Genomic DNA, 55962 nt, shown 5'->3' with positions numbered 1-55962 from the left:
AGTCTGCGGAAGAGGATGGATTTCTCCTCCCCGGCGGCAAGCACAAAAATTGACCGGCCCCGGGCGAGGGCGCGGGGGGTGAGGGTGAGACGGACCGGCGGGGGCTTGGGGGCGTCAAGAACGGCGATCACTTGAGCGTTGGGATTGACGGAGTGGCCGGGGAATAGAGAGGCGGTGTGCCCGTCTTCCCCCACCCCCAACAGGACGAGGTCGAAATCCGGCTGCCGAGCCAGTCGCCCGTCCGCCCGTTGCGCGGCGGCGCGCGGGTCGTCCAATCGATCGATGAGCGGATGGACGTTGGTCTCGGGCACGCCCCAGGGGGCCAGCCAGGTTTGGCGGGCGAGTCGTTCGTTGCGTTGGGGGTCGTCGACCGGCGCCCATCGCTCGTCGCCCCAGAAGAAGCCCACGCGGCGGGGATCCACGGCGCCGGGATTCTCCCCCAAACGGCGGTAAACCGCCGCGGGGGTGGTTCCGCCCGCCAAAACGATGCTCGCTTCCCCTCGGGCGGACTGCGCGGCGACGAGAATCCGACGCACGGCTTCCGCGAGGGAGTCAAAGAGGGCGGCGGGGGTCTCGAAGACGGTGGGGTTCAAAGGGCCCAGGCGCGCTCGTCGGCGGCCAGCAGCCGGTCGGCCGCCTCCGGGCCCCACCCGCCGGCCGCGTAGGGCGCCGGGCCCCCGGTGTCCGCCCAGCGGGCGTGAACCGGATCGAGAAGGGCCCACGACAGATCGATCCAATCGGAGCGGGTGAAAAGCGTTTGATCCCCCGCCATGGCGTCGAGGAAAAGCCGCTCGTAGGCCTCCGGCGGCTCTCCGAAGGATTCTTCGTAGTCGAAATCCATCTCGACGGTGCTCATGCAGAGTTTGGGGCCGGGGTGTTTGGTGTCGAACGTCAGGGAAATTCCCTCACGGGGTTGGATGCGGAGAATCAGCCGGTTGGCTCCCAAATCGGTGGGTTGCAGGGGTTGAAACAGGGAATGAGGGACGTGCTTGAATTGAACCACGATCTCGGAGCGGCGCTCGGCCAATCGTTTTCCCGAACGGAGGTAAAAAGGCACCCCTTGCCAACGCCAATTGTCGACCCGGAGTTTCATGGCGACGAAGGTTTCCGTTCGGCTTTCGGCCGGGACATCGGGTTCTTGCCGGTAGCCCGGAACGGGATGCCCGTCCACGGCGCCCGCGGTGTATTGCCCTCGCACGATGGTTTTATCCACGGTCGCGGTGGTCCACGGTCGGACGGCGCGGAGGGCTTTGACCGATTCGTCCCGCACCCGGTCGGCCTGAAATCCCGCCGGGGTTTCCATGGCGGTCACGCACAACAACTGGAGAAGATGATTTTGGAACATGTCGCGGAGGCAGCCGGCTTCTTCGTAGTACCCCGCGCGGTGGCCCACGCCGAGGCTTTCGGCCACGGTGATCTGGACGTGGTCGACGAAGGATCGGTTCCACACGGGTTCGAACAGAATGTTGGCGAAACGCAGCACCAGGATGTTTTGGACCGTTTCCTTGCCGAGGTAATGGTCGATGCGGTAGGTTTGCGTCTCGTCAAAAACGTGCCGCAGCTTGCGCGCCAGGGCCTGGGCGGAGGCCCGGTCGCGGCCGAAGGGTTTTTCGATGACCAAGCGCGACCAGCCGCGGCCGCCTTCCCGTTCCTTGTCGAATTCGGCTTTTCCCAATTGTTCGACGACCTTTTCATAAAGGGTCGGCGGCAGGGCGAGGTACATCAAACGGTTGCCCCGGGTGTTCCAACGCGCGTCCCATTGGTCGAGGCGGGCGCACAGGGCCGTGTAGTCGGCGGGTTGGTCGTAGCGCAAGGGGTGGTAATAAAAACGTTCCAGGAATTCGGACCGGTCGGCCGCGGTGCCGCCCTTCAACGAACCGCGAACTTTTTCGCGGAAGGCGTCGTCGCTCAGGGCGGTGCGCCCAACGCCGACCACGTAAAAACGGTCGGGCAATTGTTTGAGAAGCTTGAGATGAAACAGGGACGGGTAAAGTTTACGTTCGGCCAGGTCCCCCGAGGCGCCAAAAAGGATGACCCCGCAGGGGTCGGGGCGCGTTTCGATGCAGAAACGTTCCTGGACCTTCGTGCGAAACACGCCGGAAGTCCGCGGATCGTTCACGGTTGGGGATGGGTTTTGACCGCGTGGCCGCCGAACTCGTTGCGCAAGGCGGCGAGGACTTTCGCGGCGAAGGAGTCGTCCTGCCGCGAGGCGAAACGGGCGAAGAGGGAGAGCGCGATGGTCGGCGCCGGGACGGCGGTTTGGATCGCTTGCTCCACGGTCCAACGGCCCTCGCCGGAGTCGTCGACATAACCTTTGAGTCCCGTCAAATCCCCGTCTTTGGACAAGGCGCGTTCCAGGAGTTCCAACAACCAAGAACGAACGACGCTCGATTGGTTCCACAATTGGGCCGTGGCGTGCAGGTTAAGCGGAAAGGGCGCCGCCCGCAGGATTTCAAAACCCTCGGCGTATCCTTGCATGAGGGCGTATTCGATGCCGTTGTGGACCATTTTGGTGAAGTGCCCCGCGCCCACGGGGCCCGCGTGGAGGTAGCCCTCGGCGTTGGGGGCGAGGGTTTTGAGCGCGGGTTCGAGGCGTTGAAAAACCTCGGGCGCGCCGCCCACCATCAGGCAGTAGCCTTTTTCAAGTCCCCAAACCCCGCCGGAGGTTCCGGCGTCCATAAAACCGATGCCTTTTTTTGCCAAGGTTTCGCCGCGTCGCAGCGAGTCGGTGTAGCGCGCGTTCCCCCCATCCACGACGATGTCGCCCGGCGACAAAAGAGCGGCCAGGTCGTTGATCGTCGCCTCGGTGGCGTCGCCGGCCGGGACCATCACCCAGACCACCCGGGGCGCGCTCAATTTCGAAACCAATTCGTGGAGGGCGAAGGCCCCTTCGGCGCCGTGTTTCATGATTTCCCGGGTCTTCTCGGGGGATCGGTTGAAAGCGACGACGCTGTGTTTGCCCCGCAGGAGGCGCTCCACCATGTTGGCGCCCATGCGGCCCAGCCCGACGAAACCGATTTCCATGGAAACCTCCGTTAATTCACGCTGACGGCGAAACGCGCCAAATCCTTCGCCGCGTTTTTGGATAGGTCGAAACGGATGGCACGCAATTTGTGGTTGCCCAGGGCTTCAAAGTCGCCCAGCGCCTGCGCCCGTTTCAATATCGAAAACCCGTAGGCCGCGCCGGGCACGTCGAGATCCTTGGCGTCGAGACCGGTGAATTGAATGAAGAGCCCGTTGCCCGCGCCGCCCTTGTGCAACTGCCCCGTGGAGTGGAGGTAACGCGGTCCGTACCCCAGGGTGGTCGCCAAACCGGTCGCGCGGGCGATGCGGGCGCGGATCGTTTGAAGAGCGCGGTGGAGGACCGGCGCGGGGGTCAAGTAGGCCATCAGGGCCACGTAATCCCCCGGTTGTCGCCGGGCCAGAAAATCGTTCAACGCGGCGGACAGGGAAGCGGGCTTACCCGTCGGCGCCCAGACGCGCACGCCGCTCTCCGTCAGGGTGGGCGCGGGTTCGGGCAAGGCCCCGGCGGATTCGAAGCGCTGAAGAATGCGGGTGGTGTTGGCCTTGCTTTCGGAGACGTTCGGTTCGTCGAACGGGTTGATCCCCAGGATTTGGCCGACCACGGCGGTGGCGAACTCCCAGCGGAAAAACTCCTGCGCGAGGTCCAGGGGCGTGGCCAGGGGAAGGGTGAGGACGGGGTGTCCCGCGGACACCAAGGCGTCGAGCTTTTTCTCCATCGGTCGGTCGGCGGATCCCGCCAATTTCAAATGCACAAAAACCCGGTCCGCGCCGTAGTCCGTCGGCGCGCCGAGGGTTTCCCCGTCGATGGGCACGACCCCGGTCCCCTGTTTGCCGGTGCTTTCGGCGACCAGCTGTTCGACCCAGACGCCGAAGCCGGCGAGTTTCTTGGAGGTGACGATGGTCATTTTGTCGCGACCGGCCTCCATGGCGGCGCCCAACCACGCGCCCAGGGACAACCCCGGGTTGGCTTCGCCTTTTTCACGGCAGGCGTTGGCCTGTCGAGCGGATCGGTCCAGCAATTTTTCAACGCTCACCCCGATCAAGGCGGCGGGCACCAGACCGAAGAAGGTGAGCGCCGAAAAGCGGCCCCCCACATCGGCCCGGCTGATGAAGGTTTTGCGGAAGGCGTGGTCGCGGGCGAGCTTTTCCAGGGAGGTCCCGGGGTCGGTGATCGCGACGAATTGCGCGCCGGGCGTTTTGACGCCGGCTTTTTCGAGGCGGCCCCAAAAATGCTTGAAGAGCGACATGACCTCGATGGTGCCGCCGGATTTGCTCGCCACGAGGAAGAGGGTTTTCTTGAGGACGATTTTGGCGGAGGCCGCGGCGATGGCGCCCGGGTCCGTCGTGTCCAGCACGTGCAGCTTTAATCCCCCGGGGGCTCTTCCGAAGGTCTGCCGCAGCACTTCGGGGCAGAGGCTTGACCCGCCCATGCCGAGCAACACGACGTCCTTGAAACCGGCTTTTTTGACGTCCTTCACAAAGGCGCCGATTTCGGGCACGGCGTCGGCCATGAACCCGGGCAAATCCAACCATCCAAGGCGTTGACGGATCGTTCCCTGGACGACCGGATCGGAGGTCCAGAGGGACGGGTCCTTCGCCCACAGGCGATCAACGACGTTTTCTTCTTCCAACTCCTCGAAGAGGGAGGGCAAATCGGGCAGGGCGGTTGTCATGGGGGTCGTCTTTCTAGCGCTTGGCGCTGGCGGTGTGCAACTGGTCTTTTTTGGCGGTGAGGCCGGCCAGTAGTTTGTCGTAGGATTCAACAAATTGCTTGAGGCCGTCGGCCTCCAGGGCGTCGGTGACGCGTCGTAGATCAATCTTGAACGTCTTTAATTTTTCCAAAATCCCGCGGGCTTCGTCCGCTTGGTTTGTCAACGTCTCCGCGACGACGCCGTGGTCGCGGAAGGCCTCCAGAGTGGCCGGCGGGAGCGTGTTGACCGTGTCCCGGCCGATGAGGTTGTCCACATACAGCAGGTCGGGGTAATGCGGGTTTTTGGTTCCCGTGCTGGCCCACAGCGGACGCTGGACCCGCGCTCCCAGTTTGCGCAATTCGTTCCAGGCCGGGTTGGCGACGAAATCAAGAAACGTTTGGTAGGCCACCCGGGCGTTGGCCACGGCCACCTTTCCCAGCAATTCCAAGAGCGCGTCCTTTTCTTCGGGACGCGTCGCGGCCTGGATTTTTTCCTGCAAAATCTTGTCCACCGCGGAATCGATACGGCTGACAAAAAAACTTGCCACGCTCGCCACTTTCAACGAGAGTCCTCCCATGGCCCGGGCTTCCAGCGCGCGCCGGTAGGCGTTGAGAACGTCCCGGTAGCGGTCCACCGCGAAGATCAAGGTGATGTTGATGTTGATGCCGTCGGTCAGTGCCTGTTGGATGGCGGGAATGCCCTCGACGGTGGCGGGGATTTTGACCATCGCGTTGGGGCGATTGACGGCTTTCCAAAGCCGGTGGGCTTCGGCCAGAGTGGTTTTTGTGTCGCGCGCGTGCTGGGGCGCGACTTCGATCGAAACGAAGCCGTCGGCCCCTTCGGAGGCGTCGTAGAGGGGGCGGAATTGATCCGCCGCCCCTTGGACGTCCTCGATGGCCAGGGCGTCGAAAATTTGAGCGACGTTCTTCTTCGCCGCCAGGAGTCGGCGGATGGGTTCGTCGTACTCGGCGCCGGAGGAGATGGCTTTTTCAAAAATCGTGGGGTTGGAGGTCATGCCGCGCAAACCGTCGGCGATCAAGCCGCGCAGTTCCCCCCCCGTCAACATGCCCCGGCGGATGTTGTCCAGCCAGAGGCTTTGTCCGTGCTTATGGAACAATTCGTGCAAACGATTCACGCCATCCTCCCCAACGCTTGTTGGGCCGCTTGAACCACGCGGTCCACGGTGAAACCCATTTTTTCCATGACCACATCGCCGGGGGCCGAGGCGCCGAAACGGTCGAGCGTGACCAGGACGCCTTTATCGCCCACGAACCGGTGCCACCCCAAGGACACGCCGGCTTCGATCGCGACGCGGGCGGTCAGCGCCGGGGGCAAAACCGCGTCGCGGTGGGCGGCGTCTTGGGACCAGAAGAGTTCCCAGCTCGGCACGCTCACGACGTCGGCCCGAATGCCTTTGGCCGCCAAAGCCTCGCGCGATTTCACGGCCAACGCCACTTCCGATCCGGTGCCCATAAGCAGGACCTCGGCGTCGCCACCGAACAGGCGGTAGGCGCCGCGGAAGGTGGAGGTTTTTCCGGTGGTAACCATCGGCAATTTTTGCCGCGAGAGCACCAGGGCGGTGGGCCCGTCCCGACGCTCAAGCGCGACGCGCCAGGCTTGGACGGTTTCATTGGCGTCCGCGGGCCGCAGGACCACCAAGCCGGGAATCGCGCGAAGACTCGCCAAGTGCTCGACGGGCTGGTGGGTCGGCCCGTCCTCCCCGAGGCCGATGCTGTCGTGGGTGAAAATGTAGACCACGCCCAATTTCATCAGCGCGGCCAATCGGATGGCCGGGCGCATGTAGTCGGCGAAGGTCAGGAACGTCGCCCCGTAGGGGATCACCCGCCCGGACAGCGCCAACCCGTTCAAAATGGCGCCCATGGCGTGTTCGCGAATCCCGAAATGCAGATTCCGTCCCTCGGGGGTCTGGGCGCTGAAAGAGCGTTCGGCCTCGATGCGGCTGTTGTTGGAGGGGCCAAGATCGGCGGATCCCCCCAGCAAGAAAGGGAGGGCTTTCGCGAGGGCGTTGAGGGTTTTTCCCGAAGCCTGCCGGGTGGCCATGGCGTCGTTCGGGCCGAAGGCCGGCAAGCTTTTTTCCCAGTCCGCGGGGAGGGGGCCGTTTTTGGTGAGGGCGTCCCATTGCGCCGCGATCTCGGGGTGGGCAACCCGGTAGCGGGCCAGCAAATCGTTCCACGCCGCTTCGGCCGCCGCGCCGCGCTCAATCACCGCGGTCTTGTTGCGAAGGACCGCGGGGGGCACGTGAAAAGCGGGTTCGGTCGGCCAGCCAAGCTTTTGTTTGGCCTGGAGGGTCTCCACCGGGCCCAGGGGTTCCCCGTGGGCTTTGGCGGTGTCTTGCTTGTTGGGCGCGCCGTAACCGATGTGCGTGCGCGCGATCACCAGCGTGGGCCGCACGTTTTCGGCAAGGGCTTTTTCAAGAACGGCGCGTACCTCAAAAAGATTCTCGGCGTTGGCCAGGCGAAGCACGCGCCACCCCTGGGCGACGAAGCGGGCTTCGACGTCCTCGGAAAAAGCGAGGTCCGTGCCCCCCTCGATGGTGATGCGGTTGTCGAGATAAACGTACTTGAGGGCCGCGAGTCGCAGGTGGCCGGCGAGCGAGGCCGCCTCGGAAGACAACCCTTCCATGATGTCGCCATCGGAAACGAACGCCCACACCTTGTGGTCGACGATCGGGAAATCGGGGCGGTTGAACCGGGCGGCCAAATGGCGCGCCGCGATGGCCATGCCCACCCCGGTGGCGAAGCCCTGCCCCAGGGGGCCCGTGGTGGTTTCCACGCCGGCTGTGTGGGCGTGTTCCGGGTGGCCGGGGGTGAGCGAACCCCATTGGCGGAATTGTTTGAGATCGTCGAGGGTGACAGGATAACCCGTCAAATGCAACAAACCGTAGAGCAGCGCGGAGGCGTGGCCGCAGGAGAGGATGAAACGATCGCGGTTGGCCCAAACGGGGTTGTGGGGGTTGTGCCGCAGGAGTTTTGTCCAGAGCACGTGGCCCAGGGCGGCGGCTTCCATGGGCGTGCCCGGGTGGCCCGAGTTCGCTTTCTCCACGGCGTCCACCGCCAAAAAGCGCAGCGCGTTGACGCAAAGGGATTCCAGGTCGGCGATGTTGGGTTCGTTGGCCATGGGGAAGGCCGTATTATACAAAGATTGGGAAAGGACTTTTAAGCGTGGACGACGTTTTTGTGTTCGCCGGGCGACGCGACCGGAACGGAGGACTCCGGCGGTTTAACCAGGGGGACGCTGAAAAAGAATTCACTCCCCAATCCGGGTTCGGATTCCACCCAGATTTTCCCCCCGTGGGCTTCGACGGCCAGCTTGCAGAAGGTCAACCCCAACCCGCTGCCCACCCGGTGGGCTTGGCGCTTCACTTCGGCCTGGCTGAACTTTTCAAAGATCCGCGTGAGGAATTCCTTGGGAATGCCCTCGCCGTTATCGCGGACGCTCATCACCACGGTTTGTCGATCCGGCGTGGCGCCGACGTGGATGGAAATTTCCGTGCGGGGCGGTGTGTGTTTCAAAGCGTTGGTCAATAGGTTGGCCAAAACCCGATGCACCAAATCGCGGTCCGCCCACACTTTGGGAAGGTCTTTGGCGACCTCGACCGAAATCACTTTGTTCTCGCGAACGATTTGGGCTTCCAAATCGTCAACGCACTGGCCCGCCAATTCCAAAAGGGAAAAGATCTCCCGCCGCAATTGAAGCTTGCCCTCCTCCATTTTGGCGACGTCCAGGAGGTTTTGAATCAGGCGCAGGAGGTCGCGGCCGGATTTGGCCCCCAGCGTCAATAGCTTTTTTTGATCGGGGGGCAGCGTGTCTTGGGCCAGCATCAGGACGTAATCGATCGAGCCGAGCGTGGCCGACAGGGGGCTCTTTAAATCATGGACGATCATGTGCGTCAGATCGCGTTTGGTGGTTTCCAGGGCGCTCAAGGATTCGGCCATGCCGTTCAACGCTTGGGCGACCTGTTGAAGCTCGTCGCCGGTGCGGATATCGAGGCGGTGGGACAATTCCCCCCGTCCGATGCGTTCGAGGCCGTCGCGCATCTCCCGCAGGGGACGCAGGATTTTTTCAACGAGCGCGAACCCCAAAGCCATGAATCCCGCCCCGAGCAAAACGATCGCCGTCAGAGCGCCGAAGGCCATGTGCCGCACGGGCGCGAAAGCGGGACGGTAGGGCATCTCGGCGAACACCGCCCAAGGCAATCCGCGGACGCGGTGAAAAACGGCCAGTGTCCGCTGGGCGCCTTCCCCAATGTCCATGGGGGCGTTCTCCTTTCCGGTCCCTTTCATAAAGGGAAGAACCAGGGCGCGCTCCCCCCAATTCTCGTGGCCCAAAACGCGCTCGCGATTGGGGTGCGCCAGAAGGCGGCCTTCGGTGTCGACGACGAAAACGCGGGAGCTGAGATTGGAAGCTTCCGCCACTTGGTCCCAGAGGTTGCCCAAACCGAGGCGCGCCAACAGAACCCCGCGGCTGCCCCCCAAAGGGACGGACAAGAACATTTGCGGCACGCGGTCCCGCGACGTAAAAAACACCGGACCGATGTAGGAGCGGCCCGCCGCTGCCTGTTGAAACTCTTCGCGCCGGGACCGATCGGAACTATCCTTGCCCCAGGTCACGCGGCCGTTGCGGCGCGCCGCCCGGGTGAGCCCCCGGCCGTTGGCGTCGTACAGCACGGCTTCCATTAAATCGGGGTAGGTTTCCAGCAGGTCGCGGAGCGCGGCGGATTGTTGGCCGGGCAGGGCGTTGGCGAAGCGATGTTGGGCGGTCAAGGCGGCCAGGCCTCGACGGGTGCTTTCCACGTGGGCGGCGGCGCGGTCGGCGATGCGGCGGGACAGCTCCCGTTGTTCGCGGAAGAGGCTTTGGCGACGGGCCCGGTGCATGGTGAGCCAAACGATGGTACCCGCCGCGAGGATGGGTATCATCAAGCTCAGCGTGAAAAAGAAAAGGAGGCGCGTTCGCAGGCCGGGACGGCCGGGTTGGCGGAAGAAAGAGGCGAGGGGGTGTTTTCGGTCCGCGGCGAAGGCGTCGATCATGTCAACCGCGGGAAATGGCGCGGCCTTCGGATCGATGTCCGCGGTACCGCCGTTTGTCAAAGGCCCAACGCCTTAGCACGAATCTGATCTTACCACCGGGGATCGTCGGCGTCAAGCGGGGTGGTGGGCGATCGCCCCAAGGCGCGTAGCGCCCGATTCCAGTTCCGGCGGGCCCCGTCGTGAGCGGGCACGCGGGATAAAAAATCCCGGTAGAGCCGTTCGGCTTCCTCCGCTTTATCGTCAAGCAACAAGAGGTCGGCGTGGATTAAGAGGGGCAGAGGGAAATCGGGCAACAGGCCCCGCAACACCAGAACGAGGCCGAGGGCCCGCGCCCGGCGGCGGGGATCGGTCGGGTTCTCAAGGCGGAGGCCGCGGAGGAGCTCTCGGGCTTCCCGCAACGGGGCGGGGATTCCGCCGGGGCGAAGACGCCGAAGAGCGTCCCACGCGTTCGCGTCGTCAAGATCGAGACGGAGAACCCGCTCGTGGGCGGACGCCGCCTCGGTGGGGCGCCCCGCTTTTTCAAGTTCCGCGGCCCAGGCCCGGTAAAAAAGCGGTTCAAACGGAAAAAACCGTTGGGCGGTGGCAAGGATGTTTTCTTTATCCGTGATTCGCAATTCTCGAAAAAGGGGATGGCCCACCAGATGAAACGCAGTGCCCTTGTCGGTGGGATTGATGAACCAAGCGAACCGTCGGTCTTGAAAGGCCGCGCCTTCATCCCCGAGGAGTGCCCATTGGGCGGAGCGATTGAGGGCGATTTCGTCGTAGCCCGGGTTCAGGCGCTGCGCGCGGGAAAAGGCCGCGACGGCCTCTTTGGCTCTTTCGAAAGTTTCGTGCGGAAGGCCCCGTTGGGCCGCTTCCCGGGAGCGCTGGGCAAGAACATTCCCCCTGTCGAATTCAAAGCGAACATCGGACCCCCAGCGGGCGGCCCTTTGGAAGGCGGTCAGGGCCAAGGCGGAGTCCCCTTTTTCCAGAGCGCGGCGTCCTCGGAAATGTTCGACTTCTTCACTGAATCGAAGCCAGGGAACGACGGTCAAGAAGACCGACAAGGCCGCGAGGGCCCCCGCCCCCCCCCTTCGTGTTCGTGTGCGGGGGAGGACCACGGGATCCCGGTGGAGATCCGAGAGGGATTGGCCAAAAGTCCAAAAGGCGAGCAGCGCGGGACCGGTGAAAAAGAGAGAGACGTTGCCCAACGCGTTGTCGACCAGGACCCCGGCAAACCCCGCGAGACCGGCGGCGGCCGCGCCCCGCTCCGCCCGCTGAAATGTCCGCCGATGGAACCACGTCCACGCGCCCCCCACGGCCAAAATCCAAAGAAACAACCCAAGACCGATCCCTCCGCTCTGAGCCGCGAATTCCAGGAATATTTGGTGGGCGTTGTTGGCGTGGGTGCGCAGGCCCGCGAGCGTTGGCCAAACAAGCCATCGCGCTTGGGCAAACGGGTAAAAGACATCAAAAGCCCCCCAGCCCTTGCCCCACCACGGGGCGTCCCGCCAAAGGTCAAGCGACGCGACCCAAATCAAGAGCCGTTGATGCCAAGAGGGATAAAGAGAGGCGCCCCGGATTCCCGACCAGAGGGCGCTCCCGTGGGAGAGGACCGAAACACCCCGCCCCTGGGTGATCGAGGGCCAAAGCCACACCAAACCAATCCCCAGCACGAGCAGAATGAGCGCGCGCAATCCCCCCTTGGCCAACACCGGACGATGGAGAAAGGAAAAAACCAGGAGCCCCGCTGTCGCGCCCAACCACGAAGAGCGCGTCATTGTCGCGAGCAAAGCCGCGAATTGAATCAGGACGACAATTCCGGCTCCCGCAGCTGCCCACCGCGAAGGTTGCGCCAGGACCTTTTGAACGGTTATTGGAAGGACCATCACCACGGCGGTTGATAAAAAATTGGGATTTCCGAAAGTGGAAATCGGCCGATGCCCAAAAGCCTTGAGGTCTTTCCAAAAAGGGTCCCACCCGGCGAATTGAAGCAAGCCATAAACCGCGGCAAGGGTCACCCCACCAACCACAAGCCTCCCGGCGACGCGGCGATCCACGGGGTCGGTTGTCTGGGTGGAAAGAAAATACGCCCCGCCGAAAACAGCGGTGGCAAAACCCAGCGCGCGCACCCCCCCCACCGCGATCGCCGCGCGGAAAAAATCCGGATGGCCCCACCAGGAGGCCAGGGTCGAAATCGCCATGGCGCTTCCCAGAATCAGAAACGGTGTGTCGAGAGGGGTTCGCCAGAATGTGACGGTGTGCGATTTGAGGTAAGAAAAGGCTTTTAGGCCCAGGAGGACTCCCACACCGGATTGGACCCAAGCGATTTGGACGCTGTATGGATTTTCAGTCCGGTTCGTGAAGAACAGGAGAGGACCCAAAAAAAGAACGCCGCGAGAAACCCAACGTTCAACGGCAACGCGCGCGGACCGTGGGGCGGGCGGGGCCACGATTAGGGATTGGCGGGGGAGGGCGGGGCAAAGACCCGGCGCACGTCGGGGTCTTGGGGGTTCCATTCGCGGAGTTTGTTCCAAAGCGTTCGGGAGAGGGTTTCATTCCCGGCGCGGGAATACAAGACCGCCAGGGCTTTCGTCGGTTCAAACCCCACCTCGGCTTCTTGACCCGAAAGTCGCGCGGCCTCCATCGCTTTTTCATAATACTCTATGGACTTCAAGAACAAGGGGTCGCTGAGCATCGCGCGCGTCGGCGTGGGGAATCGATTGACCAGCTGGATGTAGTAAAGTCGACCGAGATTGCCGTAGGTTTCGGCGTTGCGGTTGTGGTAAATCCGGCCGACAACGTTGGCGGAATTGTAGCGCAGGGCGCCCCAATAAGCCTCTTCGGCTTTGTCCAACTCCCCCCGCATGAAGTGCACGTAAGAAATTCGATAGTAATTCGCGGGGAAGACGGGATCCAACTGTTGGTAGAGGCGAAAGTTTTCAAGAGCTTTATCCCAATATTCCGCCGCTTTGTCCTTGTTCCCCCAGAGGGTTTCCAAATCTCCCTTCTTGGTGTAAATCAATCCCACTTGATGGTGGGTCTGGACGTAATTGGGCGCGAAGGCTTTGACCTTGTCGTAGGCGGCGAGGGATTTCGACCAATACTCCTCGGCCTTGTCCCGTAATTTTTCAGCCACCTCGATGTCCCTTTTGCCGAGGGCTTCCTTCGCCCGCTCGGAAAAATTGGATCCCCAATCGTTATAAACATTGCCGACAAAATACCGGGACATGGGAAAAGCGGGGTTGAGAAGCGCGGTTTTTTCGTAATGGTCGAGGGCCCCCCCGACCTTTTCGTATGCCTTTCTCATTTCCAAAGGGAATTCGGGGGATTGCACGCGAGCGTCAAACTCGGGTGAATTCGTCCACACGCTTTGTTTGGAAAAGAATATGGCGACGTTGTGGTATATGTCCCCAATAAAATAGCCGCGCCACACCATCATCCCATAGACAAAGCAAACCGAAAGGCCCGCGGCCCCCGCCCATTGAAAAACAGTGACCTTTTGGTTGGTTACGCGGGTCCATTCGATGGCGGGAAAGAGGGAGCGGCCGGATGAGCGAATTCCCCAGCCGATCAAGAAAAAAGCAATGGAAAGGATCAATCGGATAAAATGAAAAACTCCGGCGTCGCGGGTGGGATCAATCATGGAGAGGATTTGGGCAGCCGCGCACATCCCTCCCGCAACCAGAAAAGGCCCCGCTTGCCAAGTGGGGGTGTCGGAGGTGAGCCGATGCTCCATCAGTTCGCCGATGACTATGAGCAAAGAACCGGCAAGAAGCGCGTGAGCGACAGGGATATGGGCCCATGAAAAAAAGAGGACGCCCCCCAAGGCCGTGCCGAGTCGGATCCAGGTATCAACGGGGGCGGGTTTGTCTTGTTGTTCGGGAGTGGGGTCGTTGCGGACTATTCCAACAATCACTGCGGGGAGCACCAGGGAAAAAATTCCCGAGGACACGAAACGAACGGAGACGTCCATGGTCCAATGGAGCAAGGCCCCCCACCAAGCCCCCAAGAAAGCGATGATTTTATAAACACGGTCGTCAAAGGCGTGGGCCGGGGGGGGGCGCGGACCATCCCGCGTTAACCGGTTCATCGCGCGGAGTCCCAAGGCGCTGACCGATACAAACAGCCAAAGGAAGATGCCAAATCCCACAAGCCCTTCGTCGAACCATATCTCGAGGTATTCATTCTCGGCGTGATCGGTTTCGGTGTTGGATCGTCCTTCCAGAAGGATAATCTCGGGTCGACGGTAGGCCGGGTAGGCCCATTTAAAAGATCCGATCCCGGTGCCCAAGACCGGCTGTTGTCGAATCATGTCCCAGGTCCCGATCCAAGTGAAAACACGGAAATCGACCGATTGCCGTTGCTTGAGGGCAAAGCGCTTAACCACAAAAAACCCCGTCGTACCCACAATCGCCGCTATGGCCAGTAGCGTGTAGGTCAAACGGCGAGCGCGCTTTCCTACGAGGAACAATCCGACTAAAATCGAAAAGGCCACGAGTGTTCCCACAAAGCCGACCCAGGCGCCTTTAGTTGCTGTCGCATAAATGTTGATGAAAGTGGCTGTAAAAAATACAAAAAGTCCGCTGGTTACAACGGAGGGGCTCTTCCACCAAACCAACACCCCCACCAAACAAAAACAACAAAACAACCCAAGCGCGACCCAATTCTGATTGAGGGCGGTGATCCCCCCGTATTGGTTGATGAACATTTTATCCGTCAACACAACCAGGGGAATGAAGAGCAGAAGGGCGGTGAAGGGGCGCAAAAGAGGCCCCCCGCTACGGAAATACAACGTCAAAAGTATGGGAGTAATGATAACGAGGAAATTTCCATAAAAATTGGGATTGCCAAAACTCGAAAACACTCTTTGCGAAAAAGCTTGCCGCCAAATGAAAGGATCCAATCCCACCCCCCCCATGCCCGGAGGGAACAGGCGGTTGTCAAAATACTGCACAAATCCGTAAAAGACGGTTACGCCAAAGGCGGCGACCATCCAACGCAACAATCTTCGCTGCCGGTCCAATCCCCGAAAATCCGAAATCACCACAAGGGCCATGAGACTGTAAAAAACACGACGAGAAAACTCGTCCAAACTGCCCTCGCGGAAAGACGATTGAAGGTAAGAGACAACGCCCGATGTGAGAATGGCCAAAAAGGGAGCCACGATGGGCAAATCTTTTTTCGTAAAAGGCCAACGTTTTTCGAAGAGAAGTTGGAGTGCCCAGAAGAAGGCAACCGCGCCGCATCCGATCTGAGTTAAAGTGATTTTAATTTGGGCGGAATCGTATGTCTTTAAATAGAAGGAAACGGTAACAAGGAAAAATGTCACCGGCAATATCCAGGATACTATTCTGGAAAACACTTCCCCCCAGCCGACTGTGGTCGGGTAGACGGTGGGGGGCTTGGCTAAGGAAGAAGAGATCATTGGTGTGAAATAATAAGCCGAGGATCGGACTTGAACCGACAACCTATCGCTTACGAAGCGATTGCTCTACCGATTGAGCTACCTCGGCAAAAATTCCTACTGATATTTTATCTTATGATGTGTGTTCAAACAACCCGCGTGTAGGGCGATCGGATTACTTCGGGGGGGCGGTTAAAATTGTGAACAGGGGGTGGCGAGGGAAGCGTCCACTCCAAAGTGCCCGCGTTCCAAGGGTTTTCCGGAGCTGCAGCCCCCTTACGCATTGATCGCAAAACGTTAACCAAAAAAATCAAAGTAGCCAGAAAGATAAAAAAGGCCGAGCAGGAAATCCACATTTGGACTCCGCTCATATCGACGCTGTAATCCGCCACTCGTCTTCGTAAGCCATGGGAGCCGGTCCAAAACATCGGAATGAAGGTGGCGTTAAACGACGCGAAAAAACTCCAAAAATGGACCATTCCCCACTTGGCATTCATGGTTTTCCCCGTAAATTTGGGGAACCAAAAATAAAAGCCGGCAAAAAGGGCAAAAATTGCAGCGCCCACAATAGTGAAATGAAAGTGGGCAGTGACGAAAAGAGTGTCGTGCATATGCAGATCGGTTGGAACATCGGCCAGAAAAATACCCGTCAACCCGCCGATCATGAAATTGGCCACGATCGAAGCTGCAAAAAGAAAAGCCGGGGTGATACGGATGCTCCCGCGCCATATTGTTCCCAGCGCCGACAAAAAGACGATGCCGGTGGGAACCGAAATCAATTCGGTCGTGATCATGAAAGGGAAATTTAGAAGGGCCCACATGCCGCTGGTGAACAAGTGATGCGCCCAGACGATGCAACTGAGGATCACAATGGCCCAGAAGGATACCACAACCCAGCGATAGATAAAAAGAGGTTTCCTGGCGAAGACCGGCAGGATTTCAAGCATTAAACCGAACCCTGGAAGGGCCATGATATAAACGGCGGGGTGCGAATAAAACCAAAAAAGATGTTGGTAAAGGAGAGCACTTCCTCCCCGCGTAGCGTCAAAAAAGGATGTCCCCAACACCCGGTCAAAAATCACGAGGAAGAGCGAACTGGCCACGACAGAGGTGGCGATGAGCGTGATGGCGGATGACGCCCCGATGGAATGCACAAAAATTGGCAATCGCCAAAAAGTCAGGCCCTTGGCTCGCATCCGAATTATTGTGACGAGGAGATTGATGGCTCCGAAAACCGAGGAAAACCCCGCCGTCGCGAAAGCCAGCAAGAAAAACAATTTTCCCATGGGGCCCCGCGTGCTCAAGGGCGCGTAGGCCGTCCAACCGAAATCCACCCCACCGTTAAAGAGGGCGGCTATCAAAATCAAGGCCGCGGGTGGGACCAACCAGAAACTCAGAGCGTTCAACCGGGGGAAGGCCATGTCCTTCGCTCCAATTTGCAGCGGGACGAAGTAATTTCCAAAACCGCCGATTATGGCTGTCAGGGCCACAATCACCATGCCGATGCCGTGCATACCGACAAGGGTGTTGTAGGTTTGGAAACCGATGACCTGTTCCCCGGGTTTCGCCAATTCGGTGCGCATAATCAAAGCCAAAATTCCCGCGTAGAAAAACAGGAAAAACGCCGCGCAAAGGTATTGGATCCCGACGACTTTGTGGTCGGTGGTGAAATCAAAATAACGGCGGGGACCATGAATTTCCGGTTCCTCGGTGCCGTTGAGCCAACGCTGAAACGCTGCCCATCCGCCGCCGACCGCGAGGTAAACAACGAGTGAGACCACGTAAGCGATGGTCGCCGACCCTTCATGGGGTAATTTTGTTTTGAGTCCGAAATACAGCGCCAAAAACGCCGCGACGCCGGCGGCGATGCCTCGCACGAGTCCCAGGTTCACCAGCTCTCTCCTTCCGTAAATTGTTTGGCGTAGGTTTCGTCATCCACCACATGCACTTGGGCGGTCATGATTGTGTGATCGAGGCCGCACAACTCGGAGCACCGTAATTGGTAATCGCCTTTCACCGTTGGTGTGATCACCATTTGAGTGACCCGATTAGGGAGCACATCTTGTTTTAAACGGAATTCAGGAACCCAAAACGAGTGGAGGACATCGGCGGATTTTAAAATCAACCGCACCTTTTTGTTGACGGGCAAATACAATTGGGGTTTGTAAGCCTCGTGTTCGGGATAAAAAAATTCCCAGGAAAACTGCGAGGCGTTGACTTGGATTTCCATGTCGGCGTGTTTTTGATCGGCCAGGATGTGCTTCAATTCATAGGAACCAAACCCCGCCAAACCCAGGGTCAAAACCAAGCTCACGCCAAGCCAGAGACCTTCCACCCAGCGTCCCCGGCTGTGTTCGAATTCTTCACCCCGCGCTTTGTCATCGGAGGATTTAAACGCGGAAAGAGAGTAAATCAACGAACACATCACCAAAGCGTAAATCGGGATCGAAAGCCAAAGCAGACCGTTGAACGCGCGGTCAACCCGCACGGCCTCCTGGCTGGCGGCCAGGGGCATCATGGGGTAGGCGCTGAACAACCATCCCAACCCGAGGCTGAAAATGGTCGCGCTTCCAAGAATGATGACCAACGCGCGCAAACGCTTCACAAAGACCTCCGCAATCGGCCGAGGGCGGCGTTGATGCGCTCGCCCACATCGGCCGCGTCCGAATCAAAATACCCGCGAATCCGTCCTTCGCCATCCACCAAAACGAACTTTGTGCTGTGTGTCACCCGATAACCCGAAGGCGCGGCCGGGTCTTCCATGACGGGCAACCGAAATCCTTCGTAGGCGATCCGATACAAATCGCCCTTCTCAGGCCGAACAAACCGCCACCGTTTCGGATCGGCCTCAAATTGCCGCGCGTACCGCCGAAGTGAATCCAGGTCGTCGCGGTCCGGGTCGACGGAAAAACTCACGAACAGGACGTCGGCCGGCAACACGGGCTGCAGCATCGCCAGCTTGCCGGTCATGATGGGGCAGGGCCCCGAACACCGGGTGAAAATGAAATTGGCGATCCAAAACCGGCCGGCCAAATCCGCGCGGCTCAGGGGCATATCCCCCTCCGCTGTGGTGCCGGGCAGCGAAAAGTCGGGAACGTTTCCCAGCGGCTCGTCGGCCGAATTTGCCCGCGACACCGACCGCCAAATCAAACTTCCGAAAGCCAAAGTCGCGACGCCCAGGGCGAGAAAAATCCAGCGAGTGGAGGATTTCATTTCAACTGGATGGCGATGTCCGGGAGGATTCCCACCGCCATGACCAAGACGGCGAAAACGCCCACCAACACCGCGCCGCGAACGATCCACCCTTCGTGCCGCAGTCGCATGAAAAACCAGCCGATCAGCGCGGCTTTAACGGCGGCAAAGCCCAAGGCGACGGCCACGGCCAATTCTCGACCGAAGTGCAGGCGCGACGCCGCCACGCTAATAAGGGTGATCGTGATAAGTCCGGCGAAGAGGGTGTTGGAAATGGATTTTTCACTCATATAAGGTAGAAGAGCGGAAACATAAACACCCACACCGCGTCGACGAAATGCCAATAAAGTCCGGCGTATTCGACTTTGCGACCGAACCGCTCGTCCAGAGGGCCTTTCCCGCGTTTAAATAAGAAGAAATTCCAAAGGACACCGATCAAAACGTGCAACCCGTGAAACCCCGTTAAAACGAAATAAAACGAGATAAAGATGTTTAGGCCGGGCGTGGCTTCCATGAATTCGCTCCTCGGGTAATACCCGTGGTGAATCTTGAGGTAATACTCGAAGATTTTCACAGCGAGAAACCCCAATCCCAAAAGCAACGTCGCGCCCATGAAGCGGCGAAAAGCGACGCTGTTTTTCTCCTCGGAGGCCAAGACCGCGCGGACCATCGTGAAAGAGCTGGTGATTAACAAGAGGGTGTTAATGGTGGCCAAAGTCAACCCGCCCAAATACCCGGTTTTTGGCCAAGCCGGTGCGCCCAACGCGCACACCGAGCTGCCCCAGCGCAACATCACGTAGGCGGCGATAAAGGCGCCAAAGAGCATGATTTCCGAGAGGATGAAAAACCACATCCCGTACCGACCGATGTCGGTGGGTTCGTTGTCATGCGAAAGGGCGACCGCGTTGTTCATTGGAATGGTGACAAGTCTAGTATGTTTTTCTGAAAAATTGCAAGATGATGTCCATACCCTCTAAAAGGACTTGCTATGAAAACCACTCCCTCCGGATTGCAATACGAAGACGTAGTCATCGGTGAAGGCGCCGCCGCCGAGGCGGGCCGCCGGGTGTTGGTTCACTACACCGGCTGGTTGTATATTGAGGGCAAAAAAGGGTCAAAATTCGATTCGAGCAAAGACCGCAACGAGCCCTTTGATTTCGCGCTCGGCGCCGGCGAGGTGATCCGCGGCTGGGACGAAGGCGTGGCCGGCATGAAACCCGGCGGCAAGCGCACTCTCGTGATCCCGCCGTCCCTCGCCTACGGCGCGCGGGGCGCCGGGCGCGTCATTCCGCCCAACGCCACGCTGCTTTTCGAAGTTGAATTGCTCAGTGCCTAACCGCCTCGCCGGCGAAAAAAGCCCGTATCTCCTTCAGCACGCCCGCAACCCGGTCGACTGGTACCCCTGGGGCCCGGCGGCTTTTGAAAAAGCCCGCGCCGAGGACAAACCCCTCTTGGTCTCCATCGGCTACGCGACGTGCCATTGGTGCCATGTAATGGAGCGGGAGTCCTTCGAAGACCCCGCCGTGGCCGCCCTCATGAACCGCGAACTCGTCTGTGTCAAAGTGGACCGCGAGGAGCGCCCCGACGTCGATCGCGTTCACATGACGGCCCTGCAAGCCTTGACGGGCCAAGGCGGCTGGCCGCTCAACATGTTCCTCACGCCGGAGGGCAAACCGTTCCTGGGCGGTACTTATTTCCCCCCCGCCGACCGCGGCGGCCGACCGGGGTGGGCCACGCTCGTCCAACGCGTGGGCGCCGCCTGGCGCACGCCGGAACACCGCGCGCAAATGCTCGAAAGGGGCGAGCGTCTGCACGACGCCGTCGCCGAACTGCTCACCGCGGCCCCGACCTCGGCCGAAGGCGACGCCCGCGCCGTTGTGGACGGCGTGTGGACCGCGCTTCGCGACGCCCACGACGATCTCCGCGGCGGTTTTTCCCCCGCGCCCAAATTCCCGATGCCGGTGTACCCCCACTTCCTTTTGCGGTGCCTCGCCGCCGAAATGGCGGGCGATCGCCGCGCCGACACCCTCAAAATGCTCACCACGACGTTGCGCGCCATGGCCCGGGGCGGCCTCTTCGACCAGGTGGGCGGCGGTTTCCACCGCTATTCCACCGACGGCGACTGGCACGTGCCCCATTTCGAAAAAATGCTTTACGACAACGCCCAACTCGCCGTCAATTGCATCGAAGCCCACCGGGCCACGGGGGACGCTTTTTTCGAATCCATCGCCCGCCGCACCCTGGATTACACGCGGGACGCCCTGGGCCTGCCGGGCGGCGGTTTCGCTTCGGGGGAGGACGCCGACAGCCTGGTCCCCGGCGGCGCCGAGAAAAAAGAGGGCGCCTTTTACCTGTGGACCCAGGCCGAAATCAACGCCCTCCTGGGCGACCGCGCCGCCGCCTTCAGCGCGGCGTTCGGTGTCCTCCCCGACGGGAACGCCCGGTCCGATCCCTTCGGTGAGTTCGCCGGCCACAATATTTTGTTCCGCGCCCAAGACGGGGATTTTACGGCCGAGGTAAATAAGTTATTCACCGCCCGGGCCCTTCGCCCCCGCCCTTTTTTAGACGACAAAGTGATCACGTCCTGGAACGCCCTGGCCGCGACGGCTTTTGCCCAAGGCGCGGCCTTGGAGGCGTCCTACGGCGACGTGGCGCGACGCGCCCTCCAGTTCCTTAAAGGGAATCTTTGGGACGCCTCCACCCAAACGCTCTACCGCCGCTGGCGCGAGAGCGAACGCGCCGTGCCCGGATTGGCGGACGATTACGCTTTCACGGCCCACGCCGCCGTGGAGGTATACAACGCCACGGGCGATCCAAATTGGCTTTTCTGGGCCGAGGAATTGTTGGCGCTCTTCCTTCAGCGGTTCATGGACGGCCCCCCCGGCGTCGTGCACGTTTCCGCCGCCGGCCACGACCCGCACCTTTCCATCCGCGCCCGCGACGAAGGCGACAACGTCGAACCCGCGTCCTCCTCGGTGGCCGCGCTCAATTTCCTGCGTCTCGGGCGCCTTTTCGACCGGGCCGATTTCCTTCGTTCGGCGGAGGACCTGGCCGTGGCCGTCCGCCCGGCGGCCCTGCGGTCCCCCCGGGCCTACGCCGCGTTCGCCTCGGCCGAATGGGCGGCCCTCAACCCCCCGGCGGAAGTGGTGGTTGTCGGACGCCCCGAAGAGCCCGGCACCCAAGCCCGCCTGGCGTCGGAACGCCGTTCCTTCCGCCCGGACGCGATAATCCTTCAGGCGGATCAAGGCCCCCAGCAGGCGTTGTTGGGGGCCCGCCTACCGCATTTAAAAGAACTTCGCGTTCCCCCCGGCGTCTCCCAAACACAAATCTGCCAAAACGGCGTTTGTCGCCTCCAATAGCCTCCTTCACCTATTAAAATCCGCTAAAAATCAATTAAAATGGTTTTTCGCTCCCTCTGAACTAAACCTTTTCCGTGGCGGGAGCGTCCTATGGATGAAAACGCGAGTATGGAAGAACAATGGATTTGTGAAGCCCAGGCCGGGTCGGCGGTCGCCTTTGGTCAATTGGTTGCAGTTTACCAAGGGAAGCTTTACGGTTTCTTGCTTTCCTACGTCGGCCGAGGGGATGTCGCCGACGAATTGACGCAGGAGGCGTTTTTAAAGGCCTGGCGCGGATTAAAAGGATTTCGAAGCGAAAGCCGGTTTCAAACGTGGCTCTTTCAAATCGGTTTGAACGTCCTCCGCGGTTGGGGCCGGCGTGAAAAAATCCGCCGGTTGCGCGAGCGGGCCTTCGGTTGGGTCCGCGAAGACGACGAAACCCCCCGCGCCCCGGAGGAACGGCTTAAGGATTCGCGCCTCGACGCCGACCCGCAACGCGCGGTCGACGCCGGGGAGCTAAGGGAAAAAACAAACGGGGCGGTCGCCCTATTGCCGCCCAAAGAAAAGATGGTATTTTTGTTGCGCCACGAGCAGGGGTTGCCCCTCGCGGACATCGCGCGGGTGATGAACGTGGCGGAAGGCACGGTCAAAGCGCATTTGTTTCACGCGCTGGCCAAATTGAGGAAGACACTGGAGGAGCACCGATGAACTGTCAGGACGCGCAAAGGGGGATGGTGGTCAACGCCCACGGCGACTCCCCTCTTTCGGCGGAAATGTCGGCCCACCTCGCGGGGTGCCCGGCCTGCCGCCAAGAGTTGGAGGCCCTGCGGGCCTTCGTGCGTGCCCTGCCCCAGGGGGACCTCCCCCCCAACGCTTTTTTCGCACGGCAACGGGCCGCGATCATGGAGAGGATCGAAACGCCCGCCGCGCCGCGGTTTTTCCCCGCCCGGTGGCCCTGGGCCACGGGCATGGCGGCGGCGCTGCTCCTGGGCGTCTATTTTTCCTGGTCGCAGCGGCCCCGGCCGGCCCCGGCCGAGCTCGTGCGCAATTTGGAAATGATTCAAAACATGGACATGCTTGAAGCCTGGGCCGACATGGAATCCCATGACCGCGCGTAGCGCCTGGGGCCTGGCGGTCCTGTTCTTCGCGGTCGGCGTCAAATCGCTCGACGCGCCGCCGCGCGAGTTGCTGGAGAATCTGGAATTTTTCAAGTCGATGGATTTGTTGTTGGATGACGATTCGACCGCGCCGAAAGAAGTCAAACCCAAGGCGCGACCGGGCAAGGAGAGGGGCCATGCGTCGACAAAATCGAAATAACCTTTGGGTTCGCCGGGCCCTTCTGGCCCTCCTGGTTTGTGGCGTCGGGGCCCCGGCCCCTCTGCGCGCCGACGACAAGGCCCTCCAACGCTGGGAGCAAATGCCCGCCGAAGAGCGCGAGCGCGCCCTCAAGAATTACGAAACCTGGAAGTCCCTCGACGCCGGCGAGCGCGAAAAAATCCGCGAGCGCTGGGAACGCTTCCGCGCCCTGCCGCCCGAACGCCAGGCCGAGATCCGCGACCGTTGGGACCGCTTTCAGAAATTGTCCGACGACGAAAAACGCGCCTTGAAAGAAAAGGTGGAACGCTGGAAGTCGGACAAAAGCGGTCGCCCCGAGGACGGGGACCCCCGCGGCCGCGACGACCGCGACGACCGCCGCGAGGACCGCCGCGACGACCGCGACGCCGACAAAAAGGACAAAGAGGACGAAAAGAAAGGCGACCGTTCCGATGACCGCGAACGGGACCGGGACGGCCGCGACGACCGGGGCTCCGACCACGACTAAACCTTTTCCCGGTTCCCGGCGTCTCATCCGTATCGACCCCACAAGGTCAAGCCAATAAAATACGGAGGAAAAATATGAAAGAGTTGAAACTGTTCCTGTTGAGCCTGATGGCGATGGGCCTTATGGTTACCAGCCCGCAAGGGAGCTGGGCCCGCCACGGGGGAGACGACGGGGGTTCGAGCGGCAGCGGCGGCGGTGACGGTTCCGACGACGGATCCGATGACGACATTCGCCAAGAGGACCGTCAGGAAGACCGGCAGGAAGACCGTGACCAAACCCGTCGCGAAGACCGCCGGGAAGACCGCCGCAAGCACCACGACGACGATCCCTCCCACGACGCCACGGACGACAGCGTGACCGGCGTCGACACCCACCGTCAGCGCGGCCGCGACCAGGTCCGTCACCGGGAGCGCCTGCAGGAAAAGCGGGAGCGCCTCCAGGCCCGCCTGGAAGAGGCCCGCGCCGCCGGCAAAACGGCGAAGATCGCGGAACTCGAAAAAAACATTGAGAAAGTGCAGGCCAAAATCGCGGGCGTCGACGACACGCCCGGGGATTCCACCGACGACTCGGCCACGCACCGGACCCGCACCCGCACGCGGACCCGGGAATAATCGAAACACCATCGTTTGACCCCAGGCGGGGGAGCGGCGACGCTCCCCCGCCTTTTCTTAAAACCAAGTTACGCAAGGAGAAGTCATGAAGACGTTGCCCGCGGTGCTCTTGACCTTGTTGAGCGGTTCCCTTTACGCGGCCAAGCCGGTTGTCTCGCCCTTCGCCACGCTGGAAGCGGGTTTCGAGTCCAACGTGTTCCAGTCCCCCGACACGTTCGCGGGAACGACCGAGCCGGTCAAGGACGACACCTTTTTAAGGTACGAAGCCGGCGTCGACCTGGCCTGGCGTTTCCCGGCGGGGCGGCGCGTCGACCTGTCCGTGGCCCACGAGGAAATCCGTTTTTCCTCCCACAACCTCATGAACCGCTACGGCACCGACGTTTGGGCGCAATACCGCCACCCGCTCAACGACCGCTGGGAACTTTCCACCGCCGGCTATTGGGAATCGCGCCGGGAGCGCGGGGTGGACGTGGACGGCCTGCCGCTCTCACAAACCTACACCTATTCCGCTTTTGAGATTTCCCCCCGCGTGGAATGGAAGGGCCCCGTTTTCGACGACCTGGGCCTGAGCGAAGTTCGTTTCACCCTCAGCCACCGCGCCGCGGACTACGAAACGCCGATTTCCACCAACGTGCAATCCCAGGACTATTCGCAAAACAAATTCGGCCTGCGCCTTCTGCAGAATTATTCGTCCCAAACGGCCGCCTGGTTCGAATACGAAGTGGAAATGCGCGACTACGACGATTACATCGCCCGTTTGGGCGGACCCGCCGCTCTGGAAGGCGACCAAGACCCCAACGGCACTTTGCGAAGCCACACCGATCATCACCTCGCCCTGGCCTGGGAAAAACGCCCCCGTCCCGGCGTCCGTTGGGAGTTGGGATTAACGGCGACGGTCCGCGATGACGGTTTTCAGAATTATTTCGGATACAAAGAGGCGGGAATTTACGTGAAGGGAAAACACCGCTTCCCTTCCAAAACGGAATTGAGCGGCAGGGCGTCCTGGGCCACCCGGGGCTACGACGTGCAAACGTTGTCCCTGGTCGACGCCACCCAGCGGCGGGTGTCCCTCCCCCGGGCGACGATCAAGGCGGCCCAACCGCTTGGCGCCCGCTGGAAGGTCCACGCCCGCTACGACTTCGACAGCCAGGATTCCAACATCAATTCACCGACCTCCCCGCTCCAGGGGTTCACGGATCACGCGCTGTCCGGCGGGGTGACGTTCGACTGGTAGGGAGGGGTTTTAAAACGTCGACCAGGTGGAGCCTTTGAGGTCGGTGTGGTAACACTCAATGGCCAATTTTCCCCAGGCCGCAGCTGTCCGGGGCGCGACGTACACGAATTCCCCGTCGCATATGGCGTCGATGGCGAAAAAGTCGTCGTGGGCGACCTGGTCGATGGTCCAGACGGGGCCGTGGTGTTTCGGCACCGACAGGGGAACCCATCGCTGCAGGTATTTGGTGTTGGCGGTCAGGGTGGTGATCAATTCGGTTCGGTCAAAGCCCAGGGGCACGGTCGGGAAGACGCCCTCGTTGTCGGCGTAGTAAATTGAAATGGCGCTGCGCACGGCGCCCAGTTGCCCCTGCGCACCATGTCGGCGAATTTGGGAATCGCGATCGCGGCCAAAACCCCGATGATGGCCACGACGATCATCAATTCGATGAGGGTGAACCCCCATTTCGTCTTCGAAATCGATCTCCCGCCGACCCGCAATCGCTTTGGTTTCCTCATAATCCAACTATAACACCATTAGCCCCGTTTTTCAAATCGAAAACAAACAGAATTTACGACCTTGTTACCCCGATCTGGTTTATAATAACCATTGATAGACAGTCCGTTTCACCTTTCGGTCGGTTTGTTGCATTCTCGAAGGGTGTAACTTGACACCTTGGAAAGCGGGATTCCAGGAAAGGAGGAACCGACTATGCCGGCGAACAACGCGCAATCGCCAATCGCCACGGCGTTCCGTGCCGCGGTGATGAAATACCGCATCTACCCGACCACGAGCGTCACGGTCCGGCAGGCCATCGCCCTCTTGCACCAGGCGGTTCTCGAGCTCATGCTCACCCGTGAAGAAGTCCGCCTCACCCGCAACGAGGGAAAAATGTTCCTCGACCTGGAGGAAATTCCCCAGGCCGACGCCATCGCGGAGCTTTACGAGGCCGCCGGCGTCCAAAGCCTGCGTTTCGTTAAGGGGTTCACCATCGAAGAGGCCGACGCCCTGGTGGCCTGCCTCGCCCGCAAACGCACCGACGGTTCCACGTTTTCCGAAGCCCTGTCGACCGCCGGCGTCACCCACGTGGAAACCAACGACCGCACCGTCGTGCAGTTGACGGAGGAGCAGACCGTCGTGGGCCGCGGCTTTTTCCAATTTCAGGACATTTCCGCTCAACAGGACGTCAAATCCTCGGTCATGAGCGCCATCGACTACATCGACAAGATCCCCGAGGAAACCCACCGCCAACACCTGCGCCAACAGCTGGCGGTCCGCATGGCTTCCCTCAAGTCCGACGTCATCATGGACCTGGTGGAAAAAGGCCAGTTCGCCGAAGGCGGAGAAAATTCCCTCAAACAGCCCTTTTTGGAGGCGGTCTCGGGCGGCCGCATGCTGGAAATCCTCAACGAGGTCTGCCGCTGGGCCAAAAAAATTGAACGCGCCGCCGACGGCTCGGCCGACAATCCGGAACGCGCCCGCCTGCGGGAGTTCGTGTCGTTCCTGCTGAAATCCCCGGCGGCCGCCAACGTGCCCCGGCCGATCTACGAAGACCTGCAAAAAAGCCGATTGATCGACGCCGTGCCCGACACGGCGGCGGCGGTCGCCGTCGAAGAGCCGCTGGACGTCCAGGCCGACGTCCTTTTGCAGGGCAACGACGCCAAATTCCTCCAGGGTCTGCGGGGAAAGGGCCTCGCCCCCTTCATTGAGCGCATGCTCGCCGTGGGCCTTTCGGACCGCGTGCCGACGTTCATCGAGCGCATCAGCCACCTGGTCCGCGAGGCCGAAACCACGCTCCGGACCGAGGCGGTGCAGGTGGCCCACCCGCTCCAGGCCATCCTCTGGGAAAATCGCCTCGAGGAGGAAGCCGAAAAAATGAACAGCGCCCTCCGCGCCCAGGCCGACGAGGAGCGCCAGTCCGCGGTCTACAAAGAACTCCGGCACGCCCTGGTGCACGCGGCCTTGCACGATTTCCGTTCAAAGGCCTTCGGCCCGGCGGAGCGGACGCTCCGCCTGTTGCGCAAGCACGCCGAAACCGAGTCCCCCTATTTGGAAGGCCGCCGGGCCGAAGCGTCGGCCGCCCTGCAGGACATCCTCGAGGAATTGCTGGATGTCCTCGTGGACGACCTGTCGTCCGACGCGCCGGATCGCAAGGCCCCCGCCGAAAAACTGCTGGAACACGTGGGCGAGCGGGGCATCCGCGTGTTCGTGGCCCTGGTGCGCAACTCCCCCAACCCGCGCCTGCGGCAGTGGGCCGCGGCGCGCTTGGCCCGTTACCCCGAGCAGGGCGCCGCCGCCCTGGCGGCCGAGCTCGACATCCACAACACCTCCCAGGTCATCCTCAACGTGACCAGCGTCATCCCTTTGTTGGCCAACCCGGCCCTGGTGCCGGGCATCGGGGCCATGGTCTTTTACCCCGACCCCGACGTTCGCCGCGCCCTGGTGCGCGTGCTTCAAAAACTCTCCGGCGACGACGCCATGGGCATCGCCGAACGGTTCCTTTACGACAGCGACGCGGGGGTCCGCCAAACGGCCATCGACGTCGTGGGGAATTACGGTTGGAAACGCGCCATCGGCCGGTTATTGGAGTTGCTGGAGGACGGCCCCGAGGCGGAAATGGAAGCCGCCAGCATCGCGCTGGGCCGCCTGCGGGCCGAATCGGCGGTGGAGCCGTTGTTCCGGATCGTCGCCGGGAAAACGAAAGCCTTCGGTCTCGGCCGCAAAACCTCGTCGGACCTTCTGCGCGCCCGGGCGGCCTGGGCCCTGGTTCAAATCGGTTCGACGGCGGCCCAACAGCGCCTGCGGACCTTCCGCGAGGACCCCGACCCGCTCATCCGCCAACTGGCCAACGCCGCCCAAACGACGTAGACCCCCGCCGGTCACTCCCGGTCGGCCAGCAACAGCTCCGCCCATTGCCAGTCCATCACCATCAACAAATCCGTTTCTTCCTGGTTGCGGGTTTCATCGATCATGTGGCGGTGGGGCGTTGGCACGGCGAGTTCCCCCCGCTGGAATTCCAGCGTGGTCAGTACCTCCAGGGCGTGATCCAAGTTCCCTTCGACAAAGATCAGGTCGTGACGGTCCCACAGGACGGTCGCGGGTTCTTTGGGCGCTTCGATGAGGAAATCGTGCCGCCCGTCCCCGTTCAAAAATGATTGAAACCGTTCAAAGAAAATACGCAATTCCCCCAGGGTCATCATGGGGCTGCGGTAACGGCCGGGGCGGGCGTCGGTGCGGGGCGTGTGCAGGACGTAGGTGGCCACAAAGGGCCCCGTCATCGGCACCACCAACATGCGGAACAGGGCGCCGGGGTCGTGCGCGCCGCCGATGCGCAGGCGCGGCCCGATCGCGCCCCAGTCGGAGGCGAAACACGCCGGGTGTTCGTACGGGCCCCAGCGGTTGTCTATGGAAACGGCAATTCGACCCAAGTCCCCCCCTAACCCGCGTGGCGCCGGGTTTCCCCGGCGCGCCGCGCGATGGCGCGTAGCATACCTGAAAAAATCCATTTGTGCACGGGCAAGAGGGCGTACCAATACACCAGTCCCCACAACCCCAAAGGGTCGAAAATCGCGGTCTGGTGGATTTCGCACCCTTCGGCCTTGGGTTTCACGTCAAATTCCAGCCACGCCCGCCCGGGAAGCTTCATTTCCGCCCGGAGGCGCAACCGCCGCCCCGGTTCGATCAACTCCACGCGCCAATAATCCAAGGCGTCCCCGACCCGCAATCGGTGGGGGTCCCGTCGGCCGCGGCGGAGCCCCACGCCGCCCACCAGGGCGTCCAGCCACCCGCGCCATCGCCACAGGAAATTCCAAAAATACCACCCGTTCTTCCCCCCGATGCGCTCGATGTGGCGGAACGCGTTTTCCACCGACCCGCCCGATTCGGTCACGCGGTAATCCACGATGCGCACGCCCCAGCGGGCGTCGCGCCAAGCGCGTTCGTTGGCCTGGCTCGACACCGCGTCGGCCCAGCGCGTCGCGTTGAAGTGCCGCTCCTCCCCCATCAGGACGCGCGCCAGCGCCTCCCGCACCCCGACCGGACGCACGGGGAAATCCCGCAGGGCGTCGGCGCGCTCCACCACGGTCGCGTGGCGTATGCTTTCCACCAGCTTTCGGCCGACGCGCGCGTAAACCGGCGCCACCAGATTCAGCCAAATGCCCGACAGCCGGGGCGTCAACACCGGGACGGGGATCATCCACCGCCGCAATCCCCGCTGGCGGGCGTACTCGTTCATGAGCGCGCCGTAGGACATGACTTCCGCGCCGCCGATCTCGTACACCCGCGACGCGGGCAGGGGCACCTCCAAGGACTGCAGCAGGTACGCCAACACGTCGTCGATAAAAATCGGCTGGGCCCTCACCCGCACCCATCGGGGGGTGACCATCACGGGCAAACGCTCGACCAGACTGCGGATGATTTCAAAGGAAAGACTGCCGGACCCCAAAATGATCGACGCGCGCAGTTCCAGGGTGGGCACGCCGGAGGCGTGGAAAAGGCGACCGACCTCCTGGCGACTGCGCAGGTGGGCCGAGAGTTTTTCCCCCTGGGCCGGGCAAATGCCCCCCAGGTAAATCAGGCGTCCCACCCCGGCGGCCCGCGCCGCACGGGAAAAAACGTCCGCCAGCCGTCGGTCCTCGTTTTCAAAATCGACGGGTGCCCCCATGGCGTGGACCAAATAATACGCCGCCTCCGCGCCCCGCAGCGCCTCCACGAGGGTGGTGTAGTCGGACAGGTCCGAGCGCACGATCTCGGTCCCCGCGTCCGCGCGGCCCCGCAACAATTCGGGCCGCCGGACCAGGCAGCGCACGCGGTGCCCGGCGGACTCCAAGTCCTTCAGCAGCCGCCCGCCGACGTAGCCCGTCGCCCCGGTCAAAACCACTTTCGTCGACCGCTTCCCCGCCGCGCTCACGACGGGGCCCCGTCCACGCGCCGGGGGGTCCGCGGATCGCTCCCGCCTTCGCGCCGCCGGGATTTTTGGGTCGCGGCCATCCACAGGAGGGTCGCGAGGGCGAAGGCGGCCCCGGCCGTGAAGGTCGCCCGGGGGCCCGCGGATTTCCATAGCCAACCCGCCAACACGTTCGACACCAGCATCCCGATCCCCGACACGAAGTGGAAGAGGCCGAAGGCCGTGCCGCGCGCGTCGGGCGGGGCGGTTTCCGCGACCATCGCCGCCAACAGGCCCTGGGTCAATCCCAAATGCAACCCCCACAAAACCACCCCGAGGGCCAACCCCCACCAACGATCGATCCATCCCACCAGGAGCGCTCCCAAAACCAACACCGCCATGCCCGTCACGAGCAAACGATTCTTGTCGCCGCGATCGGCCCGCTTGCCCGCCGGGTAGGCCGTCAGGGTGTAAACCAAATTCAGGCCCACCAGGATCAACGGCGTCGCGGCCACGGGCAAACCCCGCGCCTGTCCGGCCAACAGCAAAAACGCCTCGCTGAAGCGCGCCAGGGTGATCAGCGCGCCCAGGGCCACGACCAACCAAAAGGCTTTTCCCATCGTTCCCGGTCGGCGCCATTCGAGGGGCCGGGTCGCTTTTTTACCGTCGACCGGAGGTTCCTTCACCCCCAGCCACAAAATGACCACCGCCAAACCCGCGGGCAAGGCCGCCACCCAAAACACTTTTCGGAAATCCCCCGCCCACAACACCATGAGCCCCATGGCGATCAACGGGCCCAGCACCGCCCCCACCGTGTCCAGGGATTGCCGCAGGCCGAAGGCGGCCCCGCGGATTTCCGGCGGCGTCACCTCGGTCAGCAGGGCGTCCCGGGGCGCCCCGCGCAGGCCCTTGCCCACCCGGTCGGCGAAGCGCGCGCCCGTCAGCATCGCCACCGAACCCGCCGTCGCGATGAAGGGTTTCGACGCCGCGGCCAGGCCGTAGCCCACCAGGGCCCAGACTTTGCGCCGTTGCATCCGGTCGCTCAACGCGCCCGAGAAAACCTTTACGATCAGCGACGTGGCCTCCGCGAGGCCCTCCACGGCGCCGATCACGAGGGGGTTGGCCAAAAGCACGGTGGTCATGAAGGCCGGCAACAGCCCGTGGATCATTTCCGACGACACGTCCATCCCCAGGCTCACAAACCCCAGGGCCCACACCGCCCGGGGCATGGCGGGTCCGCGGGCAAGGGCGCGGTCGTTCATGGTTTTCTCCGTCTTGTGCGGTTCCACGGGTATAAGTTATAACCTATTAAAATCGTCAAAGGGGACGCCATGAACTTTTTCCTATTCACGTGTTTGAGCGCGGCATTGCTCATCGCCTTTTACGAGTTCCTGGGCATCGCCCGCGCCCGGTACGAAGGCAAAACCCACGCCACCGGCCGGTTGATCCTTCGGACGGCCGTGTTCGTCCTTGTGTTCCTGCTGTTTTGGCAGCACCTCGACTGGAACGCCTACGTCTCCTCCTTCTCCTTTTATAAAACGGAAAGCTACCGTTTCAACAACATTCCCTATCTGATTTGTTGCGCCATCATCGCCCTGGCGCTCGTGCTTCTGGGATTGGAAATCCGCAGTCTCTCCCGCGCCCGGCGCGAAGGCCGCACCAACAACGTCTCCCGCCTGGTCACCGCGGTGGTCCTTTTGGTGTGCATGATGCCCGTCCTGCAAGCCACCCTCTCTCTGTGGGACACCTACAACGACAAGCTTTCCGAACCCTACCACCCGCCCCTGCCCGAGGGCCAAGGACAATAACATGGCCGCCGACCAATTCCTCTACAATACCGAAAACCACCCCAAGGGCGCGCACCCCTTTCCCACCTTCGCCATCCGCGACGGCGGCGTCTTCACCACCGTGCACCATTCCGACGGGGCCGACCCCCACCCCTGGTACGTGGTCAAGGACGACCACAAACTTTACCCCACGCCCCACCACCCCCAACGCGCGCCCGAAACCGTGCCCTGGTACGCCATCAAAGGCCAAAACGTATATCCGGTCGAAGGCCACCCCCACGGCGTGCAGTCCATCGCCTGGTTCGAATTGCGGACCAATCCGGACCCGCTCAACCTCAAATAAAAAAGCCCCGCCGCTTTCGCGGCGGGGCTTTGCCCGCTCGATCAAAATCCGGTTCAAACCCAGTTAAACCGCTCCGACCGTTGCCGGCGGCGCGGCACGCCCAGGGCGGTCAAATGGGCGTGCATTTGTTCGATCATCGGGTCCGGTCCGCAAATCAGGTAGTCCCATTCGTTTCGCCCTTCCCGGGGCAGATGGCGGTCCAGGATCTCCCGGGAAATATAGCCCGTCTCCCCCGTCCACCCGGGGGGCGGCGTTTCCAAAACGGGAACGACCGTCAACGCCAGTTCCCCCCGCAGCCGCTCCAGTTCCTCCCGGAACACCAATTTTCCCTCGCTCGACGCCGCGTAGAATAATACAAACGGCCGCCGGTCCCTTCGGTCCCGCAGGGTCCGCGCCATCGACAAGGCCGGGGTGATCCCGACCCCCCCCGCCAAAAACACCACGCCCCGCGGGGCGGTGTCCCAGGGCATGCCGCCGCAGGGGCCTTCCACATAGGCCGTGGTGTCCGGCGCCACCGACGACATTTTCGAGGTGAAATCCCCCAACTCTTTAATCACAAACTCCAGCCGGTCGTTCCGTTCCGCCGACGACGCGATGGTGAACGGGTGCTGTTCCAGCCGAAAGGGGTTCCGGCCCAGGGTCAACCAGGCGTATTGGCCCGGGGCGAAGCGCAGGCCGTCGTGGCGCAAGGCTTGCACGGCCAGGGTCCACACCTTGGGCGCTTCGTAGCGCACCTCGGAAACCACCCAGGGGCGCCGCAGGGCCATCAGGGGTTTCACGAGGCGAATGTGCGCCAAGGCGTACAGGGCCAGGGCCGCCGTCCCCATCACCAAAATTCGATTCAAGGGGTTCGAGGTCCAAAACCCCACCGCCAAAATGTGAACGGCGCCCGTCACCACCACAACCCCGGCCAGCAGGCCGTGGGTCAGCCGCCAGAGGTCGTAGGGAATTTTCAGCGCCCTTCGCCCCAGGGTTGACAGAGCCAGCAGTCCCAGGGCCAACAGGGCCCCGTACAAAATCAATCCCCCCGGCGCGCCCAGGCCCGGGTTCATATAACCCAGGTTGCCCGGCGCCACGGCGATCAAGATCCCCGCGTGGACCAACACCAACCCCGCGCCCAGCGTTCCCATCCGCCCGTGGAAGCGCAACTCCGCGTCCACCCCCAGCGAACGCCCCAGGGGCAAAAACCGCGCCGTCAAAACGAACTGTCCGCAAAAACAAAAAAAAGCCACCGCCCCCGCCGCCACCGCCAAATCAATCCAAAACCCCCGCCCGGGAAGCCCCCCTTCAAGATAAGCCACCGTCACCGGGATGGCCAAAACAAAAAAATACCCCGCCCCCCAGAACCAACCCCGTGGGGCCCTTCGTCCGGACCTTTTCATGACAATCCCCTTCCCTTCATATCGCGGTTTCGGTCATGGCGTCCCGAATATAGCACACGCTTTCCGTGAAAACCATAAATCGATCGGCGGGCGCCCCGGCGCCCTTTCATTTCCTTGGCGGGGGTGAATCTTCCCCGGGCGTGGACTGTAACCCGGATTCCATTTCGTGTGTCCTACCCATGAAAGGGATTTAAAAAGGAGACCCTCATGATAAAAGAAACCGTGTTGTTTTTTAAAAAGTCCTTGGTCGGAACGTTGGTGCTGACGACGACCTTGACCATGACCTTGCCCCCGCGTGCCTGGGCCATGCTGGCGCCTGTCGAAGCGATGGGCGAAGGGAAGAACGCGACCTCCACCCGGGCTGAAGATCTTAAAACCATCCAAAAATCGTTGGAATCCAAAATTCTCCGGGAACGCCTCGCGGACCTCAAGCTAAGCCCGGAACAAATCGACGCGCGATTGAGCCGCCTTTCCGACGCTCAACTGCATCAAACCGCCTCGCGGATCAAATCGATAAATCCCGGTGGCGACGCGGGCGGTTTGTTGATCACGGTGCTGTTGGTGGCGATTCTGGTGGGTATATTCTTCTACGTGTTCCGGCGGATATAGGATAAGGCATTCCCATGTCCCTTCCCACCGGTTCGAGAAAGCCGACCTGGCTTGTCGGCGGTCTTCTCGGACTGTGGGGTTTGGGGTGCGCGGGTTTCCAACCCCGCGCGCCCCTCCCCGCGCCTCAGGCGGACCCCGCGGGCGATCCACGCTCGCTGGTGGTCCCCTTTTACCCGGACAAAACCGACCAATGCGGGCCCGCCGCCCTGGCCAGCGTCTTGTCTTTTTGGGGACGGGGCGTGGACGCGCGCACCTTAAAAAAAGAGATCTATCTCGCGCACCTCAAAGGGGCTCTCGCGATCGATCTGCTGATCGCCGCCCAGGACCGGGGCTTCCAGGCGCAATTGTACGAGGGCGACATCGAGGACCTCAAAACCCAGGTGCGGGAAGGACGCCCGATCATCGCTTTTATCAACCGCGGAACGCGGATGTTCCCCATCGGGCATTACGTTGTCGTCACCGGTTACAGCGAAAGCCGTCGGGGCCTTTTCGTCCATTCGGGGGACACCCCGAATCGGTTCGTCCCCACCTCGCGTTTTTTAAAACAATGGGAAAAAACCAGCCGCACAACGCTGCGCATTGATGGCCCGGTCCCTTAAAGGAGGCGCGGAGCGATGATTCCACTGAAACGCAATTCGTGGTTCCCAATATATCCATGGGTCTTGGCGTTCGCCCTGGGGTGTTCCGCTTTGTCGCCCCGGCGCGCGCGGGTCACCGACCCTTTGACCGCGGAACAGCATCGGGAACTCGGCGTGTCCTACGAATCCCAGGGGTTGACCGCCTTGGCTATTGAACAATTCGACGCGGCCATTCGTGGCGACCGGCGTGACCCGCCGGGATGGATGGCGCGGGGCAACATCGCCTTCACGAGCCGGGATTTTAAAAAAGCCGAGTCCTGTTTTCGCCGCGCCCTGCGGCTGGACCCCGACAACGCCGTGGCCGCCAACAACCTGGCCATGGTTTACTTGGAGCGTGGGGACCGTTATAAGTTGGCGGAACAACTCGCCCGGAAGGCGATCGACCGGGGCGGGGCCGTTCGGCCCTACGCTTTGGAAACCCTGGCCCGCCTTTACACAATCGAAGGACGCTTCCCCGAAGCGACGCTTTTATTGGACGAAGCCGAATCCCTCGCCGCCCCGGGCGACGAACCCTTGCGCCAACAATTGGCGCGAAGCCGGGCCGCCCTGGCGCCCGGCGTTTCGATCCCCACGCCATGAAAAGCGAATACGCGTTTAAAAAAACCATCGCCAAGGGACTTCGGGTCGTCACCCCCGTTTTAATCATCGGCGCGGTGACCCTCGGGGTGTTTACCGGTTTGGAGTCCATCACCGCCTCGGCCCTTCGGCGGGTCCTGCCGAAAACCTTTTACTTCCCGGGCTTGGGCGTCGTTTTTTTAACGGCGGTGATTTACGCGGTGGGGTTGGTCATGAACACCCGGGTGGTTCAGCGTTTATCGGACTGCTGGGAGCATCTGATGGGGCGAATTCCATTCATAAAATCCATTTACGGCGCCGTGCAAGACACGGTGCTCTTCCTCTCCAGCACAAAAACAAAAAAGTTCAACAAGGTGGTTTCCTTAACCCTAAAAGAATCCGGCCTGCGGCTGATCGGTTTTGTCACCCAGGAAAACCTTTTTTCCATGCCCGCGCTGACCGGGACAGCGGACATGGTCATTGTTTACCTACCCATGAGTTACCAGATCGGCGGGTACATGGCCCTGGTCCCACGGTCGGCGCTGGAACCCGTCAATATGTCCATCGAAGACGCCAGCCGTCTGGTTTTCACGGCGGGAATGTCGATACAAAAACGCGGTCCCCTCGAGGCGCCGATCGGCGGCGCTTTCCGGGAACCGCGCCTCCAGGAGGCAACACATGTCCACCCATAAAATCTTCTCGATCGCGCTCTTGGTCGGGGGGGGTGTTTTGATTATGTACGGGATGAACGCGTCCGATTCGTTCCGGTCCGATGTGTCGCGCTTTTTTACCGGTTCGCCGACCAACAAAACCGTCTGGCTGTTTGTGGGCGGGATCGTCGTCGGTGTTTTGGGGCTGATGGGATTATCACGGGGGAAATAAAACACCCCCCGGCGACGGGGATTTACAACAAGGTGTTCACGCCGGCGTCTTGCCGAATCGCATCGGCGACAAAGCCGCCGCCCCGCCCACCCCCGCCCAACAAAACACGCGCGTCGGCATCGTCATTGCGTTTCTCCCTCCGCGTGGGATATCGGTTCCATTTCGGCCGGTTCGTCCCCGCCGCTGTCCGATGATCGAACGGATTCCAGCATTTCCCATTCGTAGTAAACGTTTTCGGGCAGGTCTTCGAGCCGCGTCGGCGGGTTGTCCATGCCCGCCGTGCCGGCCTCCCGGGTGTAGGTCAACAACGCCGCCGGCGATCGGGGCGAATACCATTCGTAGGTGACGGTCCGGTGCGGGTGGGACCCTTCCGTGTCCCCGTGCGACATGTTCCCCTCCCGCGACCGCCGCACGGTGAAGTACGTGCCTGTCGGCAATTCCAATGGACGGGCCGCCAGCGCGACGAGGTCCCTGTCCCCGTCCCGGGTGGCGTCCGCGTAGGAAGAGGGAAAGAACATCGAGTAAACGTGGGGACGCCGGGCCCGGGGCCCCGTCCGGCCGGGGGGCGTTTCGTGGAGCTTGAAAGTCGTGCCCTCCGTTCCCGGGTTTCCCACCGTGCGCCGTAACTTTTTCTCCGTCCGGCCTTGTCCCAGGGGGCAGTTTTCGATCCGCTGGTATTCAAACACGGCGCCCTCCCCCGTTTCGGCCTTCCGGGACTCGCGCGCCCAGGCCCACCGATTCGATAGCTCCAACCGTCGCCAGGCCGCCGTTCCCGAGACGAGGAGGATCGCCACCACAACCAGATCGGTGATCGAAAAGAACGGCTTTTTCATGCGTTTATCCCAGGCCCCGGGACACAAAAAAACGTCGACTCGAAATGTTCGGCATCGAGAAACGATACTCTCTTTACCAGCGGAAATCCACCCCCGCTTCGACCAGCGTGGCGTTCGCCCCGTCTTCCTCGGTGCGCGTTCCTCCGGCGTAAAAGGTGAGGGGGTCCGCCCGCCAATCGGCGCGCGCCCCGTAATCCAGAACGGTCCATTTTCTTTCTTCCCCCGTCCGGGCGGCGTCGCGCGCGCGCACCGAAGGGGCCAAGTACACTCGTCCCCGCCAAAACGGCAATCCCGCCGAGGCCTGGGCCCCCAGTCCCTCCAATCCCCCTCCCCCCAGGTTGTAAATGTTGGCGGTCACATAGCCCCCGCGCAATCCCGGCAGCCCGGTCTTGGTCAGCCCGCCCCGCCACAGCGTGGGGCTTTCGTCCTGGGTGGCGGCGTAAAAAGACACATCGCCCTCCGCCCGCCAACCCGCGCCCAAATATTGCCCCGCGCCCGCCCAATAGCGCAGATAGCGGCGGTTGGACGCGGCGCTCGTGTCGCTGGGGCGCGTCAGCGAGTCCTGGTGGCGGTCCGCGCCGCCGCTCAGGGAAAAGTTTTTTCCGGGCGTCCACCGCGCGTGGACATTCAATCGCGTCAATTGCGCCGCGGGCGTGCCCGTGGAAGGGTCCACGCGTTTATCGGCCTCCAGGGACAGCCCCGCCGACCAGCGGGACGACAATCGCAGTCGCTCGTCGCACAGCAGGGCCAGCCGGTCCAACTCCCCTTTGTGGGTGTTGACCAAAACCCCCACCGTTCCTTCGTGCCGCAGGCGGGCGGCGTCCGGGGCGACGTGGGCGACGTAGAGGCCCGCCGCCGGACGTTCCCCCGAAGGGCGTCGGTCCGCCCCCCGGGGGCGCGCCCCGCCCACCAGGCCCCAACGCGTCCGTCCCGCGCGGGCCTGAAGTAAAAGACCGTCGATAAACCCGAACCCCGGCAGTTCCGCCGGGGCAAAGCGTCCGAACCGCGCGGTGCCGTGTCCGCCCAGGGGGCCTTCGGCCACCAGCCGGTAGGCGTCGTACCGGGCCTCCCGGTAGTCCAACGAATCCCGAAAGGCCTCCCCCGTCCGGTACGACACGTTGCCGTCCACCATAAAAGACCACGACGACCCGCCGACGCGCGTCACGCCGCTGTTCAACTCCAACCGCGACAAACCGTAGGACGACCGGTCGTCCTCGTCCTGTTGCGCCAAATGGCGCAGCCGCAACGACCCATGAAACCGGGATTCCCTGGCCGCCGGGACCGGGGCCTTTCCGGCCCGGGGCGATAAAAGGGGCACGAAATCATCGCTCGGCGGTATCGGCTTTTCCCGGAAGCTCGCTTCCATCACCACCGTGTCCCCGGCCCGCACCGTTTCGGCGGCGGGTCCCAACACCCGCAACCGCGCCGACGCGCGCGAGGCGTCCACCACCTCGACCCGGGTCCGGGGGGGTCCGCCGCCTTCCAGGGCGCCGGGGTCGCCCGGGCTCAAACCGGCCAGGGTCCCCGCGTCGATGTAGATTTCATCCACGGTCGCGTAGAGCACGCGGGCGCGCACCCGCTGCCCCTCCGCCCACAGGGCGCCGGGCAACAGGGCCAGCGCCAGGGACAGTCCCCGGCGAACGTCAATCCGGCGGGAAATCATGGCACCGGTCACAGCGCACGGCCGTGGTCGAGCGCGTCGTGTGGCAGACGCTGCAAGAAAAGAACTGTCCCGAAAAACCGCGGTGGTTGGGCCCGCTCGAAGGGGCCGTCTCACCCTGGTAAACAAAGGCCGGGTGGGTCAAGCCCCCGCGCGCGAAGGTCGTCGTGTTGTGGCAACCGCCGCAATTGGTGGGGTAGCTTCGCGCGGCGTGGTCCGTGGCCGCCGCCGAATTGAATTCGTCGTCATGGCAGGCGTAACAGTTGGAAAGGCCGTTGTGGTTCATGGTCGCGCCGGTGAAGTCCGCCGGCGGGAACCCCACGTGACAGCGCAGGCAGTCCGTGGGGAATCCCGGTTTCGTGTGTTTCGGCCCCTGGGGAAAAACGCCCGCGTGGCAATCGATGCACCGGCTTCCCGGCACGTGGAAAGGCCGCACGTTTTTGAAATCGCTGGTCGTGTGGCACCGCTCGCAATCCCGGGGGAAGTTGTTGTCGATGTGGTTGGGCGCCGCGGCGTAGCGATCGGCGTGACAACCGTAACAATCCGGGCGGAGGCCGCGGTAATCCCCCAGGGCGGCGCGGCCGTGGCACTTCTCGCAGGCCATGGCGAGGTGCACCCCGGACAGGGGAAAGCGCGTCCGGTCGTGTCCGGCCACGTCCGAGCGCACGCGCCAAAAGCGCGCCTCCGTGTCGTGGCATTTCTCGCATGAGGGCCCGTTTTGTGCCGCGTGCGGGTCCACGTGACAGCCGCCGCACCCCCGCCGGGCGAAATCCCGCGCCGGGCCCCGGTCCGTGTGGCAACGCCCGCAGGCCGCGCGCGCGTGGGGCCGCGACAGGGGCCAGGACGTGGTTTTTCCGTGGGGGAGGGTGTGGCAAGCGCTGCAGTCGCGCGGCGTGCCGACAAACCGCCGCGACCCGGTTTTTTTGTCCTTGGGGTGGCACATCTGGCAGGCCACGGCCCGGTGTTCGTTGTCCAGCGGAAAGGCGCGGTGGTCCGCCAGGCGGAACTCCCCCGCTTGGAGTTTGGTGTGGCATTCCCGGCAATGGGTCCGCCGTCCCTTGAACTGTTCTCCGTGGGGGTGGTCGTGGCAGGCGCCGCAGGCGGCCAGCAACATGCCGCCGTGGCTGTCTTTAAAGGGCAACTCCGGGCTGTGACAGGAGGAACAATCCAAATCGTCGTGGGGCGGCGTGAGCGGGAATCCCGTCAAGGCGCCGTGCCGCGCGGGCGACACCTTCGCCTCGGCCGCACGGAAAGAGGTCGCCCCCAACGAATGGCACTCGCGGCAATTCGTGGGCCAACCCGCGCGGTGGGGGCTTTCGTGGCATTCCGCGCAGGCCTGTTTCATCACGTCGGGGTCGCGGTGAATGTCTTCCCCCCGCGCCACGAGGGGCAAAAGGAAAAAAAAGACTCCAATCCCTCGGCCAATGGTTCGCATGTTATTGCCCATTATAGGACGCCCCAATGTCGCGAAAGGTTTAGTCTCTTTCTCTCTAATCCTCAAATGGAAAAGAGTCAACCACTATAGCCACGCGCGTGATCACATCCTACAATTCTCCTATGAGAAGAAAACTTGCGGTGCTGGGGTTCCTGGCCCTGTGGGTTTATCCGACGCGCGCCGCCGGGGGGCCGGCGGGCGAGGCCGAAGGCTACGTCGATCACTTCGGGGGTTGGGCGAGCCCCCAACGCGTCGCGTTCACGCTCACGCAGTCCGGCGGCCCCCCCATCGCGGTCCGGGGGGTGAGCGACGCCTCCTCCAGCGCCGGGGTCGGCGTGCGCCTGGGTTTTTGGAGCCAAGGCAAACACCCCATCGGCAGCGGCATTGAAGTCTCCTCCTTCGACATCCAATCCCCCGTCGTGAACGGCGAGGTCTACCCCATCACTTTTTTCCTCTCCGCCCGCACGGCCCTGCGGACCAGCGAACGTTTTCCCAACGGCCGCCTGCAACCCTACGGTTTCCTGGGCGTTTCCAGCGTGGTTTTGCGCGCCTCGGTGCATTCCCAAGGGTTGTCCGTCCACCTGTACAAGGGGGTTATTCCTCTGCCCAACGGCAGCGAAAACCTTTCCCGGGCCATCTTCAGCCCCTACATCGTCGGCGGGCTCGCCTGGGGCCTTTCGCCCGATTGGTACGTCTTCGGCGAGTGGCGCCGGACCGAGTTCAACACCACGAGCGAAACCGTCAACTCGATCTTTTGGCCCACCCAGCGGGGCACCGTATCCCTGGCGGTACGCACCGATCACTATTATCTGGGTTTGTCGCGCCGGTTTCGCCCCCGCCGTCCTTCCCCCCATGCCAACCCCGCCTAGCGCCCCCTCAACCGCCGAAGAGCGGGCCAATTGCTTGAGCCACGTGGTGGGCCTTCTGGGCGCCTTGGTGAGTTTGCCATTTCTCATCTTCCGCGCCGCCCGGGCCGGGGACGCTTCTTTCATTGTGGGCGTTGCGGTGTTCTCGGCCAGCGTTCTTCTGCTGTATCTCGCCTCGGCGCTCTACCACGGGCTTCCCCCCGGCCGCGCCAAGCGTGTTTTCCAAACTCTCGACCATTCCCTGGTGTTTTTTTTAATCGCGGGAACTTACTCCCCCATCACGTTGGGGGCGTTGCAGGGCCCTTGGGGGTGGAGCCTGTTCGGGGTGGTGTGGGGGTTGGCCTTGATCGGAATCCTGATGAAAACCTTCGGAAAGGTCAACCACCCGGTGTTATCCACGACGCTTTATGTGCTGATGGGCTGGCTCATCGCCGTCGCCGCCAAGCCGCTCATGGAAAAAATGCCCCCCGTCGGACTTTTGCTTTTATTGGGGGGCGGGCTGGCCTACACGGGGGGCGTCGTGTTTTTCGCCATGGAGTCGCGTTGGCGATACGCCCACACGATCTGGCATTTGTTCGTCATCGCCGGCACCGCCCTTCACTTCTTCGCCATCCTCGTCACCGCGCCGTAGTCTCGGCTATTTCTTCTTTTCCAAGAATCGGGCCAAAAGGCCCGAGGCGAAACCGGTCCCGCCGACGCCGAACGCCAGGATAAAAGTGATGCAAAGCGTCAAATAGGTGACGCCCAATACCATCAAGAGGATTTCCCGCGGAATTCCCAATTGGAGCAACCCCAACAAAACCGCCGAAGCAAGCACCAAACCCCGCGCGATCGCCGCCATGATCTCGGGATTGGCAAAACCCGCGCGCGCGGCGGTCCCGCGAACGATTCGGTGGACCAACACGCTTAAAAGCAAGGCCACCACACCCAGGGCGGACACCCCCAACACCCCCAGCGCAAAACCCACCACCGTTCCCCCATGGAGAGAGAGCGCGTGGAGGGTCAACTTGTCGAGCCCCACGAGAAAGAAGGAAAAAAGGACGATCCAATAGGCCACGCGGGAGGCGTATTGGCTGGGGGGGAGGATCGGTTCCCCGCCTTCCGACCGCTCGGGGAGCATTTGGATCTGTTGGGAATATCGATCAAAGGACAATGATTTTAAAAACAAACGCAACAGTTCCCGGGTCAAAAGGGCCGCCAGGTACCCAAGGGCAAAGACCAGCAGGGCGGAAATAAGATTGGGAATAAACCCGACCACGGACTTTGCCATGGCCAAAATGGGATCTAAGAAAAGTGTGTTCCAATCCAGCGGTTGTTCCATCGGAGTTCCTCCTGGGTTGTGTGAACGGCCCCATTCATTTGATGAAGATAAGAATAATACATCGGAAACAAAAAAATCCTATTTTTATCCCCCCCGTCAGCACCACGGGTGCGCGGTGGTCAGCAGGTGGGATTTTTCCAACACCGGCGGCCCGCCCTTTTTCCGGTGGGGCGCGTCGCGAAATCGTTCTTGAATGTCCTCCACCGCCGGGCGGTTCCTTTTCAAGGCTTCCACGCAGCGCCGGTCCAGCTTGTTCCGGCTCAGGTTGTCCAACGCCTTAAACGCTTCGTCGTTGGTCCATGGTTTCTTGTACACCCGCTCGCTGGTCAGCGCGTCGAACACGTCCGCCACCGCAATGATCCGCGCCTCGATGGGGATGCGCTTGCCCTTGAGTCCCCGGGGGTACCCCTTGCCGTCCAAGGTCTCGTGGTGCGATTCGGCGATCTGCCGCAGCGCGTCCGCCCGCTCGAAAGATTCCATGCCGAAATTTTTCAAAATCGCGTCGATGATCCGCCGCCCCAGGGGCGCGTGGGTCCGCATGATGCGTTTTTCTTTCGGCGTCAGCGCCGCGGCTTTTTTAAGGATGTGGTCGGGGATGGCCAGCTTCCCCACGTCGTGCATGGGGGCGAAGACTTCAATCGCCTGCACCCGCTCGTCGGTCAGGTCGCGGTAGCCCGCGCGCCCCAGCTCCTGGGCGATCACCCGCGAAAACCGCGCCATCCGGTCCAGGTGGTACCCCGTCTCCGGGTCGCGGAAGTGCATCAAATCCCCCGCCGTCTTGATCGCCGCCAGCATCACGCAGGCCGAACGCAAATGCCGCGTCGCCACCTCCGTGGCCAAAAGGGCGTAGGCCTCCAGAACCGGAATGTCCCGTTTTTTAAAGGCCGCCCGTTTCCGCGAGTTGAAAAAGAGGAACCCGCGCACTTTTCCCCGCGCCTCCAACGGGAACGTGCAGCTGGAGCGGTAACCCATCTCGCGGATGCGTTGCGTGTGTTCCCGGTGGGACCCCTCAAAGGCGTTCAAGTCGTCCACCACGCGGATGCGGCGTTCGCGCAACACCTTCTTGAGCGACACGGCTTCCGGCAGGGTGGATTGGTAATGGGCCAGGGGTTTGCCCTCGTCGCCGGAGGCCAGGTAGGTGTTGATGCGGTGGGTCTGCGCGTCGTAGAGCGCCACGGCGATGCGATGCACGTAGGGAAACCGCTCCCGCACGGCGCGGTGCAGCGTTTTTAGGTTCTGGTTTAAGGGTCCCTTCCCGCTCAGGCCGGCCAAGCGAGGACGAATAAATGTTATTCCGCTCATGGGTCCTCCCCCGTCGATGGCGCCATTATAACACCGAAACCGCGTCTTCCCGGAGAATTTTATCCCGCGGCGCTTTTCCCCGCCTTCGTTTCCAGCTCGTGCCACCGTTGGTAGAGAGCCTCCGTCTTTTTTGCCAGCGCGTCCACGGTCTTTTGGCGCTCCATCAGTTCCGGGGCGTCGGTGGCGATGGCCGGGTCCAAAAGCGCCTGCCGGGCTTTCTGTGTTTGCGCCTCGGCGATTTGGATTTTTTCTTCCAGGCCCCGCAGCTCGCGCGCCTCCGCGGCCGACAACGCGGCCGGGGGAACGGTCGGAGCGAGCGGCAGCGACGGGGGCGTCAGGTCGATCTCGTCCGCGGCCATCCGCTCTTCCCACTGGTCCAAATCGGCGAACACGCGCGCGTTCCCCCGTCCGTCCAACGCCAAAATGCGCTGGCTCACGCGGTCCAACAAATACCGGTCGTGGGTCACCAACACCAGCGCCCCCGCGAAGTCCATAAGGCTCGTCTCCAGCACTTCCAGGGAATTCAAATCCAAATCGTTCGTGGGCTCGTCCAACAGCAGCACGTCCGCCGGCCGCAACATGAGCCGCGCGATCATCACCCGCGACTGCTCTCCGCCCGACAGCCGGCCCAGGGGCGCGTCCAACTGTTCCTTGCCGAAAAGAAACCGCTCCGCCCAGCCGACCACGTGGACCGGCTTGTCCTTGTAATAGACGAACTCCCCTGACTCGCACAGCGCCCGCCGGAGCGGCATGGCCATGTCCAACGTTTCCCGGTGCTGGTCGAAGGTCACCACGGTCAGCCCCTCCACCCGCTCGATGCGCCCGGCGTCCGGCGCCAGGGTCCCCGCCAACAGTTTGAGCAGGGTGCTTTTGCCGCTGCCGTTTCCGCCCAAGAGGCCCCATTTGTCGCCGGGGCCCAACACCAAATCCAAGGGCCCGAATAGTTTTTTTCCACCCAGGCTTTTAACCACCCGCGTCAGCGAGACGAGTTTTTTCGTCTTCCGCTCGCTCGCGGTGAAATCGATCGCCGCCGACCTCGTCTGGGCGTTGCGGTATTCCAGTTCCTTCAGCTCGCCCATCAGCTCCCCGGCTCGGTCGATGCGGGCTTTCTGTTTGGTGGTCCGCGCCTTGGGGCCGCGCCGCAGCCATTCCGTCTCCCGGCGGACGATGTTGCGCATGCTGTCTTCCCGGGCCGCCTGCACGTTAAAGAGCGCCTCGCGGTTTTTCAGGAACTCGCTGTAGTTCCCCGCGCTGCTGAAGTGGCCTTCCGGGTAGCGCTTGTTCAATTCGATCACCCGGTTGCACACCGCTTCCAAAAACCGGCGGTCGTGGGTCACCACCACGAACGAAAAGTCCACCCCCGCCATCAACTGTTCCAGCCAAAGCACGCCCGCCACGTCCAGGTGGTTCGTGGGCTCGTCCAAGAGCAGCAGGTCCGGCCGGCGAATAACCTGGGACAGGATCGCCAGCCGCTTCCGCCATCCGCCCGACAGCGCCTTCACGCGCTGGTCGGCGGCGAAACCCGACCCCGCCAACCCGTCTTCCACGCGGATGTCGATCTCGTAATCCTCCAGGCCCAGCCCCCCCAGCGCGAGGGCGAGTTCCGCCCCCACGGAGATGTCTTCCCCTTCGGCGAAGCGGTCTTGCTGGGCCAAATAGCCCACCCGGATCCCCCGCCGCACGGCCAGTTCCCCTTCGTCGGGTTTTTCCAGCCCGGCCAATATCTTCAGCAAGGTGGATTTCCCCGCCCCGTTGGGCCCAATGAGCCCCGCGCGTTCCCCGGCAAAAACGCCGAAAGACAGCCCCTCAAAGAGGGGCCGCGCGCCGTAGGTTTTGGTCAAGCCTTGGCAACTGATCAGGGTGGACATAGGGGGTTGAATCGTGGATTTTACTTCATTCGACGACCGCCCCGGTCGGCGCGGCGTCGTTAGAGGGAATGCGGGAAGCCCAGGATGTACTGTTTTATCTCGTCGCGGACGCGTCGGTAGGGACCCAGCGCCTCTTCTTCCGTCGTCGCCCCGGCGGCCAAGCCCGGCGGGTCGTCAAACCCCGCGTGCAGTACCCGCGTTTTCCCGGGAAACCGCGGGCACTTTTCCCGCGCGTGCCCGCACACGGTCACCACCAGGTCAAATTCGACGTCTTCCAGTTCCTTGAGGGTTTTCGAGGATTGGCGCGAAATGTCCACGCCCGCCTCCGCCATCACCCGCACGGCGCGGGGATTCAGCCCGTGGGCTTCGATCCCGGCGGAATAGGCTTCCAGGGCCTCTCCCAGGAGGGCCCGCGCCCAGCCTTCTGCCATCTGGCTTCGGCACGAGTTCCCCGTGCACAAAAACAAAACCTTCGTTTTCACCTTGGTTAGGACAAAATCCTTTTCAATTCCTCCGCGGTCGGCACATGCCCCGCCGCTTTCACCGCGCCGTCCACCACCAAAGCCGGCGTCGCCATCACGCCGAAGGCCATGATTTTTTCAATATCCGTCACTTTCTCCAGCGTGTAGGCCACGCCCAGGGCTTTCGCGGCCTGCTCGGCCGCTTCCGTCAGCCGTTGGCATTTGGGACATCCTGTCCCCAACACTTGGATCTTTTTCATCCTCGCCTCCTAAAAAAGCATTCCGTACATCCACCCCGTCACGGCGGACAGCCCCACCACCACCATCACGTAAGCCGACGTCTTTCGGGTTCCCATCAGTTTCCGCAACACCAGCATGCTCGGCAACGACAACGCCGGCCCCGCCAACAACAGCGTGAGCGCCGGTCCCTTTCCCATGCCGCTGCCCATAAGCCCCTGCAAAATCGGGATTTCCGTTAAGGTCGCGAAATACATCAGCGCCCCCGCCACCGCGGCGAAAAGGTTCGCTCCCGCGCCGTTTCCACCCAGCATTTTCGCCACCCAGGCCGAGGGCACCAGCCCCTCGTGCCCGGGCCGCCCCAGCAACACCCCCGCCGCCAACACCCCGATCAACAAAAGCGGCGTCACCTGTTTCGTAAAGTCCCAGGTGGCGGCCCACCACTCCTCCAATTCGCCCCCGGAGGTCGCCGCCGCCCAGGCCAATCCGCCCAGTCCCACGGCGAACACGGTCGTGGAACTCCCCGGGAACACCGCCCACGTCCCGAAAGTTGAAACGAGAATGGCCAGCGCTTTCCCTTTTGATAGTCCAAACCACGCCACCAGCCCCGCTCCCAGCCCCAAAGCGCTCCCCGCCGTCAGCGGCCATTTGTGGGAGAACACCGCGCTCGAAAGCCCGCCCGACGCCGCGCCCCAATTGGCCAGCACCAAAATCCCCACCATCGCGGCGAAGACGACCGTCGTTTTCCAGAGAGCGCGCGCCGGTATTTCCGGAAGCGTTGGGGCCGACGCCTCGGCCCGTTGGGCCTCTTCCTTGCGAAACAGAAATTGCATGATCAGCCCCGCCGCCACGCTAAAGGCCACCGCCCCCCCCGTCCGCGCCGCGCCCATTTCCAATCCCAGCACCCGCGCCGTCAACACAATGGCCAACACGTTGATCGCCGGCCCGGAATACAAGAACGCCACCGCCGGGCCCAACCCCGCCCCGCGCTTATAGATCCCGCCAAAGAGCGGCAACACCGTGCAGGAACAAACCGCCAGAATGGTCCCCGAGATTGACGCCACGCCGTAGGCCACGGCCGGGTGGGCTTGGCTCCCCAGGTACCGCATCACCGCCCCTTGGCTCACGAACACCGAAATCGCTCCCGCGATAAAAAACGCCGGCAGCAGGCACAGGATCACATGCTCCCGCGCGTAGCTTTTCACCAGGTGCAACCCTTCCATCAGCGCGCCGTCAAAGCGGATTGTCCCCACCGGCAGGTGGTACGCCACCAAAAACGCCGCCGCCAACCAGATCAACGTTTTCCATTCTTTTTTGAAATCCAAGAGATCAGGCCCCCCGTTCGGCGGCGAAAAAGGTCTTTTTAAAATAAAGCGACACGTTCACGAGTCCGATCAGCGCCGGCACTTCCACCAAGGGCCCGATCACCGCCGCGAAGGCCGCCCCGGAATCGATGCCGAACACGGCCACCGCCACCGCGATGGCCAGTTCAAAATTGTTGCTCGCCGCGGTGAACGACAACGTACAGGCCGTTGAATAATTCACGTTATTGCGCCGCCCCATCCAAAAGCTGACCAAAAACATGATCACGAAATAAATCAAGAGTGGAACGGCGATGCGCAACACGTCGACCGGAATCTGAACGATCATCTCCCCCTTGAGGCTGAACATGACGACGATCGTGAACAAGAGCGCCGCCAGGGTCAAGGGCGCCACCCGCGGCAAAAACGCCCGCTCGTACCAATCGCCGCCTTTGGTCTTGAGCGCCACCCACCGCGTCAGCATCCCCGCTAAAAAGGGAATACCCAAATAGATGAACACGCTCTCGGCGATCTGTCCCATCCGCACCGGCACCACCACGCCCTCGAGGCCGAAGAGCGGCGGCAACACCGTCAGGAAAAAATAGGCGTAGGCGCTGTAAAAGAAAACCTGAAACACGCTGTTGAAAGCCACCAACCCGGCGGCGTACTCCGGGTTGCCCTGGGCCAAATCGTTCCACACAATCACCATGGCGATGCACCGCGCCAACCCGATCAGGATCAGCCCGGTCATGTAGTCCGGCCGGTCGCGCAAAAACACCAGGGCCAGCGCGAACATCAAGAGCGGCCCCACCACCCAGTTCTGCAGAAGCGACAGCCCCAACACCTTGGTGTTTTTAAACACGTCCCCCAGCTCTTCGTATTTCACCCGCGCCAAGGGCGGGTACATCATGAGGATCAACCCCACCGCGATGGGCACGTTCGTCGTTCCCGCCTGAAACCGGTTGATGAACGTTTCCGCCCCCTCCACAAAATGCCCGATGGCCACCCCCACCCCCATGGCCAAAAAGATCCAAAGAGTTAAGTAGCGGTCCAAGAATCCCAGTTTTTTCGTTGCCGCGTTTTTCAGAGCGAATTCGTCCTTTGGGTCGAGAATGTTTTCAACGGCAGATTTGTTCACGCCGGTTCGGGGTCCGTTTCGTCGCGCCCCGCAGGGCCTTCAGGTCTTTTTGAATTTGGGGATTCAGGTCCCAGAGCGCCCGCAGGGACCGCATTGTCACTTTGTAGGGTTTGGGCAAGCTCGGGGCCAATTCGTAATGGATCCAGGTGCCCTCTCGCCAACCGCGCACGAGGCCGGCTTTCTTCAGCGGGCCCAAATGGCGGGACACTTTGTATTGCGGGATTTTCAGCGCCTGCACCAGTTCGCACACGCACAGCTCGCGTTCCATGAGCAGGCGCACCAGCCGCAATCGCAACGGGTCGTTGAGCGCCGCGTGGAAATCGGTCAACCGCGATAATAAGACATGCATTTATGCGCATATATTATCACCTTTCCACCGCCTCTGGTGTGTTCCTAAAACGGCGAAGCGGCTTGGGCGGGTTGGAACAGGGGGAATCCCCCTCAGGCCGGTGAAGGGATTCGGCGGCTTGAAAATCCCCTAAATAGATATACTGATTCACATCCCAGGTCGGACATCTTGTTGGATGTCAATAAAGGAGACTTGAACCCATGTTGAAACCACCGAAACTTGCCGTGGCCGTGGCCCTGGCCGTCGTTCTGTCGGCCTGCGTCAGCACGTCGAGATTCAAAAAGACCGTCTCGGAACGAGACGCCATGAACGCGCGGGTGGCGGAGCTCACCGCCCTGTCCACGGATTTGGAAGCGCGGTTGGCGGAGGTTCAAAAAGAGAAGGACGCCCTCATCCGACAGAGCGAGCAATCCCAGGCCCAATACCAACAGCTGGTGGGCCAACTTTCCGAGGAAGTGCAGAAAGGGGAGTTGAAGGTGACCGAATACAAGAACATGCTGACGGTGGACGTGGCCGAGCAGATCTTCTTCGATTCGGGCAAGGCGGCCCTGAAGCCCACGGCCGGGGCCGTTCTGTCAAAACTTTCCGAGGCCCTCAAGTCGTATCCCGATAAAACCATTCGCGTGGTCGGCCATACCGACAACGTGCCCTTCAAGAAAGGCCTGGCCTTCGCCACCAATTGGGAACTTTCCGTGACTCGGGCCACGAACGTGGTGCGTTTCCTGCAGGAAAAAGGCGGCGTCGAACCCGAGCGGTTGATCGCTTCCGGCCGCGGCGAATACAGTCCCGTCGCGCCGAACGATACGCCGGAAGGTCGCCAGAAGAACCGACGGATAGAAATCATCCTGATGGACAAGAACATCCTCGAGGCCCTGTCCGAACCCGCGAATTAGCGTCGGGTTATTTTAAACGCGCGGGGGTTTTGCCGATTGGGGCGAAACCCCCGCGGTCTTTTTGATGAATCGAGGGAATTTCTCCTCCGAAGGGGGCCGCGGGCTAAAAGCGCGTGCCTGCGGGGCGGCCGAAAAGCTTATGCGGGACACGCCCCGAGAATCGCCTCCGCCGCCCGCAGTCCGTCCACCGCGGACGACATGATCCCCCCGGCGTAGCCCGCGCCTTCGCCCACGGGGTAGAGCCCCCGCAGGTTGCTCTGCAGCCCTTCGTCGCGGGTCATCCGCACGGGCGACGAGCTCCGCGTCTCCACCCCGGTCAACAGCGCGTCGGGGTGGGAGAAATCTTTGATCCGTTTGTTGAATTCCGCCAAGGATTCCTTTATCCCTTCGCAGACTTTCTCCGGCAGGCAGTCCCACAGGTTGGCGGGCGTCGCGCCCGGCAAATAGCTCGGCTCCACGCCGCCCCATCGCGTCGTCGGCCGCCGCGCCAAAAAGTCCCCCACCCATTGCGCGGGCGCCCGATAGCTTCCGCCGCCCAACTCAAAAGCCCGCCGCTCCCATTTTCGTTGGAATTCCATTCCCGCCAGTGACACAGGGGATGTTCTCAATAAATCAATTTGCTCAAACAAGGCATCGACTCCCCCCATCCTCGACCGCGATTTCTCGACTTGACAGTCCGCGTGATGCTTCTCCGTCCGGGGCTATAATGGAACGATGCCTGCCTCAATTCACAACTGGAGCGAGCCCAGTGGGTCAAAGCGTGGGTTGGATCAGGGGTTTTTGAGGGGACACGGCTTCGATTAAAAACCAACAGCGCCCGCGACAGGAGCCCTATTCTCCGCGCAAAAGGCGGAGAAATTCGCTGTCGGTGGAAAGAAGAAGGGTGCTGCCCTCGGGGATGGCCTTTTGGTAGGCTTCCAGCGTTCGCAGAAACTTGTACAGGCCCGGATCGGCGTTCATGGCTTGGGCGTAGATTCGAATGGCTTTGGCATCGGCCGTTCCTTTGGCGATCTCCACGCGTCGGTAAGCCTCGGATTCGATCTCTTTTAAGTCCTTGCTGATTTTGCCTTCGATCTTGGCTTTCTCGCCCTGCCCCACCGATCGAATGTGCTGAGCGATCCGTTGTCGTTCCGAAATCATGCGTTCGTAGACTTTGGCCTCCACGCTGGCCTCGTAAGCGATGCGGCGGAGTTGAACGTCGATCAATTCGATGCCGAACTCGTCCAACCCGGACTTGGCTTGTTGAATAATTTGAGCGCTCAAGGCCTCGCGACCGACGGTCACCGGTTCAATTTCCCCCACAAATTCTTCCAGGTCGTTGCCCGGTTTTAGTTCGCCGCTTTTTTGCCGAGCCATTTTGTCTTTCATGTTTTCAAGAATGGTGTTGGAATTGCGAACGGCTTCCACCAAATTGTGTTTTGAAATGGTGTCGCGGGTGACCGCGTCCAAGATGGCGTCCAATCGGGATCGGGCCCCCCGTTCGGTTTGAACGGTTTGGAGAAAGGCGAGGGGGTTGATGATGCGCCAGCGCGCGGTGGTGTCCACCAAAATATACTTTTTGTCTTTGGTCGGAATCTGATTGGGGTACCCGTCCCAGTTCAAAATGCGTTTGTCAAACCGGTTGACGACTTGAATGAAGGGCACCTTAAAATGCAGGCCCGGGTCTTTCACGGACCCCCCCGCCAAGGGTCGACCAAACTGGGTGATCACCGCTTGTTCCCATTCGGGGAGAACGTAAAGAGAAGCGGTGATGAGGATGAGAGCGACCACGGCCACAGCGCCCCCCAAAATCAAACGAACCGGGTTTTGCAATGTCATGGTTTTTTCTCCGCCGCGGCTGTCCCGCCAAAAACCGGCAGGAGGCCTTCCACCGATTTGTCGACGATGGTCATGGATTTGACGCGCCCATAGATGATTTCAAGCGTTTCCAAATAAAGCCGTGTGCGGGTCACCTGGGGCGCGGTTCGGTAGGCGGCCAAGACCTCCCGAAATCGGGAGGACTCTCCCTGCGCTCGGTTGACCACGGCGGCGGCATAGCCTTCCGCATCGCGAATCACCTGTTCGGCCTTGCCGCGGGCCTCGGGGATGACGCGGTTGTATTCCCGCTCGGCCTGGTTGATCGCCTGTTCCTGCTCTTGTTTGGCCGAGTTGACTTCGTTGAAGGCGGGGCGCACCGAAGCGGGCGGATTCACGTCCTGTAGCTTAACGGTAACGATCCGGATCCCCATGTCGTAACGATCGAGGATTTCCTGGGTCAGTCGTTGGACTTCCACGCCGATCTCGGCCCGGCTGACGGTCAAAACTTCGTTCACCAGCCGGTCCCCCACCACCCGGCGGAGAACGCTTTGGGTGACATCCCGAAGGTTCTGCAGGACCTCCCGGGTATTGAAAAGAAACTTTTTGGGGTCGGAGATCTGGTATTGGACAATCCATTCCACTTCGGCCACGTTCAGGTCTCCGGTCAGGGTCAAGGACTCCGCGCCGAAAGTTTCATCGGAATAATCGGTGCGAGAACCACGCATGCCGGTGGAGCGAAAGCCGAATTCTTCCTGGTGGATGATTTTGGTCTTCACCTTGATCACCCGCTCGATGCCGAACGGAAATTTGAAGCGAAGACCGGGAGTCTCGGTCCGAATGTAGCGGCCAAAGCGCAGGACCACCGCCTCTTCGCTGGGTTGAACGGTGTAGAAAGAAGTGAAAGCGGCCACCAATAAAAGAAGCCCACCCACGACGGCGCCGATGCCCTTCGGACTGACCCCAACCACTGTTTTCATGCGGTTTAGGCGCGCCAGCATTTGTTCCACCGGATCGAGGTTCGGGTCGTCATCATTCCAATTGGTAGGCATGACGGAATTTTATCATTTATCGGAAAAATTGGTGTCGGGGGCGCGTCCCGTGAGTATTTGAAGTGGCCAAAGCAAGAAGGATCAAGTTCAAGACGGGTGACGTCATTGCAATTCCGTTGCCAGAGGGCAAGGTCACCTACGCGAGACTAAAATCAAAGTTCATCGTTTTTTCTCCCACCCCTTCGCCAGCGGGCGGTCGATGTCCTCGGTCCAGTCGATGTGTTGGTGGTTTTGGTGTAAAAAGGGAATCCACTCCGCCGGTTTTTTGGCGCCGGCGTTTAGCCACTCGTCGTAGGCGGTTTCGGGCAAAAACACCGGCGTGCGGTCGTGGCCCATTCGGGCGATGTAGGGCACGGGCTCGTCCGTCAGCACGCTGAAGGTCGTCAGCATTTCCCCCGTTTCCTTCTGCACCCACTCGTCCCAAATGCCGGCGGCGGCCATCACGTCGCCCCCGCGGGGGTAAAAGGCCACCATGTTCCCCGCCTTGGGGCCCGTGTAAAGGGGCTCGATGAATTTGCTCATGGGCACCAGGCAATGCCGCCGGGCGAAGGGCTCCCGCCAGGTGGGCTTTTGGTGGATGGGGATTTCCTTCTTGGTCTTTTCGTCCACCGACAGGAGGCGCGCGTTGTGCGTGGCGAACTTCACGCGCGGTTCCTTGCTCCAGGCCGGCACCAGGCCGAACTGCATGGCCACAAGCGCCCGCTGTCCCCCCTCGGACACCATCACCGGGGCGCGGCTCCGGGGGACCACGCGGCCCGCGGCCTCCCCCAACAATTTGTAAAGGGCGCCGAAGCGCCGCGCCAGTTCCTTCCCCGACTTATCGACGATGTATTGCGCGCACATGTCAAACTCCTGTGCCGGGGCGCCCGGGGCGCCGCACGGCCTGGTCGCCCGTGGGGGCGTGATCGGGCAAACCGGTTTTAATCCGCATCGGGGACCTGGGTCAAAATGTCGAACAGTTTTGTGTTCACGTAAAAATTTGACCGGCCCAATTTGTGCTTCACCAAAAAGCCCTCTTGGGCCAACAGGTCGAGGTATTTTGTCGCCGTCAGGCGGCTGACGCCCAGCCCTTTTTGCAGGAATTGAATTTTCGTGTAGGGGTGGCTGAACAGGTTGTTCAGCAGGTCCTGGCTGTAGAATTTCATTTTTTCCCGAATTCGGTGTTTGTAATCCAGCATGGCCTCGCCGATGGACTGAACAATCCGGATGGTTTGCCGGGAGGTCCTCTCCACCCCGTCGAGCATGAACAGCACCCACTCCGCCCAGGCGTTCCCGTCGCGCACCGCTTGGAGCAGCCGGTAGTAGTCGTTTTTCCTTTCGATGATGTACCGGCTTAAGTACAAAACGGGGATGTTCAACAGCCCCTTTTGAACCAGGTAGAGGATGTTGATGATCCGTCCCGTGCGGCCGTTGCCGTCGTAAAAGGGGTGGATGCTCTCGAACTGGTAATGCACCACCGCCATTTTGATGAGCGGGTCCACTTCGGAGAAGGATTCGTCGTTGATGTACTTTTCCAGGTTGCCCATCAGGCGAAGGATTTCTTCCCCCTCCTGCGGGGGCACGTAAACCGTGGCGCCGGTGTCTTTGTTTTTGAGCGCCGTGCCGGGCAATGTCCGTAAGCCGGGTTTCCCGCCCCCGAGTTCGGTGTGGATTTCCTTGATGTGGTTGGTGGTCAGCAATCCCGTCTTGATCACCTGCTGATACCCCTTTTTCAGGGCGCCGGAATAACGGCTCACCTCCTTGGCCGCGGCGTTCGTGGTCGCCTCGGCGAAGAGTTCCTGTTGGAAAAGTTCATCGTGGGTGGTGACGATGTTTTCAATGGCCGAGCTGTCCTTGGCTTCCTGCAGGGCCAGCGTGTTGATGAGAATGGCCTGGTTTGGAATTGTGGCGGAAATTCCTTTTAACTCAGCCAAAAAGCGGTGGGCCTTGGCCAATTTCTTCAAAATAGTGGTGTTTTCTATATCAATCGATGGTGGCAATAAATCTAATTTATGCGGTTTATTCATGTGTTTGGTATGTTATATGTATAGAAAACGTAATTTTATATACAGATCATACATGAATTGTATAGGAAGGGGGCAAGTTATTGGCGATTGCTAAGCGATTTCAACTTGCAATCCAACGCGACAAACAGGTGCCATTGCCGCCGCACGGCCTGGTCGCCCGTGGGCTTGGGCTCTCAGTCGTGCCCCCCGTTTCAAAGACCCCGTAAAAACGCGATAATGCGGACGATCGGACAACGGCTTAAACATCTCCGGCACGCGTTTGTTAAATTGGAGGAAGATATGAGGTCCCTCTTTCTTTTGCTCATCTTAACCACGACATCCGCGATCGCCATCGCGGACGACGCGCGGTTCGCGACCCACCTCCACGCCAAATTCCAAGTCAAGGGGTGCACCGCTTGCCACGATTACCACGAGGAGAGATTGAAAGGCATCGCCTTTTCAACGCACAAAGGTCGAAAGGTCGAGTCGTGCAGGATGTGCCATAACCAGGCCGTGACCGGGTTCGAGCATCCCGAAGACTGGTTCGCGCGGCCGAACCTTTACACCTCCGGGATGAACGCGAAAGACACGTGCGAATCGACAAAAAAAGCGATGAACGCGGAATTTAAAAGCCAGGCCTTGCTCGCCAAAGAAATGAGAAAGCACCTCCTGGAGGACCCGCGGGTCCTCTGGGGCGTGGAGGGCGCGACCCCGAAGAGCGGGATGTTGCCCGAGAAAAAGAAACAAGAGGACACCGTCAAAGGCGGTCCGGCGGAGTGGAAAGCCCAGGTGGAGGCATGGATTCAAGCCGGCATGCCCTGCGATTGAGGCGGTTTTCTTCCCCGTCTTCCCTCTCTCTAGGTTTTGGGGCGCTGTTTCCGCGCGGGGGCGCTCCATCGACGGTTTTGGTAAAATAACGATGTGCCCACGCAAAATTCCTCGCTCGCCACCGAACAACTAAAGACTCTTTCCTCCCCCCGGCGGCCCTACGGGCTATTGTCGCGCCTGCTTTTCCTCTCCATGGATCTGCTCTACGGCCGTCGCCGGACGCTCAGCAAATT

The 55962-nt window shown here is 61.6% G+C and carries 58 protein-coding genes and 1 tRNA gene (2 of these 59 only partly in view); 22 read left to right on the top strand and 37 right to left on the bottom strand.

Features of this window, described 5'->3' with window-relative positions; genetic code table 11:
• The 9 genes from pgl to IPI56_06350 form a co-directional block, all read right to left on the bottom strand.
• Positions 1 to 593, bottom strand: the 5' portion of a protein-coding gene (gene pgl, locus IPI56_06390; protein ID MBK7545357.1) for a 6-phosphogluconolactonase. It extends 121 nt beyond the left edge of the window; the window shows 593 of its 714 coding nt (coding positions 1–593); the start codon lies at positions 591 to 593; the stop codon falls past the left edge of the window.
• Entirely contained in the window at positions 590 to 2095 is a 1506-nt protein-coding gene (gene zwf, locus IPI56_06385; GenBank protein MBK7545356.1) for a glucose-6-phosphate dehydrogenase, read from the bottom strand. The genes pgl and zwf overlap by 4 nt, the downstream gene beginning before the upstream one ends.
• A 20-nt stretch (positions 2096 to 2115) precedes the next feature.
• The gene (gene gnd, locus IPI56_06380; protein MBK7545355.1) at positions 2116 to 3024 is read right to left on the bottom strand and encodes a decarboxylating 6-phosphogluconate dehydrogenase; all 909 of its coding nucleotides are present in this window, start codon (positions 3022 to 3024) and stop codon (positions 2116 to 2118) included.
• An 11-nt stretch (positions 3025 to 3035) separates the two neighbouring features.
• Positions 3036 to 4697 carry a glucose-6-phosphate isomerase gene (locus IPI56_06375; protein ID MBK7545354.1) on the bottom strand — a complete coding sequence of 554 codons (1662 nt, stop codon included), beginning with the start codon at positions 4695 to 4697 and terminating at the stop codon, positions 3036 to 3038.
• A 13-nt stretch (positions 4698 to 4710) separates the two neighbouring features.
• The gene (tal, locus tag IPI56_06370; protein ID MBK7545353.1) at positions 4711 to 5850 is read right to left on the bottom strand and encodes a transaldolase; all 1140 of its coding nucleotides are present in this window, start codon (positions 5848 to 5850) and stop codon (positions 4711 to 4713) included.
• The gene (tkt, locus tag IPI56_06365; protein ID MBK7545352.1) at positions 5847 to 7853 is read right to left on the bottom strand and encodes a transketolase; all 2007 of its coding nucleotides are present in this window, start codon (positions 7851 to 7853) and stop codon (positions 5847 to 5849) included. Before tkt ends, tal begins: the two co-directional genes overlap by 4 nt.
• 38 nt (positions 7854 to 7891) lie before the next feature.
• A complete protein-coding gene (locus tag IPI56_06360; protein MBK7545351.1) occupies positions 7892 to 9763 on the bottom strand; it encodes a sensor histidine kinase in 1872 nt (623 codons plus the stop codon).
• An 89-nt stretch (positions 9764 to 9852) separates the two neighbouring features.
• On the bottom strand, positions 9853 to 11946 hold the full coding sequence (locus IPI56_06355) for an O-antigen ligase family protein (GenBank protein MBK7545350.1): 2094 nt from the start codon (positions 11944 to 11946) through the stop codon (positions 9853 to 9855).
• 251 nt (positions 11947 to 12197) lie between these two features.
• Positions 12198 to 14510 (bottom strand): O-antigen ligase family protein, encoded by a 2313-nt coding sequence (locus IPI56_06350; GenBank protein ID MBK7545349.1) that lies wholly within the window; start codon positions 14508 to 14510, stop codon positions 12198 to 12200.
• Between IPI56_06350 and IPI56_06345 the strand changes: the two genes are divergently transcribed.
• Complete coding sequence (locus tag IPI56_06345; protein MBK7545348.1) at positions 14439 to 15005, top strand: hypothetical protein; 567 nt, start codon at positions 14439 to 14441, stop codon at positions 15003 to 15005. The two genes, IPI56_06350 and IPI56_06345, sit on opposite strands and share 72 nt — an antisense overlap.
• A 180-nt stretch (positions 15006 to 15185) precedes the next feature.
• Here the strand turns inward: IPI56_06345 and IPI56_06340 are convergent.
• From IPI56_06340 to IPI56_06315, 6 genes are all read right to left on the bottom strand, one after another.
• Positions 15186 to 15258 (bottom strand) — tRNA-Thr (locus tag IPI56_06340).
• Between the two features lie 37 nt (positions 15259 to 15295).
• Positions 15296 to 17041, bottom strand: a complete 1746-nt coding sequence (locus IPI56_06335) for a cbb3-type cytochrome c oxidase subunit I (GenBank protein MBK7545347.1) — start codon at positions 17039 to 17041, stop codon at positions 15296 to 15298.
• Complete coding sequence (gene coxB / locus IPI56_06330; GenBank protein ID MBK7545346.1) at positions 17038 to 17754, bottom strand: cytochrome c oxidase subunit II; 717 nt, start codon at positions 17752 to 17754, stop codon at positions 17038 to 17040. The genes IPI56_06335 and coxB overlap by 4 nt, the downstream gene beginning before the upstream one ends.
• Positions 17751 to 18362: an SCO family protein gene (locus tag IPI56_06325; GenBank protein ID MBK7545345.1), complete on the bottom strand. Its 612-nt coding sequence runs from the start codon at positions 18360 to 18362 to the stop codon at positions 17751 to 17753. The genes coxB and IPI56_06325 overlap by 4 nt, the downstream gene beginning before the upstream one ends.
• Positions 18359 to 18631, bottom strand: a complete 273-nt coding sequence (locus IPI56_06320) for a cytochrome C oxidase subunit IV family protein (GenBank protein ID MBK7545344.1) — start codon at positions 18629 to 18631, stop codon at positions 18359 to 18361. The genes IPI56_06325 and IPI56_06320 overlap by 4 nt, the downstream gene beginning before the upstream one ends.
• The gene (locus tag IPI56_06315; GenBank protein ID MBK7545343.1) at positions 18628 to 19254 is read right to left on the bottom strand and encodes a heme-copper oxidase subunit III; all 627 of its coding nucleotides are present in this window, start codon (positions 19252 to 19254) and stop codon (positions 18628 to 18630) included. Before IPI56_06315 ends, IPI56_06320 begins: the two co-directional genes overlap by 4 nt.
• Positions 19255 to 19329: 75 nt before the next feature.
• Here IPI56_06315 and IPI56_06310 point away from each other — a divergent pair, with 75 nt between their 5' ends.
• The 8 genes from IPI56_06310 to IPI56_06275 all read left to right on the top strand — a co-directional run bounded on the left by IPI56_06310 (position 19330) and on the right by IPI56_06275 (position 25346).
• Positions 19330 to 19677 (top strand): FKBP-type peptidyl-prolyl cis-trans isomerase, encoded by a 348-nt coding sequence (locus tag IPI56_06310; protein MBK7545342.1) that lies wholly within the window; start codon positions 19330 to 19332, stop codon positions 19675 to 19677.
• Positions 19670 to 21700 carry a thioredoxin domain-containing protein gene (locus IPI56_06305; protein ID MBK7545341.1) on the top strand — a complete coding sequence of 677 codons (2031 nt, stop codon included), beginning with the start codon at positions 19670 to 19672 and terminating at the stop codon, positions 21698 to 21700. Before IPI56_06310 ends, IPI56_06305 begins: the two co-directional genes overlap by 8 nt.
• A 90-nt stretch (positions 21701 to 21790) precedes the next feature.
• Positions 21791 to 22387 (top strand): RNA polymerase sigma factor, encoded by a 597-nt coding sequence (locus IPI56_06300; protein ID MBK7545340.1) that lies wholly within the window; start codon positions 21791 to 21793, stop codon positions 22385 to 22387.
• Positions 22384 to 22797, top strand: a complete 414-nt coding sequence (locus IPI56_06295; protein MBK7545339.1) for a hypothetical protein — start codon at positions 22384 to 22386, stop codon at positions 22795 to 22797. Before IPI56_06300 ends, IPI56_06295 begins: the two co-directional genes overlap by 4 nt.
• Positions 22784 to 22996 (top strand): hypothetical protein, encoded by a 213-nt coding sequence (locus IPI56_06290; protein ID MBK7545338.1) that lies wholly within the window; start codon positions 22784 to 22786, stop codon positions 22994 to 22996. The genes IPI56_06295 and IPI56_06290 overlap by 14 nt, the downstream gene beginning before the upstream one ends.
• Positions 22974 to 23501: a DUF3106 domain-containing protein gene (locus IPI56_06285; GenBank protein ID MBK7545337.1), complete on the top strand. Its 528-nt coding sequence runs from the start codon at positions 22974 to 22976 to the stop codon at positions 23499 to 23501. Before IPI56_06290 ends, IPI56_06285 begins: the two co-directional genes overlap by 23 nt.
• Before the next feature lie 74 nt (positions 23502 to 23575).
• Entirely contained in the window at positions 23576 to 24112 is a 537-nt protein-coding gene (locus IPI56_06280) for a hypothetical protein (protein MBK7545336.1), read from the top strand.
• 85 nt (positions 24113 to 24197) lie between these two features.
• Positions 24198 to 25346 (top strand): hypothetical protein, encoded by a 1149-nt coding sequence (locus IPI56_06275; GenBank protein MBK7545335.1) that lies wholly within the window; start codon positions 24198 to 24200, stop codon positions 25344 to 25346.
• Between the two features lie 9 nt (positions 25347 to 25355).
• Here the strand turns inward: IPI56_06275 and IPI56_06270 are convergent, their stop codons facing one another.
• Positions 25356 to 25679 carry a hypothetical protein gene (locus IPI56_06270; GenBank protein MBK7545334.1) on the bottom strand — a complete coding sequence of 108 codons (324 nt, stop codon included), beginning with the start codon at positions 25677 to 25679 and terminating at the stop codon, positions 25356 to 25358.
• The gene (locus IPI56_06265) at positions 25595 to 25843 is read right to left on the bottom strand and encodes a prepilin-type N-terminal cleavage/methylation domain-containing protein (protein ID MBK7545333.1); all 249 of its coding nucleotides are present in this window, start codon (positions 25841 to 25843) and stop codon (positions 25595 to 25597) included. Before IPI56_06265 ends, IPI56_06270 begins: the two co-directional genes overlap by 85 nt.
• Before the next feature lie 193 nt (positions 25844 to 26036).
• Here IPI56_06265 and IPI56_06260 point away from each other — a divergent pair, with 193 nt between their 5' ends.
• Positions 26037 to 28193, top strand: a complete 2157-nt coding sequence (locus IPI56_06260) for a HEAT repeat domain-containing protein (protein ID MBK7545332.1) — start codon at positions 26037 to 26039, stop codon at positions 28191 to 28193.
• 11 nt (positions 28194 to 28204) lie between these two features.
• Here IPI56_06260 and IPI56_06255 read toward each other — a convergent pair whose 3' ends face one another.
• Genes IPI56_06255 through IPI56_06245 form a run of 3 tightly spaced genes read right to left on the bottom strand, consistent with a single transcriptional unit; the run spans position 28205 to position 31472 of the window.
• On the bottom strand, positions 28205 to 28753 hold the full coding sequence (locus IPI56_06255) for a hypothetical protein (protein ID MBK7545331.1): 549 nt from the start codon (positions 28751 to 28753) through the stop codon (positions 28205 to 28207).
• 8 nt (positions 28754 to 28761) lie between these two features.
• Positions 28762 to 30234 carry an SDR family oxidoreductase gene (locus tag IPI56_06250; GenBank protein MBK7545330.1) on the bottom strand — a complete coding sequence of 491 codons (1473 nt, stop codon included), beginning with the start codon at positions 30232 to 30234 and terminating at the stop codon, positions 28762 to 28764.
• A complete protein-coding gene (locus IPI56_06245) occupies positions 30231 to 31472 on the bottom strand; it encodes an MFS transporter (protein MBK7545329.1) in 1242 nt (413 codons plus the stop codon). Before IPI56_06245 ends, IPI56_06250 begins: the two co-directional genes overlap by 4 nt.
• Before the next feature lie 69 nt (positions 31473 to 31541).
• Between IPI56_06245 and IPI56_06240 the strand changes: the two genes are divergently transcribed.
• Positions 31542 to 32018: a hypothetical protein gene (locus IPI56_06240; protein MBK7545328.1), complete on the top strand. Its 477-nt coding sequence runs from the start codon at positions 31542 to 31544 to the stop codon at positions 32016 to 32018.
• A 1-nt stretch (position 32019) separates the two neighbouring features.
• Positions 32020 to 32340: a hypothetical protein gene (locus tag IPI56_06235; GenBank protein MBK7545327.1), complete on the top strand. Its 321-nt coding sequence runs from the start codon at positions 32020 to 32022 to the stop codon at positions 32338 to 32340.
• A gap of 53 nt (positions 32341 to 32393) precedes the next feature.
• Here the strand turns inward: IPI56_06235 and IPI56_06230 are convergent, their stop codons facing one another.
• The gene (locus IPI56_06230) at positions 32394 to 33722 is read right to left on the bottom strand and encodes a ferric reductase-like transmembrane domain-containing protein (protein MBK7545326.1); all 1329 of its coding nucleotides are present in this window, start codon (positions 33720 to 33722) and stop codon (positions 32394 to 32396) included.
• A 207-nt stretch (positions 33723 to 33929) separates the two neighbouring features.
• On the opposite strand from IPI56_06230, the gene IPI56_06225 reads away from it, so the two are divergent.
• Genes IPI56_06225 through IPI56_06205 form a run of 5 tightly spaced genes read left to right on the top strand, consistent with a single transcriptional unit; the run spans position 33930 to position 36406 of the window.
• Positions 33930 to 34331 carry a PA2779 family protein gene (locus IPI56_06225; protein MBK7545325.1) on the top strand — a complete coding sequence of 134 codons (402 nt, stop codon included), beginning with the start codon at positions 33930 to 33932 and terminating at the stop codon, positions 34329 to 34331.
• Between the two features lie 14 nt (positions 34332 to 34345).
• Complete coding sequence (locus IPI56_06220) at positions 34346 to 34930, top strand: C39 family peptidase (protein MBK7545324.1); 585 nt, start codon at positions 34346 to 34348, stop codon at positions 34928 to 34930.
• A gap of 15 nt (positions 34931 to 34945) precedes the next feature.
• Positions 34946 to 35548 (top strand): tetratricopeptide repeat protein, encoded by a 603-nt coding sequence (locus IPI56_06215; protein ID MBK7545323.1) that lies wholly within the window; start codon positions 34946 to 34948, stop codon positions 35546 to 35548.
• Positions 35545 to 36216: a DUF502 domain-containing protein gene (locus IPI56_06210; protein MBK7545322.1), complete on the top strand. Its 672-nt coding sequence runs from the start codon at positions 35545 to 35547 to the stop codon at positions 36214 to 36216. The genes IPI56_06215 and IPI56_06210 overlap by 4 nt, the downstream gene beginning before the upstream one ends.
• Entirely contained in the window at positions 36203 to 36406 is a 204-nt protein-coding gene (locus IPI56_06205; GenBank protein MBK7545321.1) for a DUF3185 family protein, read from the top strand. The genes IPI56_06210 and IPI56_06205 overlap by 14 nt, the downstream gene beginning before the upstream one ends.
• Before the next feature lie 122 nt (positions 36407 to 36528).
• Here IPI56_06205 and IPI56_06200 read toward each other — a convergent pair whose 3' ends face one another.
• From IPI56_06200 to IPI56_06190, 3 genes are all read right to left on the bottom strand, one after another.
• A complete protein-coding gene (locus tag IPI56_06200; GenBank protein MBK7545320.1) occupies positions 36529 to 37239 on the bottom strand; it encodes a hypothetical protein in 711 nt (236 codons plus the stop codon).
• Positions 37240 to 37312: 73 nt separating this feature from the next.
• The gene (locus IPI56_06195; GenBank protein ID MBK7545319.1) at positions 37313 to 38902 is read right to left on the bottom strand and encodes a hypothetical protein; all 1590 of its coding nucleotides are present in this window, start codon (positions 38900 to 38902) and stop codon (positions 37313 to 37315) included.
• Positions 38883 to 40334, bottom strand: coding sequence for a hypothetical protein (locus IPI56_06190; GenBank protein ID MBK7545318.1), 1452 nt, complete (start codon positions 40332 to 40334; stop codon positions 38883 to 38885). The genes IPI56_06195 and IPI56_06190 overlap by 20 nt, the downstream gene beginning before the upstream one ends.
• Before the next feature lie 122 nt (positions 40335 to 40456).
• Here IPI56_06190 and IPI56_06185 point away from each other — a divergent pair, with 122 nt between their 5' ends.
• Together IPI56_06185 and IPI56_06180 are read left to right on the top strand one after the other, a co-directional pair.
• Entirely contained in the window at positions 40457 to 41203 is a 747-nt protein-coding gene (locus IPI56_06185; GenBank protein ID MBK7545317.1) for a hypothetical protein, read from the top strand.
• A complete protein-coding gene (locus IPI56_06180; GenBank protein ID MBK7545316.1) occupies positions 41187 to 41831 on the top strand; it encodes a hemolysin III family protein in 645 nt (214 codons plus the stop codon). The genes IPI56_06185 and IPI56_06180 overlap by 17 nt, the downstream gene beginning before the upstream one ends.
• Before the next feature lie 6 nt (positions 41832 to 41837).
• On the opposite strand, the gene IPI56_06175 is transcribed toward IPI56_06180, so the two are convergent.
• The 8 genes from IPI56_06175 to IPI56_06140 form a co-directional block, all read right to left on the bottom strand.
• Complete coding sequence (locus tag IPI56_06175) at positions 41838 to 42521, bottom strand: hypothetical protein (protein MBK7545315.1); 684 nt, start codon at positions 42519 to 42521, stop codon at positions 41838 to 41840.
• Positions 42522 to 42617: 96 nt separating this feature from the next.
• Complete coding sequence (locus IPI56_06170) at positions 42618 to 43823, bottom strand: HD domain-containing protein (GenBank protein MBK7545314.1); 1206 nt, start codon at positions 43821 to 43823, stop codon at positions 42618 to 42620.
• 59 nt (positions 43824 to 43882) lie between these two features.
• Complete coding sequence (locus IPI56_06165) at positions 43883 to 45691, bottom strand: ABC-F family ATP-binding cassette domain-containing protein (protein MBK7545313.1); 1809 nt, start codon at positions 45689 to 45691, stop codon at positions 43883 to 43885.
• 59 nt (positions 45692 to 45750) lie between these two features.
• A complete protein-coding gene (locus tag IPI56_06160; protein ID MBK7545312.1) occupies positions 45751 to 46173 on the bottom strand; it encodes an arsenate reductase ArsC in 423 nt (140 codons plus the stop codon).
• 5 nt (positions 46174 to 46178) lie between these two features.
• Positions 46179 to 46412 (bottom strand): TM0996/MTH895 family glutaredoxin-like protein, encoded by a 234-nt coding sequence (locus tag IPI56_06155; GenBank protein MBK7545311.1) that lies wholly within the window; start codon positions 46410 to 46412, stop codon positions 46179 to 46181.
• Positions 46413 to 46421: 9 nt separating this feature from the next.
• Entirely contained in the window at positions 46422 to 47714 is a 1293-nt protein-coding gene (locus IPI56_06150; protein MBK7545310.1) for a permease, read from the bottom strand.
• Positions 47715 to 47718: 4 nt separating this feature from the next.
• Positions 47719 to 48777: an ACR3 family arsenite efflux transporter gene (gene arsB, locus IPI56_06145; GenBank protein ID MBK7545309.1), complete on the bottom strand. Its 1059-nt coding sequence runs from the start codon at positions 48775 to 48777 to the stop codon at positions 47719 to 47721.
• 31 nt (positions 48778 to 48808) lie between these two features.
• The gene (locus IPI56_06140; GenBank protein MBK7545308.1) at positions 48809 to 49177 is read right to left on the bottom strand and encodes a helix-turn-helix transcriptional regulator; all 369 of its coding nucleotides are present in this window, start codon (positions 49175 to 49177) and stop codon (positions 48809 to 48811) included.
• A gap of 200 nt (positions 49178 to 49377) precedes the next feature.
• Between IPI56_06140 and IPI56_06135 the strand changes: the two genes are divergently transcribed.
• On the top strand, positions 49378 to 50070 hold the full coding sequence (locus IPI56_06135; protein MBK7545307.1) for an OmpA family protein: 693 nt from the start codon (positions 49378 to 49380) through the stop codon (positions 50068 to 50070).
• Between the two features lie 137 nt (positions 50071 to 50207).
• Here the strand turns inward: IPI56_06135 and IPI56_06130 are convergent, their stop codons facing one another.
• The 5 genes from IPI56_06130 to IPI56_06110 form a co-directional block, all read right to left on the bottom strand.
• Positions 50208 to 50663 (bottom strand): hypothetical protein, encoded by a 456-nt coding sequence (locus IPI56_06130; GenBank protein MBK7545306.1) that lies wholly within the window; start codon positions 50661 to 50663, stop codon positions 50208 to 50210.
• Positions 50664 to 50901: 238 nt separating this feature from the next.
• A complete protein-coding gene (gene hflC / locus IPI56_06125) occupies positions 50902 to 51888 on the bottom strand; it encodes a protease modulator HflC (GenBank protein MBK7545305.1) in 987 nt (328 codons plus the stop codon).
• Positions 51885 to 52916, bottom strand: coding sequence for an FtsH protease activity modulator HflK (gene hflK / locus IPI56_06120; GenBank protein MBK7545304.1), 1032 nt, complete (start codon positions 52914 to 52916; stop codon positions 51885 to 51887). Before hflK ends, hflC begins: the two co-directional genes overlap by 4 nt.
• A 159-nt stretch (positions 52917 to 53075) precedes the next feature.
• Positions 53076 to 53759, bottom strand: a complete 684-nt coding sequence (locus IPI56_06115) for an SOS response-associated peptidase (GenBank protein MBK7545303.1) — start codon at positions 53757 to 53759, stop codon at positions 53076 to 53078.
• Positions 53760 to 53836: 77 nt separating this feature from the next.
• Entirely contained in the window at positions 53837 to 54922 is a 1086-nt protein-coding gene (locus tag IPI56_06110; protein MBK7545302.1) for a Fic family protein, read from the bottom strand.
• 279 nt (positions 54923 to 55201) lie between these two features.
• Here IPI56_06110 and IPI56_06105 point away from each other — a divergent pair, with 279 nt between their 5' ends.
• A complete protein-coding gene (locus IPI56_06105; GenBank protein MBK7545301.1) occupies positions 55202 to 55729 on the top strand; it encodes a hypothetical protein in 528 nt (175 codons plus the stop codon).
• Positions 55730 to 55822: 93 nt separating this feature from the next.
• Positions 55823 to 55962, top strand: the 5' end (the start) of a protein-coding gene (locus IPI56_06100; GenBank protein ID MBK7545300.1) for a hypothetical protein. It continues 526 nt past the right edge of the window; only the first 140 of its 666 coding nucleotides appear in the window; the start codon lies at positions 55823 to 55825; its stop codon lies beyond the right edge, outside the window.

The organism is Elusimicrobiota bacterium (assembly GCA_016706425.1).
Taxonomy (GTDB): domain Bacteria; phylum Elusimicrobiota; class Elusimicrobia; order FEN-1173; family FEN-1173; genus JADJJR01.
Note: the sequence above shows the minus strand (reverse complement) of the source record. Positions and strands in the feature narration are given on the sequence as shown.

Excerpts from the sequence above, each read along its gene's own strand:
- IPI56_06355 (MBK7545350.1), bottom strand. The coding sequence starts at position 11,946 with ATGGCGATTTCGACCCTGGCCTCCTGGTGGGGCCATCCGGATTTTTTC.
- IPI56_06300 (MBK7545340.1), top strand. The coding sequence starts at position 21,791 with ATGGATGAAAACGCGAGTATGGAAGAACAATGGATTTGTGAAGCCCAG.
- IPI56_06310 (MBK7545342.1), top strand. The coding sequence starts at position 19,330 with ATGAAAACCACTCCCTCCGGATTGCAATACGAAGACGTAGTCATCGGT.
- IPI56_06210 (MBK7545322.1), top strand. The coding sequence starts at position 35,545 with ATGAAAAGCGAATACGCGTTTAAAAAAACCATCGCCAAGGGACTTCGG.
- IPI56_06195 (MBK7545319.1), bottom strand. The coding sequence starts at position 38,902 with ATGATTTCCCGCCGGATTGACGTTCGCCGGGGACTGTCCCTGGCGCTG.
- IPI56_06320 (MBK7545344.1), bottom strand. The coding sequence starts at position 18,631 with ATGAGTGAAAAATCCATTTCCAACACCCTCTTCGCCGGACTTATCACG.
- hflC (MBK7545305.1), bottom strand. The coding sequence starts at position 51,888 with ATGACATTGCAAAACCCGGTTCGTTTGATTTTGGGGGGCGCTGTGGCC.
- IPI56_06155 (MBK7545311.1), bottom strand. The coding sequence starts at position 46,412 with ATGAAAAAGATCCAAGTGTTGGGGACAGGATGTCCCAAATGCCAACGG.
- gnd (MBK7545355.1), bottom strand. The coding sequence starts at position 3,024 with ATGGAAATCGGTTTCGTCGGGCTGGGCCGCATGGGCGCCAACATGGTG.
- IPI56_06220 (MBK7545324.1), top strand. The coding sequence starts at position 34,346 with ATGTCCCTTCCCACCGGTTCGAGAAAGCCGACCTGGCTTGTCGGCGGT.
- IPI56_06115 (MBK7545303.1), bottom strand. The coding sequence starts at position 53,759 with ATGTGCGCGCAATACATCGTCGATAAGTCGGGGAAGGAACTGGCGCGG.
- tkt (MBK7545352.1), bottom strand. The coding sequence starts at position 7,853 with ATGGCCAACGAACCCAACATCGCCGACCTGGAATCCCTTTGCGTCAAC.
- IPI56_06295 (MBK7545339.1), top strand. The coding sequence starts at position 22,384 with ATGAACTGTCAGGACGCGCAAAGGGGGATGGTGGTCAACGCCCACGGC.
- IPI56_06215 (MBK7545323.1), top strand. The coding sequence starts at position 34,946 with ATGATTCCACTGAAACGCAATTCGTGGTTCCCAATATATCCATGGGTC.
- IPI56_06135 (MBK7545307.1), top strand. The coding sequence starts at position 49,378 with ATGTTGAAACCACCGAAACTTGCCGTGGCCGTGGCCCTGGCCGTCGTT.
- IPI56_06260 (MBK7545332.1), top strand. The coding sequence starts at position 26,037 with ATGCCGGCGAACAACGCGCAATCGCCAATCGCCACGGCGTTCCGTGCC.
- IPI56_06190 (MBK7545318.1), bottom strand. The coding sequence starts at position 40,334 with ATGCGAACCATTGGCCGAGGGATTGGAGTCTTTTTTTTCCTTTTGCCC.
- IPI56_06290 (MBK7545338.1), top strand. The coding sequence starts at position 22,784 with ATGACCGCGCGTAGCGCCTGGGGCCTGGCGGTCCTGTTCTTCGCGGTC.
- IPI56_06110 (MBK7545302.1), bottom strand. The coding sequence starts at position 54,922 with ATGAATAAACCGCATAAATTAGATTTATTGCCACCATCGATTGATATA.
- IPI56_06105 (MBK7545301.1), top strand. The coding sequence starts at position 55,202 with ATGAGGTCCCTCTTTCTTTTGCTCATCTTAACCACGACATCCGCGATC.
- IPI56_06140 (MBK7545308.1), bottom strand. The coding sequence starts at position 49,177 with ATGCATGTCTTATTATCGCGGTTGACCGATTTCCACGCGGCGCTCAAC.
- IPI56_06360 (MBK7545351.1), bottom strand. The coding sequence starts at position 9,763 with ATGATCGACGCCTTCGCCGCGGACCGAAAACACCCCCTCGCCTCTTTC.
- IPI56_06235 (MBK7545327.1), top strand. The coding sequence starts at position 32,020 with ATGGCCGCCGACCAATTCCTCTACAATACCGAAAACCACCCCAAGGGC.
- IPI56_06245 (MBK7545329.1), bottom strand. The coding sequence starts at position 31,472 with ATGAACGACCGCGCCCTTGCCCGCGGACCCGCCATGCCCCGGGCGGTG.
- IPI56_06200 (MBK7545320.1), bottom strand. The coding sequence starts at position 37,239 with ATGAAAAAGCCGTTCTTTTCGATCACCGATCTGGTTGTGGTGGCGATC.
- IPI56_06325 (MBK7545345.1), bottom strand. The coding sequence starts at position 18,362 with ATGAAATCCTCCACTCGCTGGATTTTTCTCGCCCTGGGCGTCGCGACT.
- IPI56_06265 (MBK7545333.1), bottom strand. The coding sequence starts at position 25,843 with ATGAGGAAACCAAAGCGATTGCGGGTCGGCGGGAGATCGATTTCGAAG.
- IPI56_06280 (MBK7545336.1), top strand. The coding sequence starts at position 23,576 with ATGAAAGAGTTGAAACTGTTCCTGTTGAGCCTGATGGCGATGGGCCTT.
- IPI56_06230 (MBK7545326.1), bottom strand. The coding sequence starts at position 33,722 with ATGAAAAGGTCCGGACGAAGGGCCCCACGGGGTTGGTTCTGGGGGGCG.
- IPI56_06285 (MBK7545337.1), top strand. The coding sequence starts at position 22,974 with ATGCGTCGACAAAATCGAAATAACCTTTGGGTTCGCCGGGCCCTTCTG.
- IPI56_06175 (MBK7545315.1), bottom strand. The coding sequence starts at position 42,521 with ATGGAACAACCGCTGGATTGGAACACACTTTTCTTAGATCCCATTTTG.
- IPI56_06275 (MBK7545335.1), top strand. The coding sequence starts at position 24,198 with ATGAAGACGTTGCCCGCGGTGCTCTTGACCTTGTTGAGCGGTTCCCTT.
- IPI56_06315 (MBK7545343.1), bottom strand. The coding sequence starts at position 19,254 with ATGAACAACGCGGTCGCCCTTTCGCATGACAACGAACCCACCGACATC.
- IPI56_06185 (MBK7545317.1), top strand. The coding sequence starts at position 40,457 with ATGAGAAGAAAACTTGCGGTGCTGGGGTTCCTGGCCCTGTGGGTTTAT.
- IPI56_06225 (MBK7545325.1), top strand. The coding sequence starts at position 33,930 with ATGATAAAAGAAACCGTGTTGTTTTTTAAAAAGTCCTTGGTCGGAACG.
- hflK (MBK7545304.1), bottom strand. The coding sequence starts at position 52,916 with ATGCCTACCAATTGGAATGATGACGACCCGAACCTCGATCCGGTGGAA.
- IPI56_06180 (MBK7545316.1), top strand. The coding sequence starts at position 41,187 with ATGCCAACCCCGCCTAGCGCCCCCTCAACCGCCGAAGAGCGGGCCAAT.
- IPI56_06240 (MBK7545328.1), top strand. The coding sequence starts at position 31,542 with ATGAACTTTTTCCTATTCACGTGTTTGAGCGCGGCATTGCTCATCGCC.
- IPI56_06205 (MBK7545321.1), top strand. The coding sequence starts at position 36,203 with ATGTCCACCCATAAAATCTTCTCGATCGCGCTCTTGGTCGGGGGGGGT.
- IPI56_06165 (MBK7545313.1), bottom strand. The coding sequence starts at position 45,691 with ATGTCCACCCTGATCAGTTGCCAAGGCTTGACCAAAACCTACGGCGCG.
- IPI56_06375 (MBK7545354.1), bottom strand. The coding sequence starts at position 4,697 with ATGACAACCGCCCTGCCCGATTTGCCCTCCCTCTTCGAGGAGTTGGAA.
- IPI56_06170 (MBK7545314.1), bottom strand. The coding sequence starts at position 43,823 with ATGAGCGGAATAACATTTATTCGTCCTCGCTTGGCCGGCCTGAGCGGG.